47 protein-coding genes (2 of these 47 running past the window's edge) are annotated in these 57,671 nt (G+C 42.4%); 38 read left to right on the top strand and 9 right to left on the bottom strand.

Features of this window, described 5'->3' with window-relative positions:
• The 3 genes from GM921_RS09900 to GM921_RS09890 all read left to right on the top strand — a co-directional run.
• Positions 1 to 204 carry the 3' portion of a helix-turn-helix domain-containing protein gene (locus GM921_RS09900; RefSeq protein ID WP_182922488.1) on the top strand. Its footprint begins 132 nt before the window's first position, so only the last 204 of its 336 coding nucleotides appear in the window; the start codon falls outside the window, past its left edge; it ends in the stop codon at positions 202 to 204.
• Between the two features lie 560 nt (positions 205 to 764).
• Positions 765 to 4,766, top strand: coding sequence for a hypothetical protein (locus GM921_RS09895; RefSeq protein ID WP_182922487.1), 4,002 nt, complete (start codon positions 765 to 767; stop codon positions 4,764 to 4,766).
• A gap of 32 nt (positions 4,767 to 4,798) precedes the next feature.
• Entirely contained in the window at positions 4,799 to 8,053 is a 3,255-nt protein-coding gene (locus GM921_RS09890) for a DUF6443 domain-containing protein (protein WP_182922486.1), read from the top strand.
• Positions 8,054 to 8,348: 295 nt separating this feature from the next.
• Here GM921_RS09890 and GM921_RS17550 read toward each other — a convergent pair whose 3' ends face one another.
• Positions 8,349 to 8,474 carry a hypothetical protein gene (locus tag GM921_RS17550; RefSeq protein ID WP_262890411.1) on the bottom strand — a complete coding sequence of 42 codons (126 nt, stop codon included), beginning with the start codon at positions 8,472 to 8,474 and terminating at the stop codon, positions 8,349 to 8,351.
• 999 nt (positions 8,475 to 9,473) lie between these two features.
• Here GM921_RS17550 and GM921_RS09885 point away from each other — a divergent pair.
• The 28 genes from GM921_RS09885 to GM921_RS09750 all read left to right on the top strand — a co-directional run bounded on the left by GM921_RS09885 (position 9,474) and on the right by GM921_RS09750 (position 44,475).
• Positions 9,474 to 10,319 (top strand): LytR/AlgR family response regulator transcription factor, encoded by an 846-nt coding sequence (locus GM921_RS09885; protein WP_182922485.1) that lies wholly within the window; start codon positions 9,474 to 9,476, stop codon positions 10,317 to 10,319.
• Complete coding sequence (locus tag GM921_RS09880) at positions 10,319 to 11,269, top strand: fibronectin type III domain-containing protein (RefSeq protein ID WP_182922484.1); 951 nt, start codon at positions 10,319 to 10,321, stop codon at positions 11,267 to 11,269. The genes GM921_RS09885 and GM921_RS09880 overlap by 1 nt, the downstream gene beginning before the upstream one ends.
• Before the next feature lie 3 nt (positions 11,270 to 11,272).
• Positions 11,273 to 11,767, top strand: coding sequence for a hypothetical protein (locus GM921_RS09875; RefSeq protein ID WP_182922483.1), 495 nt, complete (start codon positions 11,273 to 11,275; stop codon positions 11,765 to 11,767).
• Between the two features lie 11 nt (positions 11,768 to 11,778).
• Positions 11,779 to 12,387 (top strand): toxin-antitoxin system YwqK family antitoxin, encoded by a 609-nt coding sequence (locus GM921_RS09870; RefSeq protein WP_182922482.1) that lies wholly within the window; start codon positions 11,779 to 11,781, stop codon positions 12,385 to 12,387.
• Complete coding sequence (locus tag GM921_RS09865; RefSeq protein WP_182922481.1) at positions 12,387 to 13,619, top strand: hypothetical protein; 1,233 nt, start codon at positions 12,387 to 12,389, stop codon at positions 13,617 to 13,619. Before GM921_RS09870 ends, GM921_RS09865 begins: the two co-directional genes overlap by 1 nt.
• Positions 13,619 to 13,972: a type II secretion system protein gene (locus GM921_RS09860; protein ID WP_182922480.1), complete on the top strand. Its 354-nt coding sequence runs from the start codon at positions 13,619 to 13,621 to the stop codon at positions 13,970 to 13,972. Before GM921_RS09865 ends, GM921_RS09860 begins: the two co-directional genes overlap by 1 nt.
• The gene (locus GM921_RS09855; protein WP_182922479.1) at positions 13,959 to 14,429 is read left to right on the top strand and encodes a PulJ/GspJ family protein; all 471 of its coding nucleotides are present in this window, start codon (positions 13,959 to 13,961) and stop codon (positions 14,427 to 14,429) included. The genes GM921_RS09860 and GM921_RS09855 overlap by 14 nt, the downstream gene beginning before the upstream one ends.
• A 2-nt stretch (positions 14,430 to 14,431) precedes the next feature.
• Entirely contained in the window at positions 14,432 to 15,571 is a 1,140-nt protein-coding gene (locus tag GM921_RS09850) for a type II secretion system F family protein (protein WP_182922478.1), read from the top strand.
• Positions 15,572 to 15,898: 327 nt separating this feature from the next.
• Positions 15,899 to 19,717, top strand: a complete 3,819-nt coding sequence (locus GM921_RS09845; RefSeq protein WP_182922477.1) for a DUF5977 domain-containing protein — start codon at positions 15,899 to 15,901, stop codon at positions 19,715 to 19,717.
• A 10-nt stretch (positions 19,718 to 19,727) separates the two neighbouring features.
• On the top strand, positions 19,728 to 22,925 hold the full coding sequence (locus GM921_RS09840; protein WP_182922476.1) for a DUF6443 domain-containing protein: 3,198 nt from the start codon (positions 19,728 to 19,730) through the stop codon (positions 22,923 to 22,925).
• On the top strand, positions 22,922 to 23,353 hold the full coding sequence (locus GM921_RS09835; protein WP_182922475.1) for a hypothetical protein: 432 nt from the start codon (positions 22,922 to 22,924) through the stop codon (positions 23,351 to 23,353). Before GM921_RS09840 ends, GM921_RS09835 begins: the two co-directional genes overlap by 4 nt.
• A 171-nt stretch (positions 23,354 to 23,524) precedes the next feature.
• Complete coding sequence (locus GM921_RS09830) at positions 23,525 to 24,004, top strand: hypothetical protein (RefSeq protein WP_182922474.1); 480 nt, start codon at positions 23,525 to 23,527, stop codon at positions 24,002 to 24,004.
• 494 nt (positions 24,005 to 24,498) lie between these two features.
• The gene (locus GM921_RS09825; protein WP_182922473.1) at positions 24,499 to 28,188 is read left to right on the top strand and encodes a DUF5977 domain-containing protein; all 3,690 of its coding nucleotides are present in this window, start codon (positions 24,499 to 24,501) and stop codon (positions 28,186 to 28,188) included.
• Positions 28,189 to 28,198: 10 nt separating this feature from the next.
• On the top strand, positions 28,199 to 31,384 hold the full coding sequence (locus GM921_RS09820) for a DUF6443 domain-containing protein (RefSeq protein WP_182922472.1): 3,186 nt from the start codon (positions 28,199 to 28,201) through the stop codon (positions 31,382 to 31,384).
• Complete coding sequence (locus GM921_RS09815) at positions 31,381 to 31,665, top strand: hypothetical protein (RefSeq protein ID WP_182922471.1); 285 nt, start codon at positions 31,381 to 31,383, stop codon at positions 31,663 to 31,665. Before GM921_RS09820 ends, GM921_RS09815 begins: the two co-directional genes overlap by 4 nt.
• A 548-nt stretch (positions 31,666 to 32,213) precedes the next feature.
• Positions 32,214 to 32,633, top strand: coding sequence for a type IV pilin protein (locus GM921_RS09810; RefSeq protein ID WP_182922470.1), 420 nt, complete (start codon positions 32,214 to 32,216; stop codon positions 32,631 to 32,633).
• The gene (locus tag GM921_RS09805; protein WP_182922469.1) at positions 32,634 to 33,155 is read left to right on the top strand and encodes a hypothetical protein; all 522 of its coding nucleotides are present in this window, start codon (positions 32,634 to 32,636) and stop codon (positions 33,153 to 33,155) included.
• 1 nt (position 33,156) lies between these two features.
• A complete protein-coding gene (locus GM921_RS09800) occupies positions 33,157 to 34,575 on the top strand; it encodes a GspE/PulE family protein (protein ID WP_182922468.1) in 1,419 nt (472 codons plus the stop codon).
• 6 nt (positions 34,576 to 34,581) lie between these two features.
• Positions 34,582 to 36,522: a type II secretion system protein GspD gene (locus tag GM921_RS09795; RefSeq protein ID WP_182922467.1), complete on the top strand. Its 1,941-nt coding sequence runs from the start codon at positions 34,582 to 34,584 to the stop codon at positions 36,520 to 36,522.
• A gap of 2 nt (positions 36,523 to 36,524) precedes the next feature.
• Entirely contained in the window at positions 36,525 to 37,715 is a 1,191-nt protein-coding gene (locus GM921_RS09790) for a PilN domain-containing protein (protein ID WP_182922466.1), read from the top strand.
• 2 nt (positions 37,716 to 37,717) lie between these two features.
• Positions 37,718 to 38,260, top strand: a complete 543-nt coding sequence (locus GM921_RS09785) for a hypothetical protein (RefSeq protein ID WP_182922465.1) — start codon at positions 37,718 to 37,720, stop codon at positions 38,258 to 38,260.
• Positions 38,261 to 38,647: 387 nt separating this feature from the next.
• Positions 38,648 to 39,502, top strand: a complete 855-nt coding sequence (locus tag GM921_RS09780; protein ID WP_182922464.1) for an RteC domain-containing protein — start codon at positions 38,648 to 38,650, stop codon at positions 39,500 to 39,502.
• A 108-nt stretch (positions 39,503 to 39,610) separates the two neighbouring features.
• The gene (locus GM921_RS09775; protein ID WP_182922463.1) at positions 39,611 to 40,150 is read left to right on the top strand and encodes a hypothetical protein; all 540 of its coding nucleotides are present in this window, start codon (positions 39,611 to 39,613) and stop codon (positions 40,148 to 40,150) included.
• A 21-nt stretch (positions 40,151 to 40,171) separates the two neighbouring features.
• Entirely contained in the window at positions 40,172 to 40,504 is a 333-nt protein-coding gene (locus GM921_RS09770) for a DUF4134 domain-containing protein (RefSeq protein WP_182922462.1), read from the top strand.
• An 11-nt stretch (positions 40,505 to 40,515) separates the two neighbouring features.
• Positions 40,516 to 40,851, top strand: a complete 336-nt coding sequence (locus tag GM921_RS09765) for a DUF4133 domain-containing protein (protein WP_182922461.1) — start codon at positions 40,516 to 40,518, stop codon at positions 40,849 to 40,851.
• A complete protein-coding gene (locus GM921_RS09760) occupies positions 40,838 to 43,300 on the top strand; it encodes a TraG family conjugative transposon ATPase (RefSeq protein WP_182922460.1) in 2,463 nt (820 codons plus the stop codon). Before GM921_RS09765 ends, GM921_RS09760 begins: the two co-directional genes overlap by 14 nt.
• A gap of 56 nt (positions 43,301 to 43,356) precedes the next feature.
• Entirely contained in the window at positions 43,357 to 43,734 is a 378-nt protein-coding gene (locus GM921_RS09755) for a hypothetical protein (protein ID WP_182922459.1), read from the top strand.
• A 15-nt stretch (positions 43,735 to 43,749) separates the two neighbouring features.
• The gene (locus tag GM921_RS09750) at positions 43,750 to 44,475 is read left to right on the top strand and encodes a conjugal transfer protein TraI (RefSeq protein ID WP_317170973.1); all 726 of its coding nucleotides are present in this window, start codon (positions 43,750 to 43,752) and stop codon (positions 44,473 to 44,475) included.
• On the opposite strand, the gene GM921_RS09745 is transcribed toward GM921_RS09750, so the two are convergent.
• Complete coding sequence (locus GM921_RS09745) at positions 44,472 to 44,840, bottom strand: VOC family protein (protein WP_182922458.1); 369 nt, start codon at positions 44,838 to 44,840, stop codon at positions 44,472 to 44,474. The two genes, GM921_RS09750 and GM921_RS09745, sit on opposite strands and share 4 nt — an antisense overlap.
• 36 nt (positions 44,841 to 44,876) lie before the next feature.
• Between GM921_RS09745 and GM921_RS09740 the strand changes: the two genes are divergently transcribed.
• From GM921_RS09740 to GM921_RS09710, 7 genes are all read left to right on the top strand, one after another.
• Entirely contained in the window at positions 44,877 to 45,515 is a 639-nt protein-coding gene (locus tag GM921_RS09740) for a hypothetical protein (protein ID WP_182922457.1), read from the top strand.
• Entirely contained in the window at positions 45,502 to 46,131 is a 630-nt protein-coding gene (locus GM921_RS09735) for a TerB family tellurite resistance protein (RefSeq protein ID WP_182922456.1), read from the top strand. Before GM921_RS09740 ends, GM921_RS09735 begins: the two co-directional genes overlap by 14 nt.
• Before the next feature lie 16 nt (positions 46,132 to 46,147).
• Positions 46,148 to 47,353 carry a conjugative transposon protein TraJ gene (traJ, locus tag GM921_RS09730; protein ID WP_182922455.1) on the top strand — a complete coding sequence of 402 codons (1,206 nt, stop codon included), beginning with the start codon at positions 46,148 to 46,150 and terminating at the stop codon, positions 47,351 to 47,353.
• A gap of 23 nt (positions 47,354 to 47,376) precedes the next feature.
• A complete protein-coding gene (traK, locus tag GM921_RS09725) occupies positions 47,377 to 47,988 on the top strand; it encodes a conjugative transposon protein TraK (protein WP_182922454.1) in 612 nt (203 codons plus the stop codon).
• Positions 47,989 to 47,991: 3 nt separating this feature from the next.
• The gene (locus tag GM921_RS09720; protein ID WP_182922453.1) at positions 47,992 to 48,219 is read left to right on the top strand and encodes a hypothetical protein; all 228 of its coding nucleotides are present in this window, start codon (positions 47,992 to 47,994) and stop codon (positions 48,217 to 48,219) included.
• A gap of 26 nt (positions 48,220 to 48,245) precedes the next feature.
• Positions 48,246 to 49,298: a conjugative transposon protein TraM gene (gene traM / locus GM921_RS09715; protein WP_182922452.1), complete on the top strand. Its 1,053-nt coding sequence runs from the start codon at positions 48,246 to 48,248 to the stop codon at positions 49,296 to 49,298.
• A gap of 187 nt (positions 49,299 to 49,485) precedes the next feature.
• Positions 49,486 to 50,496 (top strand): hypothetical protein, encoded by a 1,011-nt coding sequence (locus GM921_RS09710; RefSeq protein ID WP_182922451.1) that lies wholly within the window; start codon positions 49,486 to 49,488, stop codon positions 50,494 to 50,496.
• A 208-nt stretch (positions 50,497 to 50,704) separates the two neighbouring features.
• Here the strand turns inward: GM921_RS09710 and GM921_RS09705 are convergent, their stop codons facing one another.
• The 7 genes from GM921_RS09705 to GM921_RS09675 form a co-directional block, all read right to left on the bottom strand.
• On the bottom strand, positions 50,705 to 51,274 hold the full coding sequence (locus GM921_RS09705) for a nucleoside/nucleotide kinase family protein (protein ID WP_182922450.1): 570 nt from the start codon (positions 51,272 to 51,274) through the stop codon (positions 50,705 to 50,707).
• Entirely contained in the window at positions 51,271 to 52,212 is a 942-nt protein-coding gene (locus tag GM921_RS09700; RefSeq protein ID WP_182922449.1) for an SMC-Scp complex subunit ScpB, read from the bottom strand. The genes GM921_RS09705 and GM921_RS09700 overlap by 4 nt, the downstream gene beginning before the upstream one ends.
• Positions 52,213 to 52,292: 80 nt before the next feature.
• Positions 52,293 to 52,994 (bottom strand): hypothetical protein, encoded by a 702-nt coding sequence (locus tag GM921_RS09695; RefSeq protein WP_182922448.1) that lies wholly within the window; start codon positions 52,992 to 52,994, stop codon positions 52,293 to 52,295.
• Positions 52,995 to 53,215: 221 nt separating this feature from the next.
• Positions 53,216 to 53,875: a hypothetical protein gene (locus tag GM921_RS09690; RefSeq protein ID WP_182922447.1), complete on the bottom strand. Its 660-nt coding sequence runs from the start codon at positions 53,873 to 53,875 to the stop codon at positions 53,216 to 53,218.
• A 137-nt stretch (positions 53,876 to 54,012) separates the two neighbouring features.
• On the bottom strand, positions 54,013 to 55,134 hold the full coding sequence (locus GM921_RS09685) for a hypothetical protein (RefSeq protein ID WP_182922446.1): 1,122 nt from the start codon (positions 55,132 to 55,134) through the stop codon (positions 54,013 to 54,015).
• 9 nt (positions 55,135 to 55,143) lie between these two features.
• Positions 55,144 to 56,631, bottom strand: coding sequence for a hypothetical protein (locus GM921_RS09680; protein ID WP_182922445.1), 1,488 nt, complete (start codon positions 56,629 to 56,631; stop codon positions 55,144 to 55,146).
• Positions 56,631 to 57,671, bottom strand: partial view of a hypothetical protein gene (locus tag GM921_RS09675; RefSeq protein WP_182922444.1) — the 3' portion only. It continues 6 nt past the right edge of the window; 1,041 of the gene's 1,047 nt are visible here — the last part of the coding sequence; the start codon falls outside the window, past its right edge; it ends in the stop codon at positions 56,631 to 56,633. Before GM921_RS09675 ends, GM921_RS09680 begins: the two co-directional genes overlap by 1 nt.

Here is a 57,671-nt window from a genome sequence, read left to right as displayed (position 1 = left end):
TTGCTGCCAGATTCGGGTTTGCTGGTGAAAGTGGTGGCCTATGAACTGGGTTTTTCCTCTACGCAGCATTTTAGGGTGTATTTTAAACAGCACAGAGGAATGACCCCTAGCGAATTTGAGAAGGAATCCAAGAAAACAGAGGTGGCACATCTTGAAAATAAGGATTTGGGTTTATCCATTATCAAAAGGTTTTCAAGCTGGTAGTCAACGAATTGCTCATTGTTATAGGTCAGAGTTCCATAATTGAAATTAACATGTGGATTGTATTAACTTCATCATTTGCATCTAGTTGACCATTACCAAATTCTCAATTTTGCGCCGAATTCTTAAAAAAAAATGTCGAAAAATCAGCCCATGGGCCTCCGTTTTTAAAGTAAATTGAAAGACAGTTTTAATTCATCCAAAAACTTATATTCGATACTGGACGTAATGATAGCTGAGGGATTACGAACGATATAAAGTTATAGACGGGTAAGGTCGTTAAACATGTCTACAACTTTACGAAAATAATCCTTCCAAAACCTTTTGGCCTTTAGGTTTTTTTCTTGGACCTAGTTTGGTACATGCCTTTCAAGGCTCAAGTTTCGATCTGCCTAAAATGTCGATAAAATCATCTTATTTAAAATCATGTTCGTCAACAAATTGAAGCTGTTTGTCAACAGTTATGTGCTATTGGCAAATATATTCTTCAATGAATTCACGTCAAACTAAATTGCATAAGCCAATTTATCAAAGTTTGTAATAAAAATCTGAATATGCTCGATATGAAAAAAAAACTAAAACTGTTTTTGTCACTACTATTTATTCTCAATGGACCACTGGCCTACTCACAGGTAGCAACCTCATCTTCACCTGTAATCCCGCCATCACCAAATGCCGCCTCACTTGGTAAATATGCAGAGATGCCAGTAAGCCTGTATACGGGAATACCTAGTATCAGTATCCCTCTGTATACCGTACAGCAGGGTGACCTGAAAATTCCGATCTCCCTGTCCTACAATTCTGGCGGGATAAAAGTAGAAGAGGTATCGCCATGGGTAGGACTGGGCTGGAGTCTGAATGCTGGAGGTGTGGTGACCAGAACGGTACGTGGGTTTGCCGATGAATTGGTCCTAGGATCGTATCTCAATAACAGTGTAACATTTGATGTTTTAGCAGGTGCCTACAGTAGTAACCCGTTAAATTTTATGGATACCTATCTGACAGATTACGAATCTGGTGCGCTCGACACCGAACAGGATTCATATTATTTCAACGTAGGGGGTATGTCGGGTAAGTTCTTTATCGACAAGGACACCAAAAAATGCATCACTGTTCCCCTTCAGGATGTTAAGATCAGCTATACCATTGAAAACAGCAAGGGTTTTGTTCGCTGGACGATCTTAGCACCTGATGGCACCAAATATATATTCGGTTCCAATCTGGCAGGTACGAGAAATGCGACAGAAGCTAACGACGGGACCTTTGTCTATAAAGGTGCCGGATCTGGGCACCAAGGAGGAAAGTTCAATTCTTCCTGGTTTTTGATAGAAGCGATATCGCCCAACCACCAAAAGGTAGAGCTCTTTTATAAGGCCAATGTGGTGAACTATGTACAGCGATCTAGTCAAACTACCTATGACCTGTTGGCTACCTCTGCGCCAGTTGATATACCGCCAAGCGACTTGACCTATTCTGCAACAAATATCAAAGGTGTGAGGCTGGACAGGATAGAAGGCAGTTTTGGCAAGGTTGTTTTTACACCGGCTCCGTTTGATAGGAGCGATCTGACCACCTCTGATTCGGCACTCCAGTACATACAAGTATACGATTATGAGAATGTTCCGATTAAAAAATATAGGTTGGCCACTTCCTATTTTACCTCTACAGAAAGCTTGCCCACCTCGCCAAACCTGTTCTCTGTTGCCGACCAGCTTAGATTGCGCCTTGATTCGGTGATTGAACTGGGTACGGAAAATGTAAAGAATGCTATACATAGCTTTACTTACAACCAGAGCATGGCATTGCCTTCCAGATTCTCGTATAACCAGGATCACTGGGGATTTTTTAACGGGAAATCGAATACCTCGCTCATCCCTCCCTCTACCTCGGGAGTCAGTGCATTTGATGGAGCCGACCGTTCGGCTGATGAGGCCAGCATGCAGGCATTTTCGCTCAAAAGGATCAAGTACCCTACTGGGGGAACACAGACCTTCAACTATGAGGCCAACAATGCTTATATGCAGGATTTCCAAAACGAACCAAAACTATTGGGCGATTCTACCTACGCTACAGTGAACTCACTAAACCCAGAGATAAGTGGACGATCTCGGTCGACAACTTCAGCACCTTTTTATCTTGACAGTGAAACCTCACTCAAATTTTATCTGCAACTTAATCTGGATTCTGCGACGATCAATCTGATCCAATTGCATGTAGGGCTAATGAACCTCGATGATTTTTCACTAACACCACTTGATCCCCTACAAGGTGTTCCAAGGCTTGCCCAAACATTTGATCCGGGCAATTACCAACTTTACATCAACTGGAAGAACTGGATCCCACTTACAGATACCATAACAAAAGTAGATGTTTATATGGCAGTTTCTGGACGGCCTAATGTAATACACGGTAATCCTAATCCAGTGGCGATATATAAAAACAAAACCCTCGGTGGTCTGAGGATCGCAAGTATAGAAAATGATTTTGTTGGGCAGATATCCACGAAATACTACAACTACAGTAGACTAGGAGATCCGACCAAATCGAGTGGTGTACTCACTTCGGCACCTGTATATGAGTATCTAACTGGACTGCCCTATTCACAGATGCAATCAGGGGTGTTTAAATCTGGCAATGCCCTGTTCCTGGTTCGCACCTCAAATAGTAATGCCCCTTTGGCAACCACGGCAGGGGGCTTCGTGGAATATGAATACGTCAGGGAACTGTTTGATCAAGCAAGCAATCAGGGGGAAACATTGAGCCATTTTAGCACATCCAAGGAATTTGCGGATGTTGGCAATTTTAGTACCGTATTTCCTTTTGCACCCTATCTTTCACAAGACTATAAAAGAGGGCAGCTACTCGAACAGACCAGCTATAAAAAAGAGGGGAGTATCCTGTATCCGGTAAAGAAGATCATCAATACCTATCAATCTAAAGCATTCGCTACATCGCCCTCAGTAAAGATGGGTTGCGCAGCTCGATCGCTATTTATAGCTTACGATCCATCTTTAAATATGACCTTTAGTACCAAGTGTTCAAGCTGTATCATTGCACCATATAGTATTGATACTTCCTTTCCCTATTTGGCGACGACTACTGAACGCAACTATGACGCTGATACCACCAAATTTATTGATAGATTTACGAATTATAAGTATGATAGCGATTTACATTTCCAGCTCAGTAGTACTAGCACGGTAAACTCTGAAGGCGATACGTTGATTACCAAGCTTTCGTATCCTATAGATTATACCATTTCGGGCAGTGATGCCGAAAGCCTTACCATCCAAAAGATGAAACAGGACTTTAGGATAGCTTCACCAATTGAAACTCTGCAGCTGAAAAAAACTGTGGGAGGCACAACAGTACTGAGTGCGTCCTTGAACCAGTATCAACTGTCCATTGATGCCATCACAACCGATACACTGGTTGTACCATACAAGGTTAATCAAACAAAGATTTCCTCGCCACTTACCCTTAGCTCATTTGTACCTTTTGCTCCATCAACAAAAGACCCGCACTACGAAACGCGACTGGTGTACAATGAATACGATAGCAAAGGAAGCCTCTTAAAATTAACCACAGATTCAAGCAAGGTAGCTAGTTACCAATGGGGCTATAATGGACAATACCCTATTGCGGCGGCACAGCATGCCGCACCCAATGAATTTTATTATAATGGTTTTGAGCAGAGCACCGGAAGTGGTTTTGTAACAGGGACTGCTCATACTGGGAAAAAGTACACTACCAATACCAGCATTAGCTGGACAAGGCCAAACGCAAGGAACTATGTGATTTCCTATTGGCGCCTGTCAAGCGGTAAATGGCAACTCGCAGCAGAATCCGCTTATACGGGCAGCAGTTTCACGCTTAGTGGAGGCTCGGCCTATGATGATGTCCTGATCAAGCCAGCGGATGCTCAGGTTGCCACGTACGCCTATGATCCTTTAATTGGGTTGACCAGTCAGACCGATACAAAGGGACTCACCACCTTTTATACTTACGATAAGTACGGCCGCTTGGAAACAATCAAAGACCAAAATGAAGATGTTGTAAAACACATGGCGTACAACTATGGCATTAACGTGAATACAGCCGCAAACTGGACTGATACCAATGTAAAAACCTGCGAGACGGTTGGTGGCTCTTATACCGGAGTAGAGCTAATGCAGCAGGTTGATAACAATCCATATAGTGCGACCTACAATACCTATCGTACGCGTAGCTTGGGCAACACGGGTAATTGTACATCAACTGTTTATGCCAAAGTTTTTTACGAGAACCAGACCATTGCACTGCGAAGGACAAAGGCCGATATCGTGGTCAGGTTCTTCAGCGATGCTGCCTGTACTGTTCCATATTCAGTAAGTGGTTTGAATGTGGCCTATGAGGAGGTCGATGATATGTACAACCTGATCAATTCTTCTTCGATCACGGCGAACGGGACATCATCACTGATTGCAACACAGGCCATTATCCAAGAAAATGACCCTTCGGGGAACCCCGTGACCTTCTATGAATTTTTGCTTGGCTCATCAATATATTATACAGTTGTTTATTAAAATATAAGGTTCGACCCTTAAACAAAACGTTCATGAAAAAGACTTATACATTAACCTTTGCACTTGCTTTTTCGATTATGTCGATAGCGATTGCCCAGGTACCGACTGCGGGTCGTAATTATGTGATGGAGACGGTTGTAAAATCAGCCGATCATAAAACAACCGCCAGCCTATCTTTGCTACCAGTAGACAGTGCTAGTCGGATCATTCAGTATTTTGATGGATTGGGCAGGCCTCTGCAGAGTGTGCAATGGCAGGGGAGCCCTTTGAAGAAGGACATCGTGCAGGCGGTGGTGTACGACGCGTTGGGCAGGGAGGAGCTGAAGTATTTGCCCTATGCCGAGCAGAGTGGCAATGATGGGAGCTTCAGGGCCTCGCCCCTGACCAACCAGTCGAGCTTTTACGGCAGCGGAAGCTGGGATGCGAACGTGGCCAAGACGGCCTATCCCTTCAGCCGCACGGTCTTTGAGGCCAGTCCGCTGAACCGCGTACTGGAGCAGGGCGCCCCGGGAGCGGTGTGGCAGCCCTACAGTGGCTCGATTGGCGGTTCCGGCCATACGGTACGGATGGTGCAGGGAGCAAACACGACGGGCGAGGTGGCCCTGTGGAAGGTGACCTCAAGTGGTGCGGAAACCTTGGCTCCCTATGGAGCGGGCAAGCTGTACAAGGGCATCAGCAGGGACGAGAACTGGAGCAGTGGGAAGTCGGGCACGACCGAGGAGTTCAGGGACTTGGAGGGCAGGGTGGTGCTGAAAAGGATCTGGGAAACGGAAAGCGTATCGCTTTCGACCTATTACATCTATGATGATTACGGGAACCTGCGCTATGTGGTGCCGCCTGCGGTAACGGCCACGAGTTTTACCGAGGCAGATGCGAACTTTAACGGCTACATCTACGGTTACCATTATGACGGTAGAAAACGGCTGATCGAGAAGAAGGTTCCCGGCAAGGGCTGGGAGTACATGGTGTACAACAAACTGGACCAACTGGTACTGAGCCAGGACAGCGTACAACGAACAAATAACCAATGGTTGTTTACCAAATACGATGCACTGGGCAGGGTGGTGATGACGGGGCTCTATACGAACGCTGGTACATGGGCGTCGGTACAGGCACTGGTGGACGCACATGTGGTGCTCTGGGAGGAAAGGGACAACCTGGGTACGACCTACGGCTCGGGCTATACGAACCTGGCATTCCCGGTATCCATCGCCTACTTCCATTCGCTGAGCTACTATGACGACTATGATTTCTTTGCGAACACCTTCGGACAGCCCAACGGCACCACGCAGGTGACCGCCGCAAGGACAATGGGACTGCCGACCGGCACCAGGACAACGGTGCTCGGCACCGGCACGATGCTGCTTACGGTAAACTACTATGACAAGGACGGAAGGGTCGTTACCACCAAGGGCGAGAACCACCTTGGCGGAACGGATGTGGTGGACAACAGCTACAACTTTGCCGGCGAACTGACTGCAAGTACCCGTACGCATACGGCAAACAGCACGACCACCACCATTGCCAACTCGTTCAGCTACGATCACATGGGCAGGAAGATCGGTACCAAAGAGAACATCAACTCCCAGGGAGAAATAACCCTGAACAAGTTGGAGTATAACGAGATCGGGCAGCTGAAACAGAAGAACCTGCACAGCACCGATGGGACGAGCTTTTACCAGAATACCAAGCTGGCCTACAACGAGCGTGGCTGGCTGAGGAACAATACCAGTGCCGAGTTCAGCATGAAGTTGGGCTATGATACGCTGAGTAGTCCTCAGTACAACGGCAACATCAGTGCCCAGCTGTGGGGCAGCGGGACGAGTTTTCCCAATGCCTTTGGCTACCAGTATGACAAACTGAACAGGCTCACCAATGGCACCAGTACGGGAATAGCCATGAGCGAGGTGCTTACCTATGATGTGATGGGCAACATCGCCACGATGAGCAGGTACGATGGGGTCACAACAAAGGTTGGCACCTATGGCTACTCGGGCAACCAGCTTACTGGCATAAGTGCTGGCGCACTGGCCACGGGAAGTTATTACTACGATGGTAATGGCAATGCCACCACCGACGGACGCAACGGGGTGACTCTTACCTACAACCATTTGAACCTGCCGGTTACCGCTACAAAGAGCGGACTGAGTTTGGCCTATACCTACGATGCAAGCGGACAGAAGCTGAGGAAGGTGAGCAGTACCTTGGGGACCACGGACTATGTGGACGGCATCCAGTACAAGAATGATGGAACGATCGACTTTATCCAAACGGAGGAGGGCAGGGCACTGAACAACAGTGGTACCTATACCTATCAATATAATCTATCTGACCATCTTGGAAATGTGCGATATAGTTTCGATATTTACGCTGGAGCGGTAAGGCCGCTACAACAGGACAATTATTACGCCTTTGGGAAAAGGCTTGGTGTTAGCGGAGGTACTAACAACTATTTGTATAATGGCAAGGAGCTGCAGGACGAACTGGGGCAGTATGATTACGGGGCAAGGTTCTATGATCCGGTGATTGGAAGGTGGAATGGCATTGACAATAAGGCGGAAAAATATCATCAGTTCTCGCCATACGCTTATGCTATCAATAATCCCTTGTCATACATTGATACTGATGGGCAAGATATTATAGTTGCTTTTACCGGTGGGCCTACCGGAGGAGGAAAAACAGTCAATCCTAACTCACAAGATGCAGGTTCCACAGGGAAAGTGATTAGGGATGCGCAGAAGTTTGCAGATGATAATGGCATTGAATTGCATACACGTGTAATTACCCCAGGATGGACCTCTGGCAGTTCTGTAGACAATGCAATGGGATTTATTAAGGAGAACTACACAAAAGGACAAAAAGTTGTCATCTATGGATATAGTTATGGCGGAGATTTTGCGGTAGAATTGTCAGAGGCGCTAAAGAAAGAAGGAATAGAAGTAAATTTGCTTGTTACTGTTGACGCATCTGATGGACCTGCTCAAAATTCGACCGTGGACACAACAGTCCCTGATAATGTAAAGGAGAATCTGAACTTTTATCAAACAAGTAATTCTGGTAAGTCATCTGGTTCCCAAAAGTCGAGCAGTAGCAGTAAAGGCAGTAGTAACAGTGGTACGAGTAATTCGCCTGGATCAAATGGAGGGCCTAATAAGGCTGAAAATTCAAAGAAGACTAAAGTAAATAATGTTAATAAATCCGGTAAGGGTGTTAATCACGGAAATATTCCAGATAAAGTAACTGAAGATGTTAAAAAGAGAATCCAACAAATATTACAGCCCCAATGAGAACAACTTTTTTTTATGGATATAGGATAATATTATTCTTTTCCGCAATATTTATATGGGTTCTTATGTATTGGGCCCGTAAAAGCGACTATGATGAGAACTATGGTTATTTCATCAACGCCATGGTGATATCAATCATATTAACGCTAGTCATTATAGCTGGATGGATATGGAAGGGAAGGCTAATACTTCAAAATAGGATCTATAGCATTATATTCCTAATAGCAGCATCGCCTCTCTCTATTCTACTCTTTATATACCTTTACCAATTTTTCATTGGCCAATACTTTAAAGTCTAGCCAATTTGCGCCAAGCCGGCAAGTTTCAGCGCATCGCCGTTGTGTGCATCAATCATTAAAATATCAAGGCCCTGCAACTTTACCGTTGCAGGGTCTTGTTGTGTAAAGGATCTAGTCCCCATTCCTTTTCTCGAAGTCTATTGTTAGCCTGTTGGTCTCCATGGTTACGAGCACCTGGTCGCCGATGTCGAACACTATGACGAGGAGGGCAGGGTGATCCAGACCAAGAGCCACAACCACCTTGGCGGGACCGATATGGTGACCAACAGCTATAGCTTTGCCGGTGAACTGACGTCCAGCACAAGAACCCACATCGCCAACAGCGTAACCACCACCATTACCAACAGCTTTACCTACGACCATATGGGCAGGATGTCTCGTCCTGAAATAGGTTTACAGATTAGGTTAGTTCGTTTCGTTAAACATTTCTACAACTTTACGATTTTATTGTAATAATTCTTCCAAGCCTTTTGGGCATCAGATTTTTTTTCACGTACCTGGTTTGGCGTATGCATTCCAAGGCTCAATCATGACCACTTGCACAAGAGTGGGACATGTTGGAGAAATTCAAGCCAGTTTCTCGATTTTTGCCAATACTTTTCTACTCTGTTTAACCGTCTTTTATGTGGGATAAATAGTCAGACTTGACTATCGCTAGCAGAATGCAGCTTGATTTTTAATCATAAGTTCCTAAATGATCCTGTTTTTTCACCTTCGTTCGCCTGATAAATGAGTGGTTCGTCACCTAATTTTGACTGTTCATCCTTGAAATATAGGCATTGGCAAAAATTTTCGCTTAGGGCGAAAGTTGTCTTTAAATTAGAAAAAAGATATAGACAATTGAAGTAAAGCTGTTCTATGGGGTTTAGCTGTCCTTTTGAAAATAAAAAAACGATGTGTGCAATAATGAGCTGAAACATTGAGGATGTTGTTTTTAAATCGGAATACTATGAGTCCAATTCTTTTCAAAAAATGCAGCATAGGAATGCTTGTTTATTTCCCGAAAAAAAATACAGCTATGTAAAATAAATGTTGCTATGGCATGCGATACCGTAGTTTTTGAAGTCATTTGATTTTGATACTAATTTATGACTATTTACTAACCTTAAAATATTCCATTTATGATTAACTGCTACATTCTAAGTGAGCTGTCTACGGTAGAAACCTTGAAAAAACACATCGAAAGATTCCCTTTGACCAAACTTATCGGCTATTCCACTGCACTGTCGATAGATTTTAATTCCATCGTAAAAAGTGAACCGAATATTATCTTTGTGGACACTTCGCTACTATTGACCTTCAAATCAACTTTGCTGAAATTGGGTCAATTAGCAACCCTGATCTATGTGTCTGATTCAAGTGGCCTTGCCTATGAGGTTTTTGAAGCCCTTGGCTTTGACTATTTGGTTAAGCCCTTATCTTTTGACAGGTTTGAAATAAGCCTGAACAAGTTTATCCGCTTGTCGCTACTGGCTCCTGCGGCAAGTTTTAAAAAAACGGAAGCGATTACTGATTCTTTTTTTATCCGCTCGGATAACAAAGGACAAAAAGAAGTCCTGATCAAGTGCAATGAGGTTATATTTATTGAAGCGCTGCAGAACTATGTGGTCTTGCATTTACTCGGCGGCAAGAAATTTATTTGCCACAATACCTTAAAAGAAATGGAAGAAAGCCTACCTGAAGCCTATTTTATCCGGGTACATAAATCTTTTATTATCAATTACGATAAAGTAACCTCGATTGAGAAAAATAATATTGTGCTCAACGAAAATGAAAAACTCAAAGTGTTGATTGGCACTACCTATAAGAAGGCATTTTTTGAAAGAAAGAACCAGAAGATGATCAAACGGAAAAATTATTTCCATACGGTGGATTATTCTAGAACCGCCTCGATTTGTTTGTTTTTCGCTGGGGTGCTATTGAGCAGCTATGACTATATGGATCAAGCCTTATTGATTTTTGCCTAATGTCTGGTTTAAGGAAAATCGTTTTGCTAGTTGTTCTGGCGTTATTCATGGGCAGTGGTTGTACAGAGTTCATTGAGCCTTCTTTAGCCAAGGCGGAGATGCGTTTGCTAGCGCCTGCCGAGGCCACTGAAAGTAACAGTTACCAGCAGACCTTTTGGTGGCAACAGCAGCAAGATGCCTTATGGTACCGGTTGCAGATCGTCACTCCTTCTTTCACACGCGTAGAAAAGTTGTTGCTAGATACTTTGGTGAGTGCCGATAAATTTACCTATACCTTGGATCCAGGCTCGTATCAGTGGCGGGTAAGGGCTGAAAATGGGAGTAGCCAAACCCCTTTTTCGACGCAAAGCTTTACCATTTATCCAGCTTCGCTAAAAGAACAAATCGTACAGGTGGTGGCTCCGGCAAACACGCTGTTTACTGCTAGTGCGGAGCTTAAATACAGTTGGTTAAACTTGTTTGGTGCGAGTGGTTACCGCTTGCAGGTGGATCAAAACAATTTTGTAGACGAGAATAAGCTGGTATTGAATGAGGTAACGGATAACTTGACCTTCACACAAACCTTGTCTTTGGAAGGTAAATACCAATTTAGGGTGCGGGCGGAAAATGCGACCGAAAACTCGAAATGGTCAGCAGTAAGAGAGTTTAGCTATGATGCCACGCCACCCCTGCAGGTGACCTTGACTAGCCCAGCCAATAAACAAACAGTGGCTACTCCGCTAACGCTTCGGTGGGATGAACTGGCCGATGCCACAAAATATGAACTGGTGGTGTATAAAAGCGATTCGACCACACTGTTTAGTTCGATTTACCCCCAGCTGGTCAGTGGAAATTCGGCTACATTTAATGCGGGTAGTGCGGGTGAAACCATCGTTTGGCGGGTCAGGGCCATAGATAGAGTGGGTAACAAAGGGGTATTTAGTGGATTCTTTAGTTTTATCGTGCAATAAGGAATGAAAAATAAAAAAGTGATGTACGGGTTACTGGTGGTCGTAGTGATCGTTTGGGGTATCATCGGATATCGGGTATTCATGGCCTCTGGGAGCCAAGAGTTACCGCCGGTCCAGGCAGCTCTACCTAAGCGTGAATATGTTCAGCTGATCAACCATGAAAACGATACCGTAAACTTAGATCTTGCCTATCGCGATCCATTTTCAGTAGCTAATGGGGACTTTATAGCGGAAGCGGCTGGAAATGCGGTAGGACTTAAAAACCCAGCGCCTGCCTTACTTATGCCCAGAACAGGGGTAAATTGGTCGACTATTCAGTACATGGGCTATATTACCAATCCTGATACCAAATTAAAAGTCGTTTTGATTAGCCTAAATGGCAAAGATTTGATGTTGGCCGAGGGCCAAAGCCTAAACGGGCTAAGACTGATTAAATATACAGGAGATTCGGTGAAGATCGAATACCAAAAAGAATCCAAATACCTTAAATTAAACTAACTTATATTAAAATGCGTCTTTCCCTGTTTACGTTTTTTTTAGTTTTACTGGCTACAGGGTCAAAGGCTCAATACGAAGGTAGAGCCCTTGATTTGGAGCATTATCAATACACCCTGGGTTACCCTGATCATAAAATCACTTTTTATGCCAGGCCTGCCGGTGAAAGCTTAAAGTTCACTGATCCAGCGAAAAACTACTACTGGTTCAGTAGTAATGAGCTCAAGATTACCCAAGGTGGATTTAGTGGAAAACTCTTGCACGGCAGCTATACTGATTTTTACCTGAACAAAAACTTAAAAGAGCAAGGTGAATTTAGGATGGGACTGAAAAATGGAATATGGAATAGGTGGACGGAAGTAGGGGTGCTGGTTGCAAAAGTTTGTTATAAGGACGGTCTGCTCGAGGGACGCTTTTATCAGTACGATAGCTTAGGTCAGCTCGCTGAAGCAGGGAAGTATCGTCAAGGAAAAATCAATGGAAAATTGAAAAAGTATATTAGTTCCGATAGCATTGTGGTGATGAACTACAAAAATGGGCTTATCCAACCTGCAGCAAAAAAGAATAAATGGTTTCAAGCGCTGTGGAAAAAGAAAACCAAGTCCACTAAAGTGGTAGACTAATGCTAAAGGCTGGAGCGCTATATTTTTCCCTGACGATTGCTTTTTTTATTGCAGTCATTTCTGCTTTACTCATTATGCTTGCTGCTCATTATAGAGGGGTCTATTTGAAGGAAATCCGTTTTGCCCGCTTAGCGGAGAATTTGGATTCAGGATCAGCGTATGTACTGGCAGACCAAAATTGGGTGGAAGGAAAAAAAATAATGGATCTGTATGGCGATGGAACAGATAGCCTACTGCTGGAGCAAAAACAATGGGGCTTGTTTGACCTTGCCGTGTTACGCTCTTTTAGATTACAGGACACGCTCCAACGGGCTTTTTTAATTGGTAGGCAAACGGATTCGGTAGCCTTATACTTAAGCGATGAGGACCGGCCACTGGCCCTGAGTGGGGATACCAAAATTACTGGGGATGTGGTCTTGCCCAAGGCGGGGATCAAAAAAGCCTATGCCGAGGGCAAGCCTTATGCCAATGTGCAAACCGTTTACGGGGGCAAAATGAGTTTTAGTGACCGTAATTTAAATGAGCTGGATCAGTCGATGTTAAAAAAACTAAAGGATCATTTGTTGCAAGATCGAGAGCGGTTGCCTTTGCTTATCCAAAGCGAATTGGTCGTTTCCTTTTTGGATTCGACCCAGTCCTTTCGTTTAGCTAAAAATGCGGAACTGAATGCGGTGGCATTAAAAGGAAACCTCATACTGTTTGCGGATTCTTCGGTAACGATTACCCGTTCTGCTCGGTTAACTGGGATACAGATCTATGCGCCTGTCATTCATATAGAAGCGGGCTTTAAGGGGAACTGTCAGTTGTTTGCTACGGAATCGATTGTAGTGGAGAAAGAAGTTGCTTTGGATTTTCCATCGGTGCTGGGGGTGATTCGAACTTCGCCATCGGTTGCCCAGCCTAACATTAGCTTAGGCGATCACGTCGTGTTTAATGGGATTATTTTTAGCCACGAGCAAAAACGATCACCGCTACAGACCCTAGTGAGTTTAGGCAAGGAAACCAAAGTGAAAGGGGAGGTATATAGTACAGGCTTAGTGAAACTAAGTAAAGGAGTGGTGATAGAGGGGAAGGTATCCTGTCATCGCTTTATCATGCAAACTCCGGTGACGCTCTATGAAAATTTCTTGATTGACGTGTTGTTGAACCGAAGGGCTAGAAGCCGTTATTATTTGAGCTCTAGGCTGTTTCAGGGGGGGCAATCGAATCATATTTTAAAATGGCTGGACTGATGAGAGAGAAAGTTCGGGCATCTACCTTGATTGAGGTATTGATTGCCCTAGTGATCATTATGGTGGTGTTTGCTTTAGCTATCCGGATTTTTGGCAATGTACTATCGAGTGGGGTTTCCTTGAAGAAAATTCAGGTGCAAAGCCAGTTGGATATCTTGGCTATGGAGGTGAAAAAGCAGGGGTATGTGGAGACTCCCCATCTGCAGATGGATAGCGTTGATTACGACTTTACGATCGATACCAGTGCTAGAGTAGGTATATCGCAGCTAACGATCGCCGCGAGTGTGCAGGGGAGGGTGCTAGCGAGGATGAAGTGTTTGTTTAAGGAAATGGAGAGACATGAAGAAAATTAAGGCCTATACCTTGCTGGAAGTGACCGTAGCGATGTTGCTATCTGCCATTTGTATCACCATTTGCTATTCGGCCTATGGAATTATTGGGAAGTATTATACCGTTTTCCAGGCCAAAAATCAGCAGGCCACTGAAGTGCTGGGTTTGAAGCAGGTGTTAGCACGGGATTTTTTAAAAAGTAGGTTCGTACTAAAAAGTGAAGATGGATTTGAATTGATTAGAGATAGTGTACTTATCCGCTATTCCTTTAGCGCAGGACATGTTTTACGACAGTTGAATACGCTGCATACCGATACCTTTCACCTGGAGCCTAGCGAACTCTTGTGTTTCTTTGAAGGTAGGCCGGTCGATGTGCCGGACACCGTAGACCAGGTCCAGTTTAAGCTTAGCCTGGCAAAGGGTGTCCGTATCCCTTTGCAGGTTAATAAAGTATACAGTGCCGAAAATTTAGTTAACTGACCATGCCGTCCATCGATATTTCCAATTATAAATCCCCGCAAAAGCGGGTGCAAAAGAAGAAACCTGCCTCGGTTTTTGAATTCATGAACAAGGATATTTCTTTTGGAAACGGGCAACTGTCTGATAAAAAGAAGGAAGGATTTTACCATGAACTCGGTACATTGATCCGTTCGGGTATCGACATCAAAACTTCGCTCGAACTTACGTCCAGTTCTGCTAGCCATGAGAAAGATAAGCAGTTGTTTGCCAGCATACAAAAGGAAGTGATTGCTGGTAAATCCCTGTCTGAAACGTTGATGGACAACCAGAAATTTAGTCGCTACGAATATTACAGTATACGTATTGGTGAAGAAACCGGGCGATTGGGGGAGGTACTCAGTGAGCTGGCCAAGTATTTTAAAAATAAAATCCAGCAACGACGAAAAATCATCGGAGCCATCACCTATCCGATGCTAGTGTTAAGTACGTCCTTTGCTGCTATATTTTTCATGATCAAATTTGTCGTCCCTATGTTTGCCGATGTTTTTAAACGCTTTGGGGGAAAACTGCCTTATATTACTTCACTGATCGTTGGTTTTTCGGACTGGTTTGATCGTTATATCTACCTCTTGCTGTTGTTGGTGATGGGTTTGATTGCTTTTTACGTGATCAATCGGAAAACGGTTTGGTTCAAAAAATATGTTTCCCTTGGTTTATTACGCATGCCGATTGTGGGCGATATTCTCAAAAAGATCTATCTGGCCCGTTTTGCAAATACCATGCGTTTATTAACGGGGACGAGTACGCCCTTGTTGCAGGCTCTAGGCATGGTGCGTCAGATGATTACGTTTTATCCCATTGAGCAGTCTTTGATCGTTGCAGAAAAGGATATTCTATTGGGTTTAAGTTTGTCGGCGACGCTGGCCAAAGCTGATTTTTATCCAGTCAAGTTTATTCAAATGATCAAAATTGCAGAAGAAGTGAACAAATTGGAACATTTCTTTGAACAATTGGCCAGTCAATATACCGAAGAAGTGGAATACAAGACAAATGCCATTAGTAGTATGCTGGAACCTTTGATCATTATTTTTTTAGGTTTGGCAGTGGGTGTGATTCTTATTGCAATGTACTTGCCAATGTTTCAAATGAGCAATAGTTTTTAAGAGAAGTTTGAGACATGACTTAAGCGGTCAAACTCTAATTAAAAGTTGTCAGTTAAAGTAACTACTGCGACATAGCTAAGCTAGTATGTCGATAAATTTTCCCATACTTTATCACCTTTCACGCAGAATCTGTAAAAAGAATGCCAAAAAATCTTTCAAAAATGTCCAATTTTTAAAAATGCGGTCAGCTGAAACGCTAGTTTGTCATTAGATTTCAATCGTTCGTCAACACAAAACTACAATTGGCAAAAAAAAACCTTTCTAGGCTCGGTCAATGCTAGATTAGAGGTATACGAAATCCATTAACATCAATCAAATTAAAATAGGATGAAGAATTTAATACTACTCTTTTGCTGTTGTTGTATAACGGCAATCTGTTTTGGTCAATCTATGAAATTGGATGGACCTTACCTACAATCACCTAATGCCGCTTCAATGGGTATTTATGGTAAAGTAGATGTTAGCTCTTTTACGGGGATCCCTAATATCCGTATTCCAGTATTGTCTTTAACCCAGGGTGATATTCCTATCACTGCCGAACTCCGTTATATGGCCGGTGGGGTTAAACCCGAAGAACATCCAAGTTGGGTTGGTCAGAATTGGACATTAAGTGTAGGTGGTGTGGTAACCCGTAAAAGAAACGGTGGGGTAGATGAAGTCAGGGTCGATAATTTTACAAATCAGAACATTTTTGCCTATTATTTTAATTATGGTGGGCTAAATACCACTGCCTGGAATACACCGACTTTTATGAATAACTATTTAGGCAATGATGTTAGTAATGGTCTTTTTACCCAACTATCGCCAGATGAATTTATGTTTACCTTGCCAAATGGTAAATCGGGCAGCTTTTTCAAGAATGATCAAGGAACTTGGTCTGTCAAGGGAAATCAGCCTGGCCTCATGAAAATTAACGTTTCTTTAAGCCCAACAAGCCCTTTATTAATACTGAATAGCGTCGTCAAACCAGTTAATTATCAGGAAATCAACCAGATTATTTACAAAATTGAGATTACAGATGATGAAGGATATGTATTTACGTTTGGAGGAGATATTGATGCCATTGAATTTATAAGAGAACGTTTAAGTGCAGGCCTTGCTCAAAACAATGTGATCGCCAATGCATGGAATCTTGTTAAGATTACTAGTCCAAAGGGAAATGAGGTTAATTTTAGTTACGAACGTGGACCTCATCAATTTATCCAAAATGTTTCTTACGGACATACACTCAGTTATAACATTAATGGAGCTACCTGTTCAGGCTATGTAATCAATCCCTTACAATACAGTGGTTATGTAATTACACCAACCTACCTGAAAGAAATAACCAGTGGTTCATTTAAGGTGAGCTTTGAGAAACAAGTGAGCAATGAACTAAAATATCCCTACGGTTTACCACAGCCGCAACCTTCCGCTAATGCGTTTAATGGGTTTGCCTACGGTGATTTTAGTGATGCGCATTATGGGCCTGGTGTGTATACAAACGGTCAACAGTTGCTAGATGTAAACCCTCATACTGACTATAAGCTTAAAACAATAACGATAGCCGATGGCAACGATCTAATCAAGGAACGGTATGCATTCACCTATAACAATGATACGCAGAGTTTACCCAATGAAAGATTGTTTCTAGAGAGTTTCCGCCGAACAACGCCATTAGTATTGATTGACGACCAGGAGCCGAGTACAGACATTGCTTATAAATTTAAATATAATGATAAACACCTACTGCCAGCGTACAATTCGCTAATGGTAGATCAATGGGGCTATTACAATGGCAAACCTTATCCTATTACCAATTTGAGTGTAAATCTTGCTACTTTGAATGCACAACTTGCAGCAGATTTCGATTATGCCAAACTAGGTTCGCTTTCAGAAATTACCTACCCAACTGGCGGGAAAAGTACGTTCGAATATGAATTAAATGATTATAGTGCCTATATCAAAAAAGCGCCAAACACTTTGTCGTTGGTTAGTGGATCGGGTACTGGTGGAGGTTTAAGAATCAAAAAAATTAGCAATTATAGCGAAGATGGTGTTTTTACCTTTAAACAATACGTATACAATAGTGAGGCGACAGGTGTTTCTAGCGGTATACTAGCGGGTTTAAAGCAGATTTATTATAAAGCACAGATCGGTCAACCTGGCGGCAACATTGCTTACGCAGAATATGTTTCCAATAACAGCATCAGTGATTTAAACTATACCAATGGTAGAGATGTAGTGTACTCAGAGGTGAAAGAAATCAATGAAGATGGCTCGTGGACCATCTATAAATATTCAAACTCTGATAATGTAGACTATAGGGATGAAGTACCTAATTATATTTTTACCCAAGGTATTGGTGTAAACTCCAGTGCTGAGTATGGAACGTATTCGTTCACATTTGATCCTTCTTACACTTATCCTTTGATTTCTCATACCTCTAGAGAATTAGAGCGTGGACAACTATTGTCAAAAGAGATACATGCTGCTGATGGTAAATTGGTATACAAAGAGGTTAACCAATACAGGGACGATGCTGGCAGATACAATGAATATGTAAAATCATTTAACTATGCTGGGCAACAGATCAGCTGTAGTTTGGGCTTTTTATATGAGCGCTATGTAGAACCGGTAAAGATCTATACTTTTTTTCCCTATCTAAAAACGCAAACGATTTATAACTATGATTTAAACGAAAACATTACGACGACCCTTGTAAAGCAGAATGTCTATGACAACAATTATAAGGTGTTAAAGGAAGACTCTTACATTAACAGTAAAGGAGAAACCAACAAAACCGAGTATAAATACCCTTTTGATTTTGGATCCAATACAGTTCTTCAAGGTATGCTTGCTAAAAATATCATGTCCAAGGTAGTGGAAAGAACGAATTATACCAATTCGACATCTATACAGACCGAGAGGGTCAATTTTTCTTTGCAGAATACCTCTATGTACCTGCCGGTAAGTACAGAAGTACAAGTAGGCACCAATACGCCAAGTGTAACAGCATATGAGCATGATAACCATGGGAATCTTGCTTCTTTGCAGACACAAGGCGGCACGAAAACAAGTTATGTATGGTCGTATCAACAACAATATCCAATCGTCAAGGCTATAAATGCGGCTAAAGAAGAATTATTTGCTGAAAATTTTGAAAACACAGGAGCCTCAGGAGTTACGACGGGTTTGGCGCATACTGGTCAAAAATTTTGGCTAGGATCCGTATATAGTTTAAGCTGGAGTTTGCCAAATGCGAAAAGTTATGTTTACAGTTATTGGTACAGAAGTAATGGAAAATGGTATTATAAAGACCCATTGGCTTTTACGGGCGCTGCTAGCCTGACAAATGGTGATGCTTATGATGATATTTTGGTTTACCCTGCTGATGCATTGGTTTCGAGCTATACCTATGATCCATTGGTAGGTAAAACAAGTGAAATAGATGCCAAAGGGCAAACTAGCTATTACACTTACGATGATATGAACAGGCTGTTGACCATTAAAGATCAAACGGGTGCTATCATCAAATATTATCGTTACAACTATAAACAGCCATTTGTAAACGAAGTCCAGTCTCAGGCCTTTACTAAAAATAACTGCACCAGCGGCCAGGGAAGTACTGTAAATTATGTGGTACCAGCGGGTGCCTTTACATCTTTAGAAAGCGTAGCTGCTGCTAATGCTTTGGCTTTGGCCAGTATAGCGGCTAATGGACAGAATTATGCCAATACCAATGGAATCTGTCAAAATATTTACGTTAAGAAAGTAATTACTGGAACTGGTAGTGCCATTATTGGAGGATATCAGCACGATTATGTAGAATATTCGGCGTTTTTCTACTCAGATGAAGCCTGTACGCAGCCTTATACCCTAACTAGTCCTTTAACGGTAAGGTTTGCTGAAACTGGGTTGACAACCTATGCGAATGGTAATCCTTCATTGCCTTTTTATCACGAATATCCGGCGTATGTTTCTTCAGGGGTATCGAGTACACAGCTAATGAGTGCCTGGAGCTATTGTGAAGGAGGTCTCATTTTAATCGAGAAATCAAAAACCACACAAAAAGGCCTTCCGCCGCCGCCAGATGATCCGGGTTATTGCTACTCATCTAGTGTTTCACTGGTAAATGGTACGGGGTATATTGTAAAAGCTTATTAATCTCACGTTCATGAAAAAGACTTATACATTAACCTTTGCACTTAGTTTTTCGATTATTTCGACAGTAATTGCCCAGGTACCGACTGCGGGTCGTAATTATGTGATGGAGACGGTTGTAAAATCAGCCGATCATAAAACAGCCGCCAGCCTATCTTCGCTACCAGTAGACAGTGCGAACCGGAGCATACAGTACCTGGACGGGTTGGGCCGTCCTTTGCAGAGTGTGCAATGGCAGGGGAGCCCTTTGAAGAAGGACATTGTTCAGACGGTGGTGTACGACGCGTTGGGTAGGGAGGAGCTGAAGTATTTGCCCTATGCCGAGCAGAGTGGTAGCGATGGGAGTTTCAAGGCATCGCCTTTGAGTAGCCAGGCGAGTTTTTATGGCACAAGTAGCTGGGATGCGAACGTGGCCAAAACGGCCTACCCTTTCAGTCGCACGGTCTTTGAGGCCAGTCCGCTGAACAGGGTGCTGGAGCAGGGTGCCCCTGGAGCGGTGTGGCAGCCGTACAGTAGCTCGATAGCAAACTCTGGCCATACGGTGCGGATGGTGCAGGGAGCAAACACGACGGGCGAGGTGGCCCAGTGGAGCGTTATCTCGGGCGGTGCCCAGACTCTGGGTGCCTATTATGGAGCAGGCAAGCTGTACAAGAGCATCAGTAAAGATGAAAACTGGAGTAGTGGCAAGTCGGGTACAGTGGAAGAGTTCAAGGACATGGAGGGCAGGGTGGTGTTGAAACGGATCTGGGAGAGCGAGAGTGTATCGCTCAATACCTATTATATCTACGATGATTATGGGAACCTGCGCTATGTGGTTCCCCCAGCGGTCACGGCCACGAGCTTCAGCGATACGGATGCGAACTTCACAAATTATATCTATGGTTACCGTTACGATGGCAGAAAGCGGTTGATCAAGAAGAAGGTTCCAGGAAAGGGTTGGGAGCATATGGTGTACAACAAGCTGGATCAGCTGGTGCTGAGCCAGGACAGTGTGCAGCGAACTTCGAACCAGTGGTCCTTTGTCAAGTATGATGCTTTGGGCAGAACGATCATGACGGGGCTCTATACGAACGCTGGCACATGGACGACGGTGCAGGCCCTGGTGGAGGCACATGTTGTGCTCTGGGAGGAAAGGGACAACCTGGGTATGGCGACCTATGGCACAGGCTATACGAACCTGGCCTTCCCGGTATCTGTAGCCTACTTCCATTCGCTGAGCTACTATGACGACTATGATTTCTTTGCGAACACCTTCGGACAGCCCAACGGCACTACGCAGGTGTTAGCCAGCAGAACAAGGGGACTGCCGACCGGCACCAGGACCACGGTGCTTGGCACGGGCACGATGCTGCTGACGGTGAACTACTATGACGCGGATGGCAGGGTAGTTACCACCAAGAGCGAGAACCACTTGGGCGGCACTGATGTGGTGGACAACAACTATAACTTTGCTGGCGAGCTTACCGCAAGTACCCGTACGCATACTGCAAACAGTGTTACCACTACCATTGCCAATACCTTCACTTATGACCACATGGGCAGGAAGATCAGTACCAAGGAGAACATCAACTCCCAGGGAGAGGTTACCCTGAACAGGTTGGTCTACAACGAGATCGGGCAGTTGATAAACAAGAAATTGCACAACGAACTGCAAAATACCAGTTATGCTTATAACGAGCGGGGCTGGTTAAAAAGCAGTACCTCTGATCAGTTTAGCATTGCTTTAAGTTACAATGATGGTACGCTACCCCAGTTTAATGGTAATATTGCCAATCAAAATTGGGGAACAGCAAGCAGTTTGCCAAATATTTATACCTATGATTACGACAAGCTAAACCGTTTAAAAAGCGGAACAAGTACCGGGATTAGCATGAGCGAAGTATTGACTTATGATGTGATGGGTAATATCAATACAATGAACAGAGATGCAGGAGGAATAGCTACCTATAGTTATAGTGGTAACCAAATGACGGATATAAGTGGAGGTGGATTAACTACGGGCAGCTACAGTTACGATGCCAATGGCAATGCCATTATCGATGGGCGTAATAGCGTAACACTAACCTACAACCATTTGAATCTGCCGGTAACGGCAACCAAGAGCGGCCTGAGTTTAGCCTATACTTACGATGCCACCGGGAAAAAACTAAAAAAGGTAAGTAGTACCGCAGGAACGACGGACTACGTCAATGGGATCCAGTACATCAACGGGACGATAGACTTCATCCAGACCGAAGAAGGGCGGGCGGTGAAGGATGTCTCTGACAATTACAAATATGAGTACAATCTCAGTGACCATCTTGGAAATGTGCGATATAGTTTCGATATTTACGTTGGAGCTGTCAGGAGGATTCAGAGCGATGACTATTACGCCTTTGGACTGAGGAAATCTGTTAGCCCGGTAGTGTTGGATAACAACTATCTGTACAATGGTAAGGAACTGCAGGACGAACTGGGGCAGTATGACTACGGTGCAAGGTTCTATGATCCGGTGATAGGCAGGTGGAATGTGATTGACCCATTGGCGGAGGTAAGCAGGAGGTTTAGTCCTTATGTTTATGGAAAGAATAACCCTATTATGTTTATCGACCCTGATGGGATGTTTGATGTTCACATTAATGGCGATAAAGCAGATGAAGCCACTAAACAACTTCAAGCATCAACAAGTTTAAAGCTTTCAAGGAATGAGGAGACAGGTCAAATTACCGCAACAGGTAAAGCGAAAACTGATGTAGATAAAAAGCTACAAGAGGCTATTAATGATAAAAACGTTGATGTTCGAGTAGATGCCACGTCCTCAAATTTTACATCTGACGGAAAATGGTTTGTAGGTGGGGCTTATGGAGGTAGTACAGTTGGAAAAGATGGGAAAACATATACTAATCAAACAGTAAACCCAGATATGACATCAAAAATAGATGAATTTTATGGCGCAAAAAAAGGTAGCTCGATTATGCACGAAGTCATTGAATCTTACATTGGGGGAGTTGACTCACCAGGAAAAGGAGGGCCAACATTTGACAATACTACACCAGAATTTAAAGCATATAAAAGTGCACACGATAAGACAGATGGGATACTGACGTGGCACATCGTACCTGAAATATCACAAGACCCAAAGACAGGACATCTGTATATTAACAAGCCACATCCAATTATGCCAAAACTGAACATAGAATTATTGATTAATGACTTATCAAAAAAGAAATGAAAAAAATAGGCTACTTAATTCTTTTTGTATTTACTGGGTGTGCTTCAGCTATCAAAACAAAAATGGATTTTAATGTTTTAAACTGCCATATTATAGAAATAAAGGAATATGGAAATACTTTTCGGCTTAAGGCATTGAATAAAGAAAAGGACACGGTATTGATAATTTCTTTAAAGGAGGTCTATTATAATAAAAATAGCTATAAAAAACCCGTGCTGGAAAATTTACAAGAAATTCAGTTGGATAAGGAATATAACTTTTATGTAACACAAAAAAAACCACTTGTGTCAACAATGGAACAGTTAGGGGCCTTTATAGTTGTTGAAAACGATACCCTTTGGTCATCTCGATCATATAAAGATATACCACTCTCTTTTATATCGCATAATACAATTGGTAAATACTATAGTCCTAAAGCCACCAATTGAACCAAATTGATGATAACTCTGCCGTGGGTGCACCTAATCGGGGATATAACAGTGCGAGGATTACAAATGTGAATAGCAGCAGCAATAATGTTTCTACAAATGAAAGACCATATTTAGGAAAGAGGACACAAGGGATGAGGATTCCATTACCAATTAAATAATATGCAAAATATGAAAGGAATAAGTCTAGCTTTATGTATCATTTTACTGTTAGGCTGTAAGCAATCTGAGAGAACAATCGGGTTATTTGTCAACCCATCTCGGACATTTGATTTGCAAAAAATACACATTTTTGCAAAGTCCGGCACTAATGTTATTTTGGATACAGTAATCCAAAATAATCATATCGATAAGAGTGTGCTTCTTAAAAGATTCAATGTTAATTTAGTTACGGACAACACGCTTTCAATAGGAATTGGCAGCATATCTAAAAGTATTAAAATCCCAAGCAATACTCGAAATTGTGTTGATGTTTTTACGTTTTATGATGATCATACGATGATTAATAATGTCGCTTTAGGGGTTGAAAATCAACAAATTGAAAAAGGGATAATGGCTAATTATAAGCAAATTATAGACAGTTTAAAAAAATCAAAGAATGGGATATACGACAAGATTGAAATCGATGTAAAAAATAGAAGCTGTAAGTAATATACCTCTTGTAGCGCAAGTATTAGCACAAGTGTCCGCTTGTGCTTGAGATAAGACTTATAGCAAAGCCCGGCAGAAATGCTGGGCTTTGTTGTTTTATATTGCTGCTATGCTTTTCAGCTTTGCTGTCTTGATGAAAGTATCTATCGTGGTAAAAACGTGGGATCAGCTCTCCAGAGAATGAAGTAGAAGTAAACTCTTAGCTGCTCAGAGTATCGCTATTTAAACTTCTGTTTTTTAGCAAATTCTGCTCTTGTTCATTCTTTTTACGCATAATCTGGAAAAAAAAACACTCTTTCTCTGGAGTTTTTAGGTCGATTTTATAATGTGATGTCACTTGATTCGGCTTGTTCGTCAATGGATTTCTATTGTTCGTAAGACGAAATAGATCATTGGCAAATAGATTCTTTTTTGAATAAATGTATGGGCAATTTAGGGTATGTCGTGATGCAAATTTTCGATGGCCATCATATTACCTCTTATCCAAATTAATCATGATCAAAAAAAAATCTCCCCCAACCTTTATTAAACATGATGGGCAATTTCCATTGTTCTTACATCGAGTAATCAAATGGATAAACAGCTTTAAACATGCATTTATATTTGCTGTACTCCTGTGTCCTTTGACTATTTTTGGACAGGCTGGCTTCGACATCAATAAAACTTTTCCATCTCCTGATGTAGCGTCCTTGGGAGGTTTCGGTCTTGCACCTCCGAGCCCTTTTACTGGCCAAGTTGATATTTCCATTCCGCTTTATACAGTAGGTTATAAAGAGCTGCAAGTGCCAATATCATTGTCATACAGTACTGGTGGTCATAAAATCGAAGATCATCCAGGTTGGGTTGGATTGGGGTGGACTCTCAAATCTGGAGGCAGTGTTTATAGAAAAGTGAATGGACTCTATGACGAACATCCAAAACAAACACCCACAGGAACCTATACAAATGAAATTGGTTACCTATACAACTGTGGTCGTGTTGCTGATGATTTTGATAACTCTTCGGCAATTTACAATTATACATTAAATAACGCCACACCCACACAACTAACTGATAATGCATATGATGCATTTCCTGATGAGTTTATCTTTAATTTTAACGGTTATTCAGGCACTTTCTTTTTTACTAGACCCTATCATAATGGCCCTCTGGAAATTAAGGTTAAAAGCAATGGTGATTATAAACTAAAAGCCGAGATTTTGACCATAAGTAACTCTATTGAATTTGATGATTGGTTTCATACGGTTAATCAAGAAATGACCGTTTCGAGTACCGATAGAAGTATCTATAAAATAAAAATTACCGACGATAAGGGGGTTGCCTATATTTTTGGTGGCGATCCAAACGCGATCGAGTTTAGTAACAATGGCGATTATACTTTTGATTTTTATACCATCGCAAATGCTTGGCATTTAACCGAAATTATTTCGCCACTTGGGTATAAGATACAATTAAATTATAAGAAGGCAGGGCGTGTTTTTGTACAAACTAAACAAAGAAATGTTCTTTTTTACGATTATAGTTATGATTTTCATAGCAACACTTGGATATTGTTTACAAGTGGATCAGGAACTGTTCAACATACCAATGATACGGAAATCACCTCCATTTCGGTATTAAGCCCTTCCTATCTCAAATCGATAGTAACGCCTCTTCAAACCATGGAGTTTAGCTCCTCGGAAAGCACGCAATTAAACTATCCATTGCTTACCTCCAAATTAAATGATATTACTGACCCCAATTATAGGTGGGGTGCAGATGATAGCCATTGGCAAAAGCTGGATAAGATTAATATTATTGGATTGAGGCAAATTAAATTTCAATACTTAAGCGAATCAACTAGGCGCCTTCAATTAACTGGTATTGATATCACAAATTCCATAGAAGAGGAAAGATCAAAATACTCCTTTATTTATAATCCGATGCAATTGCCTGCCTATAATTCAAAAATGGCTGATCATTGGGGCTATTATAATGGACATTCTTATGCTTATGATGAAAATTATTTAACAACAAGAGATCCAAATTCGTCTTACCTCCAAGCAGAAATGCTACAAAAAATCACCTACCCGACTGGAGGGTACATGGAACTTGAATATGAACCGCACGATTATAAGAAAATAGCCAGGCAGTTTCCATTTACCATCGACTTGCAATCTGCCAATAAAATGGCAGGTGGATTAAGGATAAAGAAAATAACCGCGAGCCCCCTATATGATGGAGTGCCATTGGTTAAGGAGTATTTTTATATTAAAGATTATCTCTCAGATAGTACAAGTTCATCTGGTTTATTAGCCGGGATTCCTCAGTATACGATTTCTGGCGTTGCTAAAAGTGCTTATTATACTGGAAACTACTGGGGGGCAACTTGGGGAAGTCAGGTGATGAATTATGGGCGAATGATGGATAATAATCTTCTTCCTTTGAGCAATACAAACGGAGCACATGTAACTTATTCCGAGGTATGGGAAAAGTCTGCTGATGGATTTAAAGTTTACAAATATTCCAATCATGACAATGGTTATTCCGACAAGGCACCTAAAAAAATTATCGGGAACTATACTTCACAATGGCATGAAGAAGGATTTACAAGTATGGAATCTTTTAGGGGACTGCTTTTAAGTTCCAAAGATTTTGACCTGAATAAAAATTTGGTTAAGGAAACCACGTATCAATATGCCATTGATACGGCAAGTAGCCATTATCAAGTCCCCTATTTTTATAGAAACCTAAATTATTCTACTGGCTACCTATTGTCTAGGGTTTCGGCATGTTTGTTTTATACCAAGCCAGCGCTGTTGAAGAGTATAAATGAAACATTGTATAATGTTGCTACAAGCAGCAGTATTAATAACCTAACGGAGACGAAATTCTATACCGATAAGTTTCCGTTTGGTCCATTAGTTAACGATAATTATCAGCCATTTGAAAAGAAAACCACAAATAGTGACCTGAGCCAGGCTATCCAATCCTATGCCTATGCCAATCAGTTTTCTTATGGTTCAAATGTTTATAATAAAATGATCACTGCAAATATGGTATCGCTCCCAATCGAAAATATCAATTATCTCAAGAGAGTAGTAGGTGATTCATTAATTACATCGGCTGTAATTAGTACCTATAAAGAGTTTGATACTTTGATTTTGCCTCATCGGATACTACAGTATCATCCACTTGGTTTTTCGCTGAGTGAGAATTATTTAGAGGCTACAATTGGGGATGCCAATGGGATAACCTTTGATACCAAATATGAAGAAAAGGTCAAATATGAAAAATATGATCCTTTGGGCAATGTAAAGAGTATGCTTGTCTTTGGTACAAAAACAAGCAATTACCTTTGGAGCTACAAGGGGCAGTATCCAATTGCTGAAATTAAAAATGTACCCTATGCTGCAGTTGAAAATGTGCTCGGGACAACAGCAATCAGTACTTTTTCCAATCGGTCTACTGCTAGCCATAGTGATGTTGAAACTTTTGTTAACCCTTTGCGTTTGGGATTGGACACGGCCTTTACCACCTCGATGTCATATGAACCCTTGGTAGGGATGAGTAGTCAAACGGATCCAAAAGGTTTAACGAGTTTTTATGAGTACGATGACCAACAACGATTACTGAATATTAAAAATAAAGATGGTAATATTTTAAAAAACTATCGTTACGCTTACTTTAAGTACGCAAATGAGGTGCAATCAGGTACGTTTATCAAAAACAATTGCCTAACAGGCACAGGGTCTTCTGTTTATTATGCCATAGCCGCAGGCACTTATTATGCAACAAGTGTTGCTGCAGCGAACGCATTGGCCCAAAATGCGCTAACTTCTGAAGGACAGGCGAACGCCAATTCACTTGGGACGTGTACAGGCGTATATGCCAAAATTACATTGACCAATATAGATGAGCAATTAAGAAAACATTATGCTGATGTATATGTAAGCTTTTTTACAGATGCAGCCTGCACTATTCCATGTACGGTATCCAATTTAGCGGTTAATTACAGAAAAGAGGGTTATTCTGCCTCAACATCTGCCTTGATTAGTACAATTAACTATTCAGCAACAGCGAGTGGGACATCGTACCTATTGGGAGAGGCATTGGTTATCCAAGATAACAGCCCTGGCGGAACACCTGTAAATTATTATAGTTTTTTATTGAATACTTCATCAGGTTACACTATAGCTTATTAATCTCACGTTCATGAAAAGGATTATATTAAATTTTGCACTTGCTTTTTCGATTACGTCGATAGCGATTGCCCAGGTACCGACTGCGGGTCGTAATTATGTGATGGAGACGGTTGTAAAATCAGCCGATCATAAAACAACCGCCAGCCTATCTTCGCTACCAGTAGACAGTGCTAGTCGGATCATTCAGTATTTTGATGGATTGGGCAGGCCAATGCAGAGTGTGCAATGGCAGGGGAGCCCTTTGAAGAAGGACATTGTTCAGACGGTGGTGTACGACGCGTTGGGCAGGGAGGAGCTGAAGTATTTGCCCTATGCCGAGCAGAGTGGTAGCGATGGGAGTTTCAAGGCATCGCCTTTGAGTAGCCAGGCGAGTTTCTACGGCAGTGGTAGCTGGGATGCGAACGTGGCCAAAACGGCCTACCCTTTCAGTCGCACGGTCTTTGAGGCCAGTCCGCTGAACAGGGTGCTGGAGCAGGGTGCCCCTGGAGCGGTGTGGCAGCCTTACAGTGGTTCGATAGCAAACTCTGGCCATACGGTGCGGATGGTGCAGGGAGCAAACACGACGGGCGAGGTGGCCCAGTGGAGCGTTATCTCGGGCGGTGCCCAGACTCTGGGTGCCTATTATGGAGCAGGCAAGCTGTACAAGAGCATCAGTAAAGATGAGAACTGGAGTAGCGGCAAGTCGGGTACAGTGGAAGAGTTCAAGGATATGGAGGGCAGGGTGGTGTTGAAACGGATCTGGGAGAGCGAGAGTGTATCGCTCAATACCTATTACATCTACGATGATTTCGGGAACTTGCGCTATGTGGTTCCCCCAGCGGTCACGGCCACGAGCTTTACCGAGACGGGTGATACGAACTTCAGCAATTATATCTATGGCTATCATTACGATGGTAGAAAGCGGTTGATAGAGAAGAAGGTTCCAGGTAAAGGTTGGGATCATATGGTGTACAACAAGCTGGATCAGCTGGTGCTGAGCCAGGACAGTGTGCAGCGAACTTCGAACCAGTGGTCCTTTGTCAAGTATGATGCTTTGGGCAGAACGATCATGACGGGACTCTATACGAACGCTGGCACATGGGCGACGGTGCAGGCCCTGGTGGAGGCACATGTTGTGCTCTGGGAGGAAAGGGATAACCTGGGTATGGCGACCTATGGCACGGGCTATACAAACCTGGCCTTCCCGGTATCTGTAGCCTACTTCCATTCGCTGAGCTACTATGACGACTATGATTTCTTTGCGAACACCTTCGGACAGCCCAACGGCACTACGCAGGTGTTAGCCAGCAGAACAAGGGGACTGCCGACCGGCACCAGGACCACGGTGCTTGGCACGGGCACGATGCTGCTGACGGTGAACTACTATGACGCGGATGGCAGGGTAGTTACCACCAAGAGCGAGAACCACTTGGGCGGCACTGATGTGGTGGACAACAACTATAACTTTGCTGGCGAGCTTACCGCAAGTATCCGTACGCATACTGCAAACAGTGTTACCACTACCATTGCCAATAGCTTCACCTATGACCACATGGGTAGAAAGGTAAGCACCAAGGAGAACATCAACTCCCAGGGAGAAGTTACCCTGAACAGGTTTGTCTACAACGAGATCGGGCAGTTGAAGCAGAAGAGCCTGCACAGTACCGACGGGACCAGTTTCTACCAGAACACCAAACTGGCTTATAATGAGCGGGGCTGGATGCGCAACAGTACCAGCGGCGAGTTCAGCATGAAGCTGGGCTACGATACGCTGAGCACCCCGCAGTACAATGGCAACATCAGTACCCAGCTGTGGGGCAGCGGGACGAGTTTTCCCAATGCCTTTGGCTACCAGTATGACAAACTGAACAGGCTCACCAATGGCACCAGTACGGGGATCGCCATGAGCGAGGCATTGACCTATGATGTGATGGGCAATATCGCCAGCCTGTCCAGGGATAATGCAACGGCAGGTGTCTACGGTTATACGGGCAACCAGCTGAACTCCATCACCAGTGGTCCGTTGGCCACGGGGAGCTATTACTACGACGGCAACGGGAACGCCACCACCGACGGGCGCAACGGCGTTACGCTGACCTACAACCATTTGAACCTACCAGTTACCGCTACAAAGAGCGGGCTGAGCTTGGCCTATACCTACGATGCAAGCGGACAGAAGCTGAGGAAGGTGAGCAGCACCTTGGGGACCACGGACTATGTAGACGGCATCCAGTACAAGAACGATGGCACGATCGACTTTGTCCAAACGGAGGAGGGCAGGGCGGTGAACAACAGTGGTACCTATACCTACCAGTACAACCTATCGGACCATCTTGGAAATGTGCGATATAGTTTCGATATTTACGCTGGAGCGGTAAGACCGTTGCAACAGGACAACTATTATGCCTTTGGATTGAGGCATAGCACAACGGCAGGGACGAATAACTATTTATATAACGGCAAGGAGCTGCAGGATGAGCTGGGACAGTACGATTACGGAGCAAGGTTTTATGATCCCACCATTGGAAGGTGGAATAGTGTGGATCCAAGTTCAGAACAAGGTGGGCAGGAAAGCCTGACTCAATATCAATATGGGATGAACAATCCTGTAAGGTATACCGATCCTGATGGCAGATGTCCAACGTGTCCGATATTTTGGGCAATGGACTTATATCAGGCTGCAAAGTATAAAGTAACATCCGTCCTTGGGTTTAAAACCTATGCAGATGGTGCTGTTGCTAAGGTACGTAACGATGTGCAAAAGCAAGATCCAGATTATGTCAAAAATGTTCCAGAAAAAGTTCGCAAGATTAATGATAAAGGCAATGATATAAAGGCGTATACGAAGGTAATCCAAGGAGGGGCCGAGATAATGGATAATGCATCTACAGCAATGGGTGCATTAATGGGAGGAGTGCAGGGAACTTTTAGCCTTAGTTCTACAACTGGAAATGTGGCTACAAAAGAAGTAAATCTTTTAACGTCAGCGGAAGAAAAGTCTATAAGGAATTATGAGAAAAATATAGTTGAGCATACTGAAAAATTGGAACAGTACAAGCTTAATCCTATGAAATTTGATAATAAGGGAACTCTTCAGAATGCGCCAAAAGAATTACAGAGCAAAATTATTGCTGGCAGAGTCAATAAATTGGAAAAGGAAATAGAGAAATTTAAAGATAATATTAAAAAAATTCAACAAAATGGTAACCAAAAATGAAAATTAAATTAGCAGATTTAGAGAAAATGCTGTCCACAATTCTTTTAAACTATAAAGAGATGTATGGGAATGAAATAAAAATAGAAAATGATTATTATTGGGCATTTGACGAGAAAGAAATCTATACTATTAATGAAGAACCCAATGACTTTTCTCTTGGTCAATTGACAGATGATTGGGAAACCCTTCAACACAATTTCAAATCGGATAACTTAATCCCATACGATTTACAAAGAATTTCAAGCATTCTCACAGCTTTAAGTATTGAGAAACCTATTTAATTTAAAATTAGTTTAGTATAGCGCAAGCGTCCCACTTATACTTCAGTATACCATGTATGCTGAAGTATTTTGTTTTAAAGACAATTTTAAATCCATCCAAAAAACTTATATTCGATACTGAGTAACATATAATTTTATCACCTTGTCTCGTCCTGAAAAAGGTTTACTGTTTAGGTCAATTAGTTTCGTTAAACATATCTACAACTTTAAGATTTTTATTGTAATAATTCTTCCAAAGCCTTTTAGTCTTAATTTTTTTTATGTTGTAGCTTTAGATTTAGCTGTCCTGAACCTTTCGAGGTTCTAATCGGAATAACCCGAAATTATTTAGGCTTTCTTCTCAAAGAATCAAATTTTAAGCAGGATTGGCTTAAAAACCCCTGCTTTTTTGCATCATTCTCATTTTTTTAAATATGGGTTATCAGTAGAAAATGATAATTCATCATTAGATTCCTATTATTCGTCCATCGATATGGGCAGTTGACAAAAACATTATTTGTATTCGGAATTACTCTTTAAATTATGTTAGAAAAATTCAATGTAATTGTATGGTTGATCAGGTACTCAAAAAGAAAGTAAAAGCATATACGTTAACGGAGATCTTGGTGGTCTTGGTCATCATAGGTATCCTTGTTTTGTTGGCATTGCCCAACTTGATGCCCTTAATTACCAAGGCAAAGACGACAGAGGCTAAATTGCAATTGGAACATTTGGCTAAATTACAGCAAAGCTATTTCTACGAACATTCCAAGTACAGTACAGATTTGGTTGAGCTAGGTTTTATCCAAGAGAAATTATCCAGTGATGGCAAGGATGGCAAAGCCAACTATAAGGTAGAAATCACCTCTGCCAATAATACCAGCTTTTTAGCTAAGGCCACGGCGGTGGCAGATTTTGATGGGGATGGAGTATTCAATGTGTGGCAGATCGATCAGGATAAAACACTAAAAGAAGTAACACCAGATTAGATGCTCGCATTACAAGGGTTTACGTTTGTCATTTTGCTAACCATAGCTTGGCAGGATTTTAAGTTTAGGGCGGTGTATTGGTGGTTGTTTGTGTTTTTATTAGTTGCCCTAGGTGCATTAAAGTTAATGCAAAGTAACTGGCAAGTTTTATTAGCCGATATGAAGTATAACCTAATGTTTTTGGGCAGTCAACTGTTTTTTTTGATGCTTTATTTTTCCATAAAAGAAAAGAAGATGGTCAATATCTTCAACGGTTATTTTGGTTTGGGAGATTTGTTTTTCTTACTAAGTATTGCTACTTATTTCTCCTTTTTTAATTATGTGGTGTATTACCTCATTAGCCTTTTTGCTGTAATCTTGATGAGCATTACCATGGCGTTTTTTGTTGAAAAATCCAATCCAAAAATTCCTTTAGCAGGGGAACAGGCGCTGTTATTGATGGTTTTTATGCTGTTGGATGGTTTTGTAGAAAAAATGGACCTGACGACTGATTTGGGCTTGATTAATTATTTCAATTTATAAGATGGAATTTACGGCAGACCAGCTTCACTTAATTACAAAGGACATTGCCCTGCAGTACAGGGTTATCCCTGAATTTGCAGAAGCAAACCTATTGTCCTTATATTGTGATGAGGACAGTAGCCAAGATAATTTGATGGATGAACTACAAATCATCTTGAACAAGGACATTAAGTTAACTCCAGTTCCAAAAACTGAAATCAGTCGTCTGCTGTCGACCTATTATTTAACGGATACCGGTTTTAACCAAGAACAATCCCTATCGGCTATTACGGCAAATGATGATTTTTTGAGCACCTTGATTGAAGAGGCACGGAAACTGAAAAGCAGTGATATCCATATTGAGACTTTCGAGAAAAAATCAAGGGTACGTATCCGTATCGATGGGATGATGATAGAACGTTACCAGATTGCAAGAGAAGATTACCCCGCTCTGGTCAATAAGATCAAGATCATGGCCAATTTGGATATCGCTGAAAAACGTTTGCCTCAGGACGGCCGTATTCATTATCAATCTGCTGGTCAGGGTGCATTTGATATCAGGGTTTCGGTATTGCCAACGCTACATGGAGAGAAAATCGTATTGCGTTTACTGAGCAATACCAGTACAGATATTGATTTGAATACCCTAGGCCTTTCCCAAGAGGACATGGGGAATTATATGCAAGGCGTACAACGACCAAATGGGATCATCTTGATCAGCGGTCCAACTGGTTCGGGCAAAACCACTACACTGTATGCTACGCTTAAATTATTAAATAAAACTACCCGCAATATCCTGACGATAGAAGATCCTATAGAATACACTTTGGAGGGTATTAATCAGGTGCAGTTGAAAGAGAGTATTGGACTAGGTTTTGCCTCTGCTCTGCGTACGTTTTTACGCCAGGATCCCGATGTGATCATGGTGGGCGAGATCCGTGATCCAGAAACAGCAAATATGGCCATTCGGGCGGCATTGACAGGGCACTTGGTGTTATCTACCATACATACCAATTCTGCCTGGGGTACGGTTTCAAGATTAATAGATATGGGTATTCCTGGTTTTTTGGTAGCCAATACACTCAATACCACTGTTGCCCAACGATTGGTAAGATTACTTTGCCCCACTTGCAAAACAGAAACAAACTTTAATGTCAACCAATATCCTAAACAGTTTAAGGCACCCATTGCGCTGGATAAGCAATTTGTTGCAAAGGGCTGTACCGAATGTTATTATACAGGTTACAAAGGTCGTAAGGCCGTTTATGAAGTTATTCCAATTGATGCAGATCTAGCCTTTGAGATTAAACAGGGCAATATGGAAATAGCGCCACTGCTCAAGGAGCGGAACATCAAGACAATTGCTGAAAATGCCTTTAACTTATTTGTTGAGGGCAAAACATCCCTAGAAGAAATTTTCCCATTATTATTAGCCATCTAAATAACTATGCGTATCCTCCTTTATCGTTTACTCTTAATTAGCTCCTTATACTTTTGTTTATCTGCCCTGAGTGCAAAAGCACAAGAAAATCCAGCAGAACGTTTAGCTAAAATAGAGAACAGGTTGAAAGCATTATCGGTCATGGTGCCAGGCTTAAACCAAAAGGTGCAGCTGTCCATGTCGGGGGCTACGGCGCCGGAATTTTTGAGGGCGCTGGCCCAGTCAAATAATTTGAACATCAACATCGACCCGCAGGTGAACTTTAAGGTCTATTACAATTTTACCAATGAAACGGCGCTTAATGTACTGCTGTTTGTAGCTAAGGAATATGACTTGGATATTAATCTGATTGGTTCGATTATGACCATAACCAAAGTGCCTGTTGCTAAAACCGTAATTCCAACGAAGGAAATTAAGGTTACGTATAGCGGCGCTAATGATCATTTAGGCTTCGATTTAAGTAATGACACTTTAAGTTTAGTGGCTAAAAAGATAGGTCAATTGTCTCAAAAGAATGTGGTGGTGCCAGTAAACCTACTTTCTAAAATGGTAACAGCTTTTATCAATGCCGCACCTTTTGAAACCGCACTGGATAAACTAGCTTATGCCAATGGATTGAAATTGAACAAGACCAATGACAATGTGTATATTTTTCAGGCATTAGGCGAAGGGGAAGAAACGTACATTACAGGCGATAACACAACTGGCGTAAGAAAAGTGAATAAGGCAACAACTACAGGCACGCAAGGTAGTGCTTCAAATGTTTCAAGCGCAAGGGATACAAAAGGCGAGAAACTAATCAGTGTAGATGCCTTGAACACGCCAATCTTAGACCTGATTAAATCGGCAACTGCCGAAGCTGGAGTGAATTATTTCATTTACTCTGACATTAAGGGAACAGTTACCACAAGACTGAATAAGATTTCGTACGATAATTTTCTAACGGCTTTATTACAGGGTACAGAATATACATTTAAAAGAGAGGCTGGGGTTTATTTAATTGGAGACCGAAAGTTAGAAGGCTTGAGGTCGCACCGCATTGTGCAGTTGCAGCATCGGTCCTTGGATACAGTTCAAATGATGATCCCAACAGATTGGAAAAAAGGGGTGGAGATCAAGGAATTCAGGGAACAGAACACTTTGCTTTTGTCTGGTTCTGCCCCGCAGATCAACGAAATTGAAAATTACATTAGGCAACTGGACCGAGTGGTGCCTATGGTATTGATTGAAGTCACCTTGGTGGATATCAGAAAAGGAAAAGTAATCAAGACGGGCATAAGTGCAGGTGTTTCCGATAGTGTGAAAACAGGTGGTAGTATATTACCTGGTCTGGATTATACGTTTGGGGCAAATTCGATCAATAGCTTTTTGTCTAAATTGGGGAATAACAATTCCATTAACCTAGGTCGGGTGACACCGAATTTTTATGTCAAACTGAGTGCGCTGGAAAATAACTCCAATGTAGAAATTCGATCTGTGCCGAAGCTTTCTACGCTCAATGGTCACCTAGCAAATTTGAGCATTGGGAGTTCGCGGTATTATAGCCAGAAAACACAGAACATTGTACCTTCTATTAATGCCCAGACGGTGATTACCGAACAATATACCGAGGTAAAGGCCAACCTGGAGATCATGATCAGGCCTATTGTTTCGGGAGATGACCAGGTGACCTTAAACATTAAGGTAGATATATCAGATTTTATAGGTAATCCACCATTAAATGCCCCGCCCCCAAAATCTACCAGTACTTTTACTTCCATCATCAGAGCGAAAAATGAAGATATGATTGTATTAGGTGGGCTAGAGCGGACTGAAAACTCCGAATCGGGTTCGGGAATTCCTTTGTTGTCCCGTATTCCCATTATCAAATGGTTGTTTAGTAGCAGGGAAAAATCGAACAACAAAGTGGTCACCCTGGTGTTTATTAAACCCACTATCCTTTATTAGTGATGCCAGTAGAGAACTTAGGTCGAGTATTGGGTGTGGAGCTGAACCGATTGGAGGAAAATCAGTTCAGCTGCCGCTATTGTTTGCTTGAAAGAGAAAAAGAAAACCTGAATATCGAGCTGCAAAAAATAGTGGAGGGTACTTTGGTGGAAGTTCTTGCCAGCTTGCCGAAAAATCATCCTATTGCCTTGACCTTAACGGGGAAGGGAATCATTCATAAGAATGTTCAGCTTTCTGGTGCTAGCGAATCCGAATCGCTTTTTCAGCAGACTTTTGCTGGAATTGAACCGCAGGATTTTTATAGGCAACACTTTGGCCAGGAAGAATATTTTCTAATCAGTATCATTAGAAAACAGGTTATTGATGAACTACTGGGCAAATGCAAAGGTGCAGGACTAAGGGTGTTTGCTTTGAGTCTTGGCGGAATTGTTACCGCTCCTATCTGGTCGCAGCTCAATTGCTATGGCAGGGAACTTCAATTTGATGGACATGTATTCGACACCAGTACCGAGGGACAGTTCAAGAGCTATCGCATGGGTGCCAATGTAAAAGCAAGGTTTCTCTTGAAATTGGAGCAGGAACCGATTGTTGAGGAACATGTGCTGGCTTATGCCTCGGCTTTTCAATTGATCTTGCATGAAAAACTTTCGCTGATTGTAGCGGATGTGGATTCGGTTCATCAGGAATTTTCGGCTTTTTTGGAAAATGCAAGCCTGAAGAAGAAGGTCTTGTTGTTTTTAGGGGTGCTATTCGGATTATTATTGATTAGCTTTTTGGTGTTTGGTTATTATAACCAGCAGAATGTCATACTCAATGGGCAGGTGGGGGAGCAGGTGACTAGCGCCGATCAGATCGACCTGTTACAGAAAAGCAATGCAGAACAGATAGCCCTGTTAGGGGAACTGCACTGGAATGGAGGATTTAACTATGGTTTTTTGATGGATGAAATCGGAGAAGAGCTTCCTAGGCAGGTGCAATTGACCGCGATTGATATGAAGATTAAGCCTGAACAAGAAAAATTAACAGCTGTACCTACCCTAGATATCAAAGGAAAAACGACCAATTTAACGGCAGTCAACAACTGGATTTTTGTGTTAAAAGACAAGCCTTGGATAAAATCAGTTCGACTGATCAAGTACCAAGAAGATCAAGAATCTGAAGCATTTCAATTCAATATACAATTAACCTATTGATCATGTGGCAAAAACTAAGTGATAAGCAAAGAAAATTGGTGCTGATTGTGGCAATGCTTATTGTGGCTTACATCGCCTTTAGGTGTTCATTTGTCCCTGCCCTGAAAGCCGTTCAACTCAATCGTGAGCTTCAGCAGGTGCAAGGAGGTCATAAGGTCTCAGGAAGTAGTTTTGTGCAGCTCAATGCAGAGCATGAGTTCTATCTCAGGGCGCTAAAAGGATACAAAGTCAAAAAAGAAGATCGGGAAAATAGGTTATGGCAGACTGTTTCTGGAATGGCGCTGGCGAATGATTTACAGATTAGTTTTGATCCTGACCTCAAGGTACCAACAGATACAAGTGCTGTGTCAAATGGGGTAGTTGCTCAGCAATTTAAGTTCAAAGGGAGTTATGTTAACCTAGTCAAACTGCTGGATACCTTAAGTAAAAGCTCTGGGATTGGTAAGATTTCGCAGGTAAAACTCTCGGTCAAAATTGAAAATGAAGTCAGTATGGCGACTAATAGCTTAACACTTCAAGTTACTTTGGTAGCTATCGTACAATAAGTTCAATTGCACACTGGAGAATTTAAGGATTTTTTAAAAGTTTCAAGCAATATGAATTCATTTTCCTCGATAGAACTATATTGTCTAGACTTCTTTCTTTTTTTGACAACTCGTCTTTTCTTTCCTACCATTGACCACCTAGATAGCCATCTTAGTTCCGTTTTTTAAATTATTCCCATTATTTCGTCGTAAAAAAAAAGGATGTATTCAGTTTTTCAAATGATGGATTAGGTATTACTACTGGTTTTAGTGGTCAAAATCAAGTTCTTGTGCTGGGGAGCAATAACCGTTAACGGTTGAACCCCTAATCACTTTGCTACGATTACCCACTTTAGGTATGACCCGTCTATTTGCTCTCATCGCTCTTTCAACTTTAATTGATAGGCTATGAAAAAAAAATGCGATGTATTGCTTGCAAGAATGCAAGATGAACTTACAAGGATGGAGGGTAGGTGGATTACTGATCTGGAAACTTTGAGATCCTGTCTATTGCTCGTACAAGGTGTGCTGGATGAATTACGGGCAATAATGCGGGTGGGGTTTTCTTCAGTACAGGAGGAGATTGATTTTTTTAAGGTGATAAAGCCCAAGTGCTATAGTGAGTTGATCTATGTCACTGAACGATATGGTTTTGAAAACGGCAAGCCAGTTTTGATTAGCGATTATTTTGCGTATTGTAAGGAGCAACTGAAGTTTATCTCACGTTTTTTTCGACTGAATGAACTGATGTACCAGTATTACCGCTTGGGGGCATGGGAAATGGATTCAGTCTATTTTTTAAGGGGAGCAGATGTAAGTGGTGTTCTAGGTCTGGGCATACCCGAACTTGATCCTTCTTTTGCAACGGCGGGGGATTACCTGTTTTCCAAGTTCATGGCCTATGAAAAATTGCAGGCTTTTATTTTGGCTGAAATGCAGATTCCTGCAGGTTCTGCCAACGCTGGTCTAGTAAGTAAGAAGGGGCGTCAGCTCCGCTGGACGGGTGATGCGAGCAATTTGATCGAAATCCTATATGGAGTTTTCGAGACCAAGCAGTTCAATGATGGACAGATCGATATATCTGATCTGGTGGACGTGTTCGGTAAGGTATTCGAGATCAATCTTTCCAATTATTTCCAAAGGTTTGCCAAGATCAAGCAGCGCAAGCTGGTGTCAAAGACAAAGTTCCTGGAGGAGATGGTGGTAGCGGTAGCTAAGCGGATTGATGATGCGGACGCCTATGTGCCCTCCTGGGCAAAGTAATCCAATTTTTCTTGGGTTATCTACTGGGTTATAAACCGCTTTCGATTTTGAGGTTTTGGAATTTTGGTTCCGATAAGAGCAATTCAGCACTTAGAAAAATAGAAGGATATGTTACAACAGTTTACTTGGGGAGCTTTTCTGCTGGCCTCGTTCGTGCTCAGTTTTTTATGGTACTGCTTTGTGCTTTTGGTATTCTATCGCAGGGAAGTTTTTGGCCTTTTCGGGGATGGGCTTTCCGAACGGTTGCCCCACCGTTGGGAAAAGGGATTAGAAAGTCTAGAAGAGAATGCTGGTGGCGGGTTGGGTGAAGGTAGGTTGGTAAGTTCGGATTCGCTGATGGGAAGATCGGCGATGCCCGAGGGAATGGCGGTTTTGGGAATGGGGCAACTTTCTTTTGGCGGAAACCCGGATGGCAGGTATGAACAGGTCGGACTGGTAGCGGATGTGATCCAGGAGCTTAAATTGATTTTTGCACGGCTGGAAAAAGAGGCGGGCTCTAAGCTAGATTTCTTTCGAATGCTGGAAAAGGTGAAGGAAGATTATGGGAAGATCGGGGCGCATCCCAATGTGGGTGCAATTAATGAGTTTATTGCCGCCCATGTGCCGTTCCATCTAAGTTCAGAGGAGCTGGAGAATTTATGGTACTAGTTGGTTTTTAAGGGATTTTATATGAAAAGATTAAGAGAAAAAAAAGGGTTTAGGTTTCGGGTATTGGTGATTGCGCTATGCTTGGTTTTAGTAATGATCTGTGGACTATGTTTTGGGCAAGATGGCAATGCTGGGATTCAGGAAGCGACAAATAAGGTGAAGGGGTACTTTGATACGGGCTGCGATTTGATGTATGCCATTGGTGCAGTTGTGGGGGTGATCGGTGCGGTGAAGGTTTTTTCCAAGTGGAATGCAGGAGAGCCTGATACCAATAAGGTGGCTGCGGCCTGGTTCGGTTCCTGTATCTTTTTGGTGGTCGTAGCTACCGTGCTGAAGTCATTTTTTGGGATTTAAGGGTTTTGGTTATGGCTAGTGTATACAAAATCAATAAAGGGGTTTCCAAACCCATAGTCTTTAAGGGATTAAAGGCGCAGTATATTGCCTATCTGGCGGTGGGATTGGTGTTTTTATTGGTGCTTTTTGCGGCACTTTATATTGCGGGGCTTTCGCTGTTTGTGGTACTGCCGTTGATCCTTTCTTTAGGTTCGGGGCTGTTCTTTACGGTATTTAGGTTATCGCATAAGTTTGGCGAGCATGGGTTAATGAAATACTTTGCAAAGCGTGGTATTCCTAGGTTCATTAGGTTTAGTTCACGTAGGGTATTTATTACGCTGAAAGGAGGTGCTCATGAAAGAGGCTAGGGATTTATTGCCAATCTATAAGATCGAGCATAAGTGTATTTTATCCCGTCAGGGAGATATTACTGTTGGCTTTAAGGTTGCATTGCCAGAAATCTTTACCCTATCGGATCGGGATTATGAAAGCTACCACCAGGCGTGGATAAAAGCGATAAAGCTGCTTCCTCAGCACTGCGTTTTCCATAAACAGGATTGGTTTTGTGCAGGTAGCTATAAGGCTGATTTTGGTGCTGCTCGTGATAGTTTTTTGTCTCGTTCTAGTGAGCGCTTTTTTAATGAGCGGGAATGCTTAGACCATTCGTGCTATATCTTTTTGACCAAAAAGCCGCTTGGCAGGAAATTGTCTTCTTCGGTGTATAGCAACGTTTTGCGCAAGAGTATTGCACCAGCGCAGACTATTCAAGGGTCTTTGGCTTCGGATTTTCTGGATTCAGTTGGCCAGTTTGTTCGGGTCATGGAGGATTCTGGGTTTGTTTCTTTGATCAGGCTTGCCGATGATGAACTGGCGGGTACGGCAAATATGCCTGGGATACTAGAGCGTTATTGTTTTTTGTTGGAAGAAGGACAGGCTTCGGTGATCCGTGACATCCATTTGAAGGATGAGATCAGGGTTGGCGATAAGGCATTGGAACTGTATACGCTTTCTGATGTGGAAGATTTGCCAGCATTGTGTGGGTCTCGGATCAATTATGACAGGTATTCTACTGATAGGACAAAGTTTTCGGTGGGATTTGCCTCCCCCCTTGGGCAACTGTTGCCCTGCAACCATATCTTTAACCAGTATGTGTTTTTGGGCGATCCTTCGGTAACCTTAAAAAGGTTAGAGGCAAAGAAATTGCGCTTGCAGTCGCTTTCTGGTTATTCCCGTGAAAATGCGATCTCTAGGGATTCGGTGAATGATTTTCTGAACGAGGCGATTGCCTCGGGCAGGCTTCCGGTCAAGGCGCACTTTAATGTGCTGGCTTGGAGCGATGAAGCGAGTGGTCAGGCTGATCTTCGCAACAAGGTGTCTTCTGCCATGGCGCAACTGGATGCGGTGACAAAACAGGAAACCGACGGGCAGGCGCAGATCTGGTTTGCGGGATTGCCGGGCAACGAGGCAGATTTTCCGATGAACGATACGTTTGATACTTTTCTGGAACAAGCAACCTGCTTTTTTAACCTGGAGTCGAATTACCGTTCTTCTGTTTCTCCCTTTGGTATTCGTCTGGGTGATCGATTGTCTGGCCGCCCGGTGCATGTGGATATTTCAGATGAGCCGATTTCCTTGGGTGTTGCGACCAATCGCAACAAATTTATCTTGGGGCCTTCGGGTTCGGGAAAATCGTTTTTTACCAACCATATGGTAAGGAGCTATTATGAACAAGGGGCGCATGTGGTGCTGGTAGATGTTGGGCATAGCTACAAGGGGCTTTGTGATCTGGTGGACGGCTATTATTTTACCTATTCGCAGGAAAATCCGATTGCCTTTAATCCTTTCTTTTTATCCGATGGTGATGTGCTGGATACCGAAAAAAAGGAGAGTATCAAAACTTTGCTTCTGGCGCTCTGGAAAAAGGATGATGAGAATTTTAGGCGCTCGGAGTATGTGGCACTTTCCAATGCATTGACTTTATATTTTGAGCATCTTGATTCCCGTTCGGACATATTTCCCTGTTTCAACACCTTTTATGAGTTTTTGCAGAGCGAGTACCAAGAGGTGCTATCTGCATCCAAGGTAAAGGAAAAGGATTTTGATATGGCAGGGTTTCTATATGTGCTATCTCCTTATTACCGAGGCGGGGAGTTTGATTACCTTTTGAATGCAACAGAGAATTTGGATTTATTGAACGAGCGTTTTATTGTGTTCGAGCTGGACCAGGTGAAAGACCATCCGATCTTGTTTCCCGTGATCACTTTGATTATTATGGAAGTATTTATTTCCAAGATGCGCAAGCTCAAAGGTGTTCGCAAGGTGATTTTGCTGGAAGAAGCGTGGAAGGCGATTGCTAAAGAGGGAATGGCCGAATACATCAAGTACCTGTTCAAGACCGTGCGTAAGCATTTTGGTGAAGCAATTGTGGTGACCCAAGAGGTGGAAGATATCATTTCCTCTCCCATCGTTAAGCAGGCAATTATCAATAATTCCGACTGTAAGATATTGCTGGATCAAAGTAAATACCAGAACAAGTTCGACCAGATTCAAGAGCTGTTGGGTTTGACCGAAAAGGAAAAGGCGCAGGTGCTATCGATGAACAAAGCGAATGATCCAAAGCGGAAATACAAGGAGGTATTTATTTCCATTGGCGGTCAGCTTTCAAAGGTCTATCGTACCGAAGTTTCATTGGAAGAGTACCTCGCATATACCACCGAAGAGCGAGAAAAGGTGCAGGTGAACGATTATGCAAGGCGTTATGGCTCGATCCAAAAAGGGGTTGCCGTTCTAGCGAATGAATTGCGCCAGCAATCATGAAGACAGTTGAAAACATAAAAAGAAACTGAATAACTGCGGACTAAATAAAAAAAGCTATGAAAAATTTAAGGATAACAATTGGTGTAGTGGTTTTGGGCTGTGCGTTTTTGCTTGGCTGTTCATCGGACAAGGTTCGGGATTTTATGCCTGGGGTGTATGTGAATTCAGCTGGTGGGGAGTTCTCGGTGGCGAGTGATACGCTGGAAGTTGAACAGGTCGAAGGAAACAATTATGTGATCAACCGCAGGACTGGCTTTAATCTGGTTACTGATGGAAAGCTCGGGAAAAGGGAATACGAAGTTGAAAAGTGGAGCGCAGTGTATAGTCTTGATACCCAAGTGCTGACCGAGACCAAAAAGGGAAAACTGATCTCGTTTTTTCCCGATAGCGGCTCGCTCAGTGTCGGCCGACGGGTGTACAAAAAGATTGATTAGGGATAAAAAATTAACGTGAAAAATATTAAAGAAATAGAAATGAAATTTTTGAAGTGTATGAAAAAATTTATGGTCATACTCCCCTTGAGTACCATGACGCTGTTTGTTGCACTGCCCGTTGGGGCAAATGCCCAGGTAGTGGTACTGGAAGTGATCAAGGTGGGAGTTAAAAAGGTAATCAAGGCGATGGATCTGAAAGTCCAGCGCCTGCAGAATGAAACGATCTGGCTACAGAATGCGCAGAAGGTTTTGGAAAACCAACTCTCTAAACTGAAGCTGACGGAGATTTCCGATTGGACTCAGAAGCAGAAGGAACTCTACTCAAAGTATTACGAGGAGCTTTGGAAAGTGAAATCGGCAATCGTCTATTATAAGAGGCTGAAGGAGCTCTCGGCTAGGCAACTGGATATTGTGGAGGAATACCGCTGGGCGTGGAGCCTGTTCAATAAAAGTGGTCACTTTTCGGTGGACGAGCTTACTTCGATGGAAAAGGTGTATTCGGGGATACTCACCGAAAGCGTGAAAAATGTAGACCAGATCCTGGTGGTGGTGAATTCTTTTAGGACTCAGATGAGTGATGCGGCAAGGCTGGAACTGATCTCTGAGGCAGCAAAGGAAATGGAACGCAACTGGTCGGACCTGAAAAGGTTCAATAGGGAAAATAGCCTAATAAGTATACAGCGTGCCAGGTCTTTGGAGGAGGCTGCTAAGTTAAGGGAGCTTTATGGATTAGAGGATTAATGCGCTGCTTTGGAAATTGGCTGGCCGAAGACCAGGTAGTTACCATCGGGGTCGCTGATGGCAAAGTCCCGTAAGCCGTATTCACGGTCTCCTATGGGGTAAACGATTTTGACCTGTTTTTCAAGCAGGGAATTATAGTAGCTGTCGATCTGGTCGATGTCGATGCAGATATGACCTTGCCCTAGGGATTTCTTGATGCCATCGTTTCCCTGCCCGCAGAGGTGTATGGTTGCTTCTCCCGAACAAATGCCAGCATAATCGCCAAAAGTAAAGGCATGATGGAATCCAAGTACGGTGGTGTAATAAAGGATCGATATCTCCAGATTGGAAACATGGAATACGGTGGCCGAGGAAGTTGCTTTCATGGGATTGGATTGATGAACGAATTTAATAAAAACAAAATGAAAAAGATTACAAAAATAGTGGCGGTGCTAGTGCTGTTAATGGGACTTTTTGTCCAGAGCCACGCGCAGACCTATGCTGAGTTTTTTAGGCAGAAAAGAACGCAGGAAAAATACCTTTTGAAACAGCTGGCCTATCTAAAGCTGTATGCGGGCTATCTTAAAAAGGGCTACGATGTGGTGTCGGACGGACTAGGTACGATCAAGGGGTTTACCGCTGGGGAGTTCGGATTGCATGAGACTTTTATTAGCTCTCTTGCTTTGGTTAATCCCTTGATCAAAAATGATTATAGGGTTTTGGAGATTGCCTCCATGCAGGGAAAGATTTCAAGGGCTTTTGATTTAATGCTTCACCTTGATCTGGGCAGTTCGAACCTGGTTTATGTTCGTTCGGTTCGTGATGGTGTTATAGCAGAATGCAACACCGATTTGGATGAACTGCTACTGGTGGTTTCGGCTTCTGGTTTGGAAATCAGTGACCAGGAGCGGCTTTCAAGGCTTGCAAAGGTGCACAGTTCAATGAGTGAAAAGCTGGAATTTGTTTCGGGGTTTTATGTCGAAGTGTCTTCTATTGCGCAGTCTGGCAGGGATAGCAAAAGCGAGGTTTTAAAATTAAGGAGGTTATATGAAAAGAATTAGAAAGATCGGGTTTTTAGGGGCTTTGCTTTTTCTGCTGTGTGGAGGTGTTTGCTTTGGCCAGTCTTCAGAGGCAACGCAACTGCTGCTTAACGTAGAAAAGCTGTCCCAACTGAAGAACATCCTGTCCGATATGAAAAAGGGATATACCATTGTTTCGAGTGGTTACCGTTCGGTGAAGAATATCGCCGAGGGGAGTTTTTCTTTGCACGAGGTTTTCTTGGATGGGCTGATGCTGGTGTCGCCGGAGGTGAAAAAATATGCTAGGGTAGCAGACATCATTTCCTATCAGAAGAATATTGTTTCAGAGTACAAGCGGGCACTAAAGGGTTTTCGTGCAGCTGATGTGTTTTCAGCGGATGAGCTGTCCTATGTGAGTTTGGTGTATGAGAACCTTTTTGATCAGAGCTTGCAGAATTTGGATGATCTGGCAATGGTGATTACTTCTTCTAAGTTGCGCATGAGCGATGATGAAAGGCTTCGGGCGATTGACCGGATATTTCTGGACACACAGGATAAACTGATGTTCCTCCGGAACTTCAACTCAGAAGCGAATATGCTTTTATTGCAGAAGAAAAAGCAGAAAAAGGAAATTTCCCAGTTCAAAGGCCTTTACTGATTTAAACTAGAAAATTATGAATAGAAAGTATTTTTTAAGCACCGTTTTGGTGCTGATCGGGATGGTATTGCCTTTGGTTTCCTTTGGGCAGGGGGTTTCAGAGTCGCTTCGAGGAATGCAGCCCGTTCTGGACAGGGTGTATTCAGAGATGATGCCGCTCTGTGCTCGGCTCATCGATGTTGGTCGAGGGCTAGCAGGATTTGGAGCGCTTTGGTATATCGGTTCTAGAGTTTGGAAACAGCTTGCCCAGGCCGCGGCGATTGATTTTTATCCCCTGCTTCGTCCGTTTGCCTTGGGCCTTGCGATCCTGATGTTCCCGATGGTGATTTCGCTGATGAACGGAGTATTACAGCCTACGGTTTCAGCAACTGGAGCAATGGTAAAGGATTCCAATAAGGCGATCGAAAGGTTATTGGCTGAAAAGGAAGCGGCCTTGAAAAAGACCAAAAAGTGGCAGGTTTATGTGGGGGAATCAGGTGATGGTGACAGGGAGAAGTGGTATAAATACCGACATCCTAAAGACCCCAATGGTGATGATGAAGGGTTTTTGGACGGGATGGCCAATGACATTAGTTTCTATATGGAAAAGCAGCAGTACAACTTTGAGAACTCGATCAAAAAGTGGATGAGCCAGGTGCTGGAAGTGCTGTATGCCGCGGCTGCTTTGTGCATCAATGTGGTTCGGACGTTTATGCTGATCGTGATGGCAATCTTGGGGCCTTTGGTTTTCGGTTTTGCGGTGTTCGATGGGTTCCAGCAGACCTTGACGGTTTGGATTGCAAGGTACGTGAACATATTTCTTTGGCTTCCCATTGCCAATATCTTTGGGAGCATACTGGGCAAGATCCAAGAAAATATGTTGCGTTTGGACATTTCCCAGATCGATTCCGCTGGAGATACCTTTTTCTCATCGACCGATATTGCTTACCTGATATTCCTTTTGATTGGCGTGGTAGGTTATGCTTGTGTACCGTCTGTAGCAAACTATGTTGTCCATGCTGGAGGGGGAAATACGGTGGTGCAGAAAGTGAATTCAATCATTTCTGGAAGCTCTTCTGCTGGGATGCGAGGCGCTTCGGCAGGTGCGGGAATGGCGGCCGATGGCCTTGGTGATCTGGCAAGAAAGGTAAGCCAAGGTTATGCGGCGCAGAGCACGGGCGATTATTTCCCTGATGGCGGAAGTGCTCATCAGCGGGATAGGCTCTCGGGCAAACAGTCTTAGGCTTTTACTTAAAATTCAAAAAGATGTTTACACAATTTAAAAATATAGATACCGCCTTTAAGCATATCAAGACTTTTTCGCTTTTTCTGATTATTGCCTGCGTACTGGTATCGGGCTTTGCGATCTATAAGAGCTTTGATATGGTGAGCACCAATAATGCCAAGGTATATATTTTGGCTAATGGTAAGGCAATCGAGGCATTTTCGGCAGAGCGCAAGGATAACATTGGGGTAGAAATCCGTGACCATGTGAAAATGTTCCACCACTGGTTTTTTACGCTCGATCCCGATGAAAAGGTGATCCAAAGAAATATGCTGTTGGCGCTGAATCTGGCCGATCAGAGTGCAAAGAAAAGTTATGATAACCTGAAAGAGCAGGGCTATTTCACCAATTTGATTTCGGCGAATATCTCCCAGGAGATTGCGGTTGATTCGGTGGAGCTCAATCTGGATGTCTATCCCTATTACTTCAAGTGTTTTGCGACGCAGCAGTTGGTCCGCTCTACTTCGACTGTGGTTCGTCGTTTGGTGACCCAAGGTTATTTGCGCAACGTGTCGCGTTCGGACAACAATCCGCACGGGTTTTTGATCCAGCGCTGGGAGACGTTGGAGAATTCAGATGTGGTAAAACCGTAAGCTATGGGATGGTTCAAGAGAAAAAGCAAAGAAGAGGCTGGAGATAGGTCTTTTGATGCGGTGGCTGAGCGGATCGCTGGATGGATTCTTAAATGGCAGACTTCGTTATCAGCAAAGCTGAATGCAAAGGCTAAAAAATATGATTCGAAGACGATCTTGCTAGTGATGGCTGGATTAGGATTGCTATTCGGAGGCTATTGCCTATGGCTGGTGAGTAGCCTATTTAGATAATCGATTATTTACACAAATCAATTTTTATGGAAACAATTAAAAAAACAAGGGACAAAAGGAAAATCCTTTTGGTGCTGCCGCTGATGCTTTTGCCCTTTATGGCGCTGGCGTTCTATGCGTTGAGTGGCGGTCGTGGACAGGTGGTTGATCCTTTGCTTGCTAGCAAGGGAATCAATACCGCTTTGCCGGACGCGAATTTTAAGGCGGAAGAACCAGTAGATAAGATGGGGTTTTATGCCAAGGCTGGAAAGGATACTTCGGCTGAAAATAGTGTTTCGGGGATTGCGGGCAAGCTGGGATTTGGTGCAGAGGATGAAAAGACTTCCGAGATCAATGCCAAATTGGAAGCGTTGAACAAGGAAATTAATTCACCTCCTGTTAATGTCGGCGGAGGCAAAAGCCCAGCTTATACCCAAGCCCCAAAACAAAACGATGCAGGTATAAAAACCGATGTCGACCGATTAGAACAGATGATGAAATCCATGCAGGAGGGCAAACAGAAAGACCCCGAAATGGAACAAATGAATTCGGTACTGGAAAAGATACTGGACATCCAGAACCCTGTTCGGGCGCAGCAGAAGGTTTTGGGCAGGATTTATTCCGGTCAGGATCTGGAAAAGTTTTCTGCGATAACTGCGGTGATCGATGGTAACCAAAAGGTGGTGCAGGGCGCTGCGGTGAAATTGAGGTTGACCGATTCGGTGCTGCTTTCTGGGGTAATGATCCCGAAGGGGCACCTGCTTTTTGGCTTGTGCAAGATTACCAATCAGCGTTTGCTGTTAGATATTAAGAACGTGCGTTTGGGAAGCCAAATTATTCCAGTTGATCTTTCGGTGTATTCGCTGGATGGAATGCCTGGGATTGATGCGCCTGATGCAGTATTTCGTAATGCAGCAGCAATGGGTGCCGCCGATGGCATTAGTGGGGTTTCAATGTATGGTATGGAAGGTGTTGGCGGTGAGCTTGCTGGCGCAGGGATCGATGCGGCAAAATCGCTGTTGTCTAAAAGGGTTCGTGTGGTGAAAGTGAAACTGAAAGACGATCTACCCATTCTGTTACGAGACAATAGCAGAAAATAGCGTTTTTGGCTATGCAGCTTAGAAAAACAGATGTGCTGGAAAGTGACGACTTTATTTTGGGGTCTTTTAGGATACAATGCCTTTTCAAAATCAAGCTTGCTGCCATTGCATCGAAAATTAATCAGCCCGACCTGGAAAGGAACTTTTCAGTCAGGCGTATTTATTTAACAATCAAAAAACATTGGTTATGAATTTGAATAATTTAGAGAACCTCAAAGAGGAAATGTCGAATTTGGGCTTTAAGGCAGCGCTCATCGAGCAGATGGAAGAAAAGATGAAGGCGAATGTGCCGGAATTCAATTTGTATGACTCCGCCGAGGCCACCGTTGGACGGGTAGACATGACCCTTTCTTTCAAACAGTCAGGCAAGTCAGACTATTACTACCTGAACAAGTTCGAGGTGAACCACCAGAAGGGTCCAAAAATTCCCGATGGAGAAAAGGTGATGGTACTGACCCAGCTCGAGGGAACAGATGGGTTCAAGATGGAAAGTTTTGGCAATATTGCCGAGGCCATTGCCTTTTTTGATTCGCAGAAGGAAGCGTTGAGCCAACAGAAAGGTTTCAGCCACCTAGTCATTGGGAAGGATGAAAACCATGGGGTGAAAATGGTGTCGATGGAAGATGGAAAAGTGAACTTTATAGATAAGGAGATTTCACAGACCTACCGCAATCCTTCGATCAACCAGACCATCTATGTGGAAAGGGGAAAAGGTTTTTCTGCCGAGCAGGCGGTGAATCTGATACAGGGCCGAGCGGTGTACCGTGATGACATGGTTTCTCAGGCAGGTCACCAGTACAAAGCATGGATCAAATTGGATTTTGATGTGGCAAAGGACAAGTACGGCAACTTTATGGTCAACCAGTATACCGACCCTGCCTATGGTTTTGACCTGTCTCGAGTTTTGGATAAGTTCGAGTTTAAGGAACTGGCTGATCCTGCAAAACGTGAACTGTTGGAAAGCAGTATCCGTAATGGTAACAGGGCAACTGTTACCGTAGAAAAAGATGGCAAGGCGGTTAAACTGCAATTGGAGGCGATACCGCGCTATAGCCAGATCAATCTTTACAATAAGGATGGAAAGACCGAAAAGCGCGAGCAGTTTTTAAAGAGTGCTGATCTGAAGCAGGAATATGTGGAAAGCAGGAATAAGGCACAGAACAAAAATAGGCAGCAGGGTCAAGGGATAGGTCTTTAGGTTAATAAAAGTGATATATTAAAGGCTGCTTTTGGCAGCCTTTAATATTTTGAAAAAAATTATAAGTAACCGTAGGTATACAATAGAGTACCTTTCGAAATAGGATAATTGTAATATAGATGGAAAATTCTATATGTTTATATACTGTGTGATAAGCAAAATAATGCCTCCATCTTATGGTCAACTTTTATCGTTATTCAGTATTTCCTTACGTAATACTTTTCGATATTTGATTGACGTAGTTCCTGAGTTTTAAGTATGATTCCAAGGGTGTTTCATTTGAAGTGTCTATGATTAGTGTATTAATTCTCGTGGTCTCTTCAAAAAATAAGAGCGATTTTTCTAGCAAGTTTAATTCTTGTTCGTATTCAATTACGCTGCTAGTTCCCGAAACATGCCTTTCTTGGATTCTTCTTCTTAAGATCTCCTTTTCAGCAGTGATTAATATTGGATAATGATCAATTCCCAAGTGTTTCAACTTGCTGAAATTATTATTTAATAACTGTTTGAATTTTGATTGACCAACTTTCAAGTATGCTAATGAATCAAAAGGGCTGCGATCTGAAACAATGAGGAACTTTCCGTTATTGTGATGTACGCAAACTTCATCAAACCATTTTTTCACATAGTCCATTTTTGATATGTATAAAGTCGGATCCAATTGGGCGCCATCGCTATTTTTGTATATTGAATTTACAAAATCATAATTTGGTTTTAAAATTTCGATTAAGGTAGTCTTACCGGATCCACAAGGCCCGCTTAATGAGATTAATTTCATGAATGAAGAGTTAATAAATTTTGTTCGTGGAGATTTCTGATCAACCAGAAAGGATTATTAACTTTTTCAATCAATTCCGCCTGCTTACTGTCTGACCTCCACATATTAACTAGGTCAATAAATCTGGCTGAAATTAAATCGGTTAGATTTTTATTCATTAGAACTCTTTGCTTTAAAAGCTCATAGGTAAATACTTCTTTAGTGATGTTTCCTAATACAAAAGGTTCCGCACCATATAATACGACAGTTCCATCCGGGTTTATCGTTGTATCGAAAACTGGATTTTCCATCGAATTATTTAATAGGCCAATGTGAAACTCAGTGTTTCTGCTTTTTTCTAGAAAATCAATATATCTATCAATAGGCCATTCATCTAGATAATCGAAGTTACTAGGTAGAACAGTCGGCTTGAACTGTAATTTTATCTGCAAACAATTTGTATTGAGTTTATAGTCTATTTCACTCAGCTTTGTGATATCATATTGAATATTTTTGGATTGTAGTATTCCTTGGAGCCGGTCGAAAACGTATTTCTCCTGTCCGGTAATAGATCTAATCTGTAAGGATGCATTTGATAATTTTTGTTTTACAAAAATAGATATTAGTATTTCTAACACATCTCTATTTATTTCCTTTGCATGAAACTGATCAATGCTAATTCTATATGCCAAAGTGCAATTTTTTGCTTCGCAAATTCTAGATAGGGTCTCTAACAGTCGCCTTGTCCTTTGCATGTTCCAAAAAGAACTTGTGATAAGTTCATAATTAATATTTTCGGGACCAGATTCAATAATGGTTAGAAGATTTTCCCATGCAGCTAATGGATCACCCTCCCCACTTATGCATACTTTTCCTGACTGACTTGAAAGATTGCGTAGACTGTTTAATGTATTATTGTTGATTTCTAAATCTTCATTTCGATGCAAGTGCTTTGTCATACAGAATGAGCAGCTCAATGGGCATCTGGCCGTAATCAGCAGATATAAAAGATTATTATGACAATTCATGTTGCGCCTGGTTATTTCTCCCAACTGAATATTTTATCAGGGTTTTCTGCGTGAAATTTTTGAACAAACAACCTACAATCAATCGTGCTTTTAAGTGAATTTTTTCCAATATACTTTTTGCAATCCTCCTCCGAAATTTTTTGAAAGTAAAAATCTGACTTAGCTGGTATTGTATCAACAAAATAACCGATTCCCGATACAGGTGTTTTATTGTCGAAATAAAGAAAGCTCATGTTGGTAACCCCATCAAATGTCTTTCCATCTGCTACGTCCGTTGTGTGGCCCGTAAGAGAATATACGATTTTTTTTGTGTTGGGATCAATTCTTACGAAATTGCTCGACCAGTGAATTCCGATTGTGCCATCGCTATCCATTGAAGTTCCGGCAACTTGATATTCATCGGTTGGGAAGTGATATATTAATGACACAACTGCATAGCTTCGGGTGCTGTTTAAATACTTGACTTCTAAATAGTATCCTTCATAATCTGCCCTTGGATCAAGAATTTTTCTGGTGAAATATCTCTTTTTTGGAAGTGTACTGATCAGATGAATTATCACATTAAATGTAAGTATGGAAATTAGTGCTGCAACTACCAACGCCCAGGTAGGAGACTTTACTATTTTTTCTAGTGGTTCAACCGATTGTGCAGCGAGCACACTTGATATGGCAACCGCTATAGGATCTAGATATTTAACTTTATAGGTTCCCATCGCTAAGAGCTAAAGTTCAAGGGTTTTTTAGAAAACGTTTGTATCAGAGAAAAATGTAAAGCCGGATTCAATTGATTGGTTTTGAGGGGTTAACGAAATACTTATTTAAAGCTAGTTAACAATTCCTGAAAATCCTAATTTGTTAGTGGTCTGTAGTTATCTTAACATTTGGCAGAGCCGTATTATCATCGATAAGGGATCAACATCGTAAATACGTTCTGCTATTGTGAATCATTTTTTTGCAAATTTCCGTATGGTTTACTAATGGGTCTAAGGGAATCAATTCTCATATTTAATTTTATGAGACCTTCCAGAATTTGCGTTTGCTGATGCATTAAAATAGAATCTGCACTATAATTTGATGGTTTTGGCTCTTTAACTATCACAGACTTAGGATATAGAATAACTTGCAGAATGATAGTTATGGCAATTAAGCCGCAATAAAAGTTTCTTATTGAGCCAAACCACAATATTCTCTTTAAGGATGTGAATGCTATGACTTCACTGGATTCTTTGTCCCATGCCATTATTCCCATCAAATTAAAGCTGCCAAAATCTTCACTTTTGAATACTTCTGTAAATTGCGAACTATTAATGAATGTGGAAATCTCTTGACTTCTAAAAATAAAATGACGCTGACGCCTTCTGCATTTCCCCTCTACAAGCCAAAAAAGAAGCGGTATCACAGCCACAAATAGCAGCACCTTTCTTAGTTCGGTTTCATTGCTACCTAGAACAATGGAAATACTTCCTGCCCAAATTAATATTGCCCAATTTTTGATCTTCATTGAAGCTTCGTCTAATCGCGCTATTGATTGATGGATTGTATCCAATTCCTTTTTCAATAACTCAAGCTTAAATTCAAAGATGTTAGTGGTCATGCCAATTTATGTTATTAAATAACTTTTCTCTAAAGTAGTAATTTCAAGTATGTTACACTAATGTGTCGGCTCGCTGTCGGGTAACTTATTCATCTTGCATTCATATCTTTTCTGTCAAGCAAGTTGTTTGAATGGGTTTAAGCATTGTCCTGTGGATGGAACTGCATCAACCGCCCGTCTGGGTCTATCTTGATGGAATAATAGTTCCCATTGAAATAATGCCCCTTGTCATTTTGAAGGTGAAATCCTTTCCCCGCCTTTAGCCTTTCTTCGATAGCGACTTTATTTGCATCTAGGACGATGTTTATGATCCTGCGTATATTTTTTATGGTGTACAGAAAACCCGTTCCCTGTCCTTTGGATGACTCGTTGATCAGGAATTTCTTGTAGTGCCTGAGATAAATATGGATGAACCGCTCAAAGTCCCAGTAGACATGATGTGTCCAGCCCCAACAGGTCAATGTCTCAGGCTCAAACCTGTAGACCAGCGTCATCAGTTCCTGCCAGGCGCCAATATTCTCAATCCGGAGCTTATCGATGTGTTTAAGCGCAATTCCAAGATGCCGGCAGATGTAGGCCACTCGTGTTTTCCTGCGGTTTGAGAGTGCGTTATTCAGCGCATATCTGAACGGACTTCCTTCCCGATCTGCTTCCACGAAAGAGGAGAGTATTGTGATGAGCACATCATCGTAGTATTTTCCAGTGGCTGGATCTGTAAGGATGTTAACTTTATTCTCATCAGTCACCTGCTCCGGTTCCAATAACAGCTGCAGGCCATAATATCTTCTCACTTCATCGGGTATAAGAGGAATCCCTTCTTTAAGTTTCAGACGGAATACATGGAGCAGCATTTTTTCACCCGACAGAAATTCTGGATGGAAGTCGATATTAATGGTATTGGGGATTTCCTTGACGTTTGTTTCGTCATACTGGTTTTTGATCGGCCCAAGATCCATGATATTTATGGATGCGATATCGGTGCTGAGAAATCCCTTTGTCAGTAGGCGCTGGTTCTTTTCCTTATCTTGCAGAGCGCCATCTAAAAATATCGTTCCATCATCCGAACTGGTATTTCCAGCTTCCATCTCCTGCTTTAATCGAGCCCGTTCAGATGGTAAATATATGATGTAGCCATAGACCGTTCCACCGTATGTTTCAAATGCGGCTGAGCCCCTTAAGAAATTAAAAATAGCATACCGGTCGTATTGGCCGATCGCTGAAAAGATCGACTGGATCGAGAATGTTTGTGTTTGCGTCATGGGAATTTCCTATCTGAAAACGAACTGCAAAATCAAAAATGCGCTTAAAACAGCATTTGCCTTGGCAAAAAAATAGAGCAGCCAAGTGCTCAAGAAAAATATGACCAAAAAGCCGATCCACATCCAACTATATTTTGCCTTTTTTTCGTCCATAAACCTAAGATCTGTATTAAATTCACGATCTCCGTTCAGTATACGGGCAATATCCTGTTTGTCCAGCAGGTCTTCGTAGCGTGCCTTAAGGTCTTCATAATTATCCACGAACCGTTTGCGCTGTGCGTTGACTTCCCATCGAGATACAAAGAAATAAAGTATCGAGCAGGAGATAAAAATGGTGGATAAGATACTGGCCTCCCAGGTAAAAATGCCTACATAATCGTCCTTGTTCAGGAATTTTAAAAGAAAGACCGACATGTAAAAGGTGATGAGTGCAAGTGCGCTCTTCTGGAAGCCTGCAGCAAAGGTTTCGATGATCTTGTTCGCCCTGTCATGAAAACTGAGGAGCTGATCGGTGACCTTGTTGCGGATCTCGATATACTGCTTGATGTTCTGCTTTTCGTATACCTTATAGCTGGATTGGATTGACTGAAAGGCATCTCCCTTTAATGTCATGGAAGTTGGGTCATCCATGTGCAGGGAAATGATATTTCTGGCCAGTCCCAACTTATCGTTGAGGTTTCCGGCATTGTATACCCATGTATAGACTTTAAAGTATTGATCTAGCGGATCGGATAGCTGCTTGTCTATCTCGATCTCCGACTGGATAGATTTATAACCGTTTAATCTGTAGGAAAACTTGTTTTTTTTCAGTTCACTGATGTCGATCAGAAATGACATCGCACATACGCACCTAAGCTTAGAAAACAGCTTGTCCAGTGCGTTTTCGGCAGGGGCTGAAAAAAGAAAATCCTCTGGGATAAGTTTAAAATCGGTGAAATGGTTATAACTGCAGCAGCTAATTCCCTTGTCGAGGATTTCCTGGCGGTCGATTGCTGCTGGTGTGCCGGTGTCCTGCCTATTGACAAACCAAATGCTCTGGCTCTTGAATTCTTTGGCGTAGGTCTGGAATTCAAAAATGAGGTAATCTTTACTCACAGCGTTGAATTGGTGAAGTTGGGCTTCAACTTCCAATTGTTCCAGATAATCGACAAAATCCTGGTAAAAGTACAACGATAGCCTGCCCTGAACCTGCGTCTTTATAATTTTGACCGTGCAGCTGATCTTTTCAAACCTATCGGTCTGATCCGCTAAAGTGCTAAAAAAGGTGTTATCATGCGACTGGGAATAGTATTCGATAGGGTCGTGGTGATCAACCTGGATTGTCAATTGCAGTTTATCCCTAGAGCTGAGAAAGGTCAGGTTTTCTAAGAATACTTGTTCGGACAGTGACCTGAAAGTCGTTGCCTGAATATTGATTTCCGCTTCCCTGAACCATTCGGTTATCGTGAGGTTTCCCTCGAAGAGTAATAAAAAATCCTGCGCAGTATACCCTTTCATTACGATAAAAGCTCGGTTTGGTCCTTGAAATATTCATACCCTTCCGCCGAACGAACCATTACCCATTTGGAGCCGTCCTTATCCTGAAACCTCTTGATGACCTGCTCGATATTCTGGATACCATCTTTCAGGTTAAGATCGATCTGGCTGGTAAGCTGTATGGTACGTTTGAATTTTTTTGTAATCACCTTAGGGACGATCTTGAAGTGCTTATCAAATTTCCCATTTTCGAACTGCTTTTCGACTTTCTTTGCTAAACTTCCAACATCCAAGCTGCTGTCGAAGGGCTCATAGGTGTTAATGATGTCGTCCAAAAAACCTTCTACTGTAAATTCTGGCTTTACCCTGAAATAATGGACAGCGGCATTCCACAGACTGATAAAATCTGCCTTGTGTTTCTGTTTGATGGGATTGAGCACATTGCCCTCGATTGCTGCAAATACTTTTTCAGTATTGTAATCATCGGTATAAATTTCAGATAGCTCTAGAAATTCCCTCCACCAATACACAGAAAAGGTAGAGTTGGTGTCATATACAAGGATCTTGGATATGTTGTTTTCTTCATCCAGCGCTGCACTGAATGCTTTGTAGATTTTCTTCTTTAACGGGAACCCATTTCTTCTCTTGTAGCTTTCTGCATCTAGGTATTCATTGTAATCAGCCTTGGAAATGACAAACCTGCGTTCACCATTGCTCAACTGAATCAGGGTGATCACGGCTATCCCTTTTACCAATTTGATATTGAGATTGTTATTTTCTTCAGCATCGATCTCCTTGGCCAGCAAACGTTTTGCGATTGATTCGGCGAACCCTTCCTGAGTTGAAAGATCTGTATATTGGGTGCCAATGATTTCTGAGATCAACGATCGAACTTCGGTGTGTTCACTGGTAAATTCATAGCCCCTACTGCTTTTCTCATCTACAATGAGGTCCAAAAGTTCTCGGACGTAGCTCTCTAGTTCTTTTTGCTCCTCGGTATGGGGTAGTTTTTGGGTCGCTTTGGCCGCGACGTCTATTTTATACAGCGCATTAAAAATAAT

The organism is Pedobacter planticolens, assembly GCF_014172375.1.
In the GTDB taxonomy this organism is placed as follows: domain Bacteria; phylum Bacteroidota; class Bacteroidia; order Sphingobacteriales; family Sphingobacteriaceae; genus Pedobacter; species Pedobacter planticolens.
This window is presented reverse-complemented; position numbering and strand designations above follow the sequence as displayed.

Bases quoted from the DNA above. Each gene is read 5' to 3' on its own strand.
- GM921_RS09815 (WP_182922471.1), top strand. From the start codon at position 31,381: ATGAAAATTAAATTAGCAGATTTAGAGAAAATGCTGTCCACAATTCTT.
- GM921_RS09710 (WP_182922451.1), top strand. From the start codon at position 49,486: ATGAATTTGAATAATTTAGAGAACCTCAAAGAGGAAATGTCGAATTTG.
- GM921_RS09885 (WP_182922485.1), top strand. From the start codon at position 9,474: ATGATTAACTGCTACATTCTAAGTGAGCTGTCTACGGTAGAAACCTTG.
- GM921_RS09890 (WP_182922486.1), top strand. From the start codon at position 4,799: ATGAAAAAGACTTATACATTAACCTTTGCACTTGCTTTTTCGATTATG.
- GM921_RS09790 (WP_182922466.1), top strand. From the start codon at position 36,525: ATGCCAGTAGAGAACTTAGGTCGAGTATTGGGTGTGGAGCTGAACCGA.
- GM921_RS09740 (WP_182922457.1), top strand. From the start codon at position 44,877: ATGAAAAAGATTACAAAAATAGTGGCGGTGCTAGTGCTGTTAATGGGA.
- GM921_RS17550 (WP_262890411.1), bottom strand. From the start codon at position 8,474: ATGGGGACTAGATCCTTTACACAACAAGACCCTGCAACGGTAAAGTTG.
- GM921_RS09780 (WP_182922464.1), top strand. From the start codon at position 38,648: ATGAAAAAAAAATGCGATGTATTGCTTGCAAGAATGCAAGATGAACTT.
- GM921_RS09880 (WP_182922484.1), top strand. From the start codon at position 10,319: ATGTCTGGTTTAAGGAAAATCGTTTTGCTAGTTGTTCTGGCGTTATTC.
- GM921_RS09720 (WP_182922453.1), top strand. From the start codon at position 47,992: ATGGGATGGTTCAAGAGAAAAAGCAAAGAAGAGGCTGGAGATAGGTCT.
- GM921_RS09775 (WP_182922463.1), top strand. From the start codon at position 39,611: ATGTTACAACAGTTTACTTGGGGAGCTTTTCTGCTGGCCTCGTTCGTG.
- GM921_RS09830 (WP_182922474.1), top strand. From the start codon at position 23,525: ATGAAAGGAATAAGTCTAGCTTTATGTATCATTTTACTGTTAGGCTGT.
- GM921_RS09765 (WP_182922461.1), top strand. From the start codon at position 40,516: ATGGCTAGTGTATACAAAATCAATAAAGGGGTTTCCAAACCCATAGTC.
- GM921_RS09770 (WP_182922462.1), top strand. From the start codon at position 40,172: ATGAAAAGATTAAGAGAAAAAAAAGGGTTTAGGTTTCGGGTATTGGTG.
- GM921_RS09760 (WP_182922460.1), top strand. From the start codon at position 40,838: ATGAAAGAGGCTAGGGATTTATTGCCAATCTATAAGATCGAGCATAAG.
- GM921_RS09685 (WP_182922446.1), bottom strand. From the start codon at position 55,134: ATGACGCAAACACAAACATTCTCGATCCAGTCGATCTTTTCAGCGATC.
- GM921_RS09820 (WP_182922472.1), top strand. From the start codon at position 28,199: ATGAAAAGGATTATATTAAATTTTGCACTTGCTTTTTCGATTACGTCG.
- GM921_RS09865 (WP_182922481.1), top strand. From the start codon at position 12,387: ATGCTAAAGGCTGGAGCGCTATATTTTTCCCTGACGATTGCTTTTTTT.
- GM921_RS09875 (WP_182922483.1), top strand. From the start codon at position 11,273: ATGAAAAATAAAAAAGTGATGTACGGGTTACTGGTGGTCGTAGTGATC.
- GM921_RS09800 (WP_182922468.1), top strand. From the start codon at position 33,157: ATGGAATTTACGGCAGACCAGCTTCACTTAATTACAAAGGACATTGCC.
- GM921_RS09825 (WP_182922473.1), top strand. From the start codon at position 24,499: ATGATCAAAAAAAAATCTCCCCCAACCTTTATTAAACATGATGGGCAA.
- GM921_RS09785 (WP_182922465.1), top strand. From the start codon at position 37,718: ATGTGGCAAAAACTAAGTGATAAGCAAAGAAAATTGGTGCTGATTGTG.
- GM921_RS09745 (WP_182922458.1), bottom strand. From the start codon at position 44,840: ATGAAAGCAACTTCCTCGGCCACCGTATTCCATGTTTCCAATCTGGAG.
- GM921_RS09855 (WP_182922479.1), top strand. From the start codon at position 13,959: ATGAAGAAAATTAAGGCCTATACCTTGCTGGAAGTGACCGTAGCGATG.
- GM921_RS09795 (WP_182922467.1), top strand. From the start codon at position 34,582: ATGCGTATCCTCCTTTATCGTTTACTCTTAATTAGCTCCTTATACTTT.
- GM921_RS09700 (WP_182922449.1), bottom strand. From the start codon at position 52,212: ATGACAAAGCACTTGCATCGAAATGAAGATTTAGAAATCAACAATAAT.
- GM921_RS09810 (WP_182922470.1), top strand. From the start codon at position 32,214: ATGGTTGATCAGGTACTCAAAAAGAAAGTAAAAGCATATACGTTAACG.
- GM921_RS09755 (WP_182922459.1), top strand. From the start codon at position 43,357: ATGAAAAATTTAAGGATAACAATTGGTGTAGTGGTTTTGGGCTGTGCG.
- GM921_RS09870 (WP_182922482.1), top strand. From the start codon at position 11,779: ATGCGTCTTTCCCTGTTTACGTTTTTTTTAGTTTTACTGGCTACAGGG.
- GM921_RS09840 (WP_182922476.1), top strand. From the start codon at position 19,728: ATGAAAAAGACTTATACATTAACCTTTGCACTTAGTTTTTCGATTATT.
- GM921_RS09805 (WP_182922469.1), top strand. From the start codon at position 32,634: ATGCTCGCATTACAAGGGTTTACGTTTGTCATTTTGCTAACCATAGCT.
- GM921_RS09895 (WP_182922487.1), top strand. From the start codon at position 765: ATGAAAAAAAAACTAAAACTGTTTTTGTCACTACTATTTATTCTCAAT.
- GM921_RS09735 (WP_182922456.1), top strand. From the start codon at position 45,502: ATGAAAAGAATTAGAAAGATCGGGTTTTTAGGGGCTTTGCTTTTTCTG.
- traJ (WP_182922455.1), top strand. From the start codon at position 46,148: ATGAATAGAAAGTATTTTTTAAGCACCGTTTTGGTGCTGATCGGGATG.
- traM (WP_182922452.1), top strand. From the start codon at position 48,246: ATGGAAACAATTAAAAAAACAAGGGACAAAAGGAAAATCCTTTTGGTG.
- GM921_RS09695 (WP_182922448.1), bottom strand. From the start codon at position 52,994: ATGGGAACCTATAAAGTTAAATATCTAGATCCTATAGCGGTTGCCATA.
- traK (WP_182922454.1), top strand. From the start codon at position 47,377: ATGTTTACACAATTTAAAAATATAGATACCGCCTTTAAGCATATCAAG.
- GM921_RS09690 (WP_182922447.1), bottom strand. From the start codon at position 53,875: ATGACCACTAACATCTTTGAATTTAAGCTTGAGTTATTGAAAAAGGAA.
- GM921_RS09835 (WP_182922475.1), top strand. From the start codon at position 22,922: ATGAAAAAAATAGGCTACTTAATTCTTTTTGTATTTACTGGGTGTGCT.
- GM921_RS09850 (WP_182922478.1), top strand. From the start codon at position 14,432: ATGCCGTCCATCGATATTTCCAATTATAAATCCCCGCAAAAGCGGGTG.
- GM921_RS09845 (WP_182922477.1), top strand. From the start codon at position 15,899: ATGAAGAATTTAATACTACTCTTTTGCTGTTGTTGTATAACGGCAATC.
- GM921_RS09860 (WP_182922480.1), top strand. From the start codon at position 13,619: ATGAGAGAGAAAGTTCGGGCATCTACCTTGATTGAGGTATTGATTGCC.
- GM921_RS09705 (WP_182922450.1), bottom strand. From the start codon at position 51,274: ATGAAATTAATCTCATTAAGCGGGCCTTGTGGATCCGGTAAGACTACC.
- GM921_RS09680 (WP_182922445.1), bottom strand. From the start codon at position 56,631: ATGAAAGGGTATACTGCGCAGGATTTTTTATTACTCTTCGAGGGAAAC.